Origin of the sequence: Moorena sp. SIO3I8 (assembly GCF_010692325.1) — a bacterium.
Classification (GTDB): domain Bacteria; phylum Cyanobacteriota; class Cyanobacteriia; order Cyanobacteriales; family Coleofasciculaceae; genus Moorena.
Window position 1 is genome coordinate 1 of the sequence record NZ_JAAHHW010000053.1, and the last position, 41850, is coordinate 41850.

Sequence of the window (41850 nt, forward strand, 5' to 3'; positions counted from 1 at the left end):
TTAGGACTTACCCTATCAGGGGGTTCCCCCCCCCATCAAGAAGTTCACTATACCACTTATTCTCTACTAATAGTGTGAATACATTGTGAATGCAGAAAATATACAAGAATTCCTAGGAAGTCATTTATGCACAGAAGGAGATCATAATGACGATTATTGAAGAATTAGCCAAGGGCTATATGACAGCTCCAGCCTATGAAGCTCCTCTATCGTTACTTAGAGAGTTTCGTCAATTTGTGATTGACTTAGCAAAGGTAGAATTGCAAGGCGTCAATTTTGAGTATGTTGACTACCAACCCTACTTTCGAGGACCAGATCTATGTCTGAATGACATCAAAGCTGACTTTGAACAAGGAAATGTTAAAATCAGCGCCCAATATAATGAATCAGATCTACTAGGTAAGGACGTCAACTTAATTTACCGATGTATTCATGAAAGGCATCACGTTAAACTAGATGTGGACTTTGGCTGGGAAGGCGAGTGCGCCATTGCTGCTCACATTATGTCCTTTACAGACAACCTGTTTTTTAAGCAACTTCTCTTTAGTGAGGGGTTAGGGCAAGTGGCTGTGCGCCTCCATACAGGAGAATTTCCTGATTATCAAAAAGTAGTGCTTTTTGATGAAGAGGTTATACATTGTATGGAGAAGACAATGAAAAATGTCAGAAATATCCGATGCCAGAACCATTGATCGAACTGAAGGGAGTGAGCAAATCGTTTGGAAGCAATGTCATTTTGAATCAGTTGGATCTGAAAATTTATCAGGGTGATGCCCTAGTCATTATTGGTCCTTCTGGAACCGGCAAATCAACAATTCTTCGGATTATTGCTGGCTTACTACCTGCTGATGTCGGTGAAGTTTATGTTAAAGGGCAACGGCGCTCCGGTTTAATAGAAGATGCTCAAGACCGCATTGGCATTGGTATGGTATTTCAGCAGGCAGCTTTGTTTGACTCGCTGACGGTGGAAGAGAATGTGGGTTTCTTGCTTTACCAGCACTCTAAACTACCACATCATCGAATTAGGAAATTGGTTAATCAAAGTCTGGAGATGGTAGGGTTATCTGGTGTTGGAGACCGCTACCCAGCTGAGTTATCAGGAGGTATGCGCAAACGAGTCAGTTTTGCCCGTGCTATAATTTCTAATCCTGATAATCCCAGGGACAACCCAGAGGTGTTACTCTACGACGAACCAACCGCTGGACTTGACCCGATCGCCTCAACAGTGATTGAAGATTTAGTGCGCCAGATACAACGGGAAGAAAACGCTTGTAGTACTTACCTAATGGTTACCCATCAGGAGAGTACAATTCGCCGCACCGCTGACCGGGTTGTTTTCCTCTACAAAGGCAAAGTACAGTGGTCCGGCAGCGTTGGGGAGATAGATACCACAGATAATCCTCTAGTGCAGCAATTCTTTAGTGCCAGTACCACTGGTCCAATTCAAGTAGTAGGTTGACTCTAGGTCAGGAGACTGTATTGATTAATTTGGTTAGGTTCATTGGCTCTAGGTTGAATGGCTCTAGGCTAAGCGGCTCTAATTACTAGTCAATCACCAGGACCTGTGTTAGCCATTCGGGCTGATCTCGATGCCCTGCAGATTCAAGCAACAAAATGATCAGGTGCGACCCGTGGCGAATTTAATTCTTAATGGTAAGAGCGCACCTATGCCTTATCAGTCACAGCATGATGGTCGAATGTATCCTTGCGGTCATGATCGACATACTCCGATCTGCCACAACAGGAGTTTGACAAAGTTGCTGCCAACTTGCTAGACTAAACGTAGTCATAACGACTACGCATAATAGCCGCTTTCCTTAGATAATTGGTAGCTTTCACGACAAAAAATCACAACTTGAGGTGCGACCCGTGGCGAATTTAATTCTTAATGGTAAGAGCGCACCTAACCTACTGAAACACTAAGCACTCAGCTTGGTTGACGGTTGACAGTCAACCAGACTCAGCACTCAGCACTCAGAAATCAGTACTCAGCAATCAGCAATCAGCACTATAGTTAAACAGAGGTTAGTGAGATGGTGAACATTGTTGGAATTAGTGGTAGTTTACGTCCTGAATCCTATAGCTATCATGCTCTAGAGCATGCCATAGACCGAGTGAAAGCTCATGGTATATCCACTGAAATCCTTGACTTGCGTCAGATGCAATTACCATTTTGCACTGGTGATAGTGACTATGCAGACTATCCAGATGTCACCCGATTACAGGAAACCGTGAAGCAAGCTGATGGCTTAATTCTGGCAACACCGGAATATCACGGTAGTGTCAGTGGTGTACTTAAAAATGCCCTAGATTTGATGAGTTTTGAACATCTCGAAGGCAAAGTTACCGGTTTGATTAGTGTATTGGGGGGTCAGTCTAATAGTAACGCTCTCAATGACCTACGGATAATTATGCGCTGGGTACATAGTTGGGTCATTCCAGAGCAAATTGCCATTGGTCAGGCTTGGAAAGCCTTTGGTGAAGATGGCAAGCTTTTGGATAAAAAACTCTCCGAGCGCTTCGATAAATTTGCTGAAAGTTTGGTAGCAAATACTCAGAAGTTAAGGTAAGCTCAAATCCGCTTAGGGACTTGGGTGTAAAAAAAATACCAATTAAATTAGGGTGGGCAAACTATAGCAATTCTCATTTTGAGGTGCGACCCGTGGCGAATTTAATTCGCCGTTCGCGTAGCGCTCCTACGGAGAACGGAAAGCGCACCTATTGGGTTTTAGGGAGCAGGGACTGAGGCCGTAGGCCACGCGGGGCGCGTTCGGAGCTGGGAGTAGCGCTGCATGGCTTCGTCCCTTGAATTTGGAAATTTGGAAATACCATTACACCCATTGCTATAAAAAAAACTGGCTGTGTTGTGAAGGGTGTTACCCCTCACAGCACAGCCAAGCTGATCATCAATTACGGCACAGGATGGCTGATTTGTGCGATCTGTTAGGTATGTCTTTATTAAAAAGCAATTTACCATGGCTGTGTTGCCAGTTTGGCAGTAAATTAGATTTCCACTGCACTTACTCGAACACAAGTATCTATAAGTGTACCTAATTAGGAGTTATCTTAGGTACTGAGTCACCTGATAAGCAAATTAAATTATCCTTCTGAGTGTTGATGATTCCCCGTTGGCGAAGCTTTCCGATCAAGCGAGTGACAGTCACGCGGGTGGAGCCAATGGCACTACCGATTTGTGCATGAGTTAAGGGAAATGGTAAGCAGTAACCTTCCTGACACGGTTCCCCGAACTCTTCAACCAATAGTATGAGGAATCCCAAGAGCCGATCAATGGTTCGTCGCTGTCCTAAGGTACTCAGCCACAGTAGTTTGCGTTGATGCTGAAGCCTAAATGCATCTAAGATCTCCCGTCGGAAGTGTGGCCAGTTGTCTAAGTCATCCCAGTACATCCATACCACAGCAGTTTGCTCAACGTGGGAGTAAGCCTGAAGTGTGAAGGGTGAAAGGGCAACAATTTCAAAAGGCTGACCCGCACCAATGAATCCTAAAAATGCTTCTTCCATATTCTGATGGGAGCATTGAGATCCAGAAAAATTGGGGCTAGCGCTGACTTGAGAAGTACCCACCAAACGGATTGCCCCCCGCTCTACCAAATACAACAACCCAGGACGGGTAGGAATCCGCTCATCTTTGCTAAACGTCCTATAACGGTAGTGTTCCTGTCCCCAATCTAAGATCCTTTGCCAAGTTACAAAGGGTCGGGATGCCTCTAATGGGTCGGATGGTGAATACATAAGCTCCGAGCCTGATGGATACACAAGTTTATCTAGATCTTACATGGACTCCAAAGTAACAAAAAATACCTTGATGAGTAGCTCATGGCGCGTAAATTTGTCAGGTAATTCTGCTGCCCTGAGTACCCGATTACAACAACAGATATCGAGAGCAATGGTATATTCTGGTATTCCCCAGTTGATATTGGAAACGATTCCTTTAGAACGCTGCTCAGATAATACTGGTGTAGCATATCGCTCAGCGATCGCTCTCAAGCTTTCTCGCGCCATGCAGCAAAGTCCTCTAGCCATTGCTGATCAGTTAACTGTATCTTTGCCAACCATAACTCAAGATGGTGGGAAACAAAACTTGATCGAATTCGAGGTTGAAGTAGCTCCTCCAGGCTGGATTAATTTTTGGCTGACAGATCAGGGGTTAGCAACTTGGTTACAAGATTGGATTCAACCTTCAACAGATACGCTGATTAGCTTTCGGCCTCAACAAGGTCAAAAAAATCTCTTGCCCTACTTAGAACTTAACACTCAGCACTCAGGACTCTTCTGGCAAGATACTTCCAAGATCTTTAGAGTTCAGTATGCCCATGCTCGTTGCTGCTCACTCCTGCACTTGGCTCATCGCCAGGGCCTAATCCAGATTCAGAGTATGGACTTGAAAACCTCTAGGGGACTGATAGTTGTGCCATATCCAATTCCCTGGTTAAAAGACGACCTAGGAACAGGGACAAATCAGCCGCTTATACAGTTGCTCCATCCAGCAGAAAGACTTTTGATTGGTCAACTTATTGACTTGACAGACTACTTGAGTGGAACCGAATCAAAGAATTGGCTAAAGTTGGCAAGTTCTGTGAGTAATGCGTTTGAGCAGTTCTACCGTAGATGTCGCATTTGGGGGGAGGTGAAACACCAGACCCCTAGGCTGGCTCAAGCAAGGTTAGGATTAGTGGGAGTAACTCAAGTAGTTTTGCGATCGCTTCTAGAAGACCAACTGGGTGTCCCTGCACCAGGTGAACTTTGACCGAAAAAAAAATTTTGCCAAAGGGGTTGACAAATCCAGAAAGCTTTCGGTATATTTACGGATGTGTGAGGAGCGAACCAGTCAGGGAACCGAGACGAAACACGGCCAGTCGTCGGTTCCCTTTCTGATTTAATTACCTGATTTAATTGTCTGATTTAATTAGCGCAGGCAGATCCCGCCGTTAGTGAAGCTGGCTTTATAAGCAAACGGGGGCTCTTTGACCTAAGCAAATAATTGACCTAAGCAAATAGCCAGGGCTGGGATGGGTGAGGCTGAGATTGGGGAGAAGCCCACTCTTACCAGACACAGAAGTTTCAGAGTATTTCACATAAAAAAAATTAGGATAGGGAGATGTGGGTGGTTTCAGGTCACTGGCTTGACTGGTAACCAAAATTTATTTTGTGTGTTTTTATTATATTTTATTTGTTATTGCTCCTTTGTAATCAGCCGAAAGTCTCGCGGCAGCAGAAATGACACGTGACCAATGACTAATCACCAATGACTAAGACTAATGACTAAAATCAGGAATAGCTAAAGAACTGTTACAGTTCTTGACAAAGTAGCCAGACAGGTATGAACTCGATGATAGCATTCCCTTGAATGCCTTATTATAGACACGAGAAAAAAACTATGGCAGAAGAACTGACGGGACAAACTCCCATATTTGGTGGTAGCACTGGCGGATTGCTGACCAAAGCTGAAGTTGAAGAAAAATACGCTATCACCTGGACAAGCTCAAAAGAGCAAGTGTTTGAAATGCCTACTGGTGGCGCTGCCATCATGAATGAAGGGGAAAACTTGCTCTACTTAGCTCGTAAGGAACAGTGTCTGGCATTGGGAACCCAACTGCGGACGAAATTTAAGCCCAAAATCGAAGACTATAAAATTTACCGGGTTTATCCCAATGGTGAAATCCAGTTTCTGCATCCTGCAGATGGGGTATTCCCAGAGAAAGTCAACGAAGGGCGTCCCTATGCAGGGAAAATAGACCGCAATATTGGCAGCAACCCAGAACCTGTAACTATCAAGTTCAGTGGGAAGGCACCTCACGAGGTTTAGTTCATCAGTGATAAGGTAAAGGTGAAAAAGTTGAACGTTGTGACCAACAGTTTCAGCGGTTTGCCGAATTTTTAACCTTGAGCTGAGAAAGACCATGATTTTCCCAGATTTTTCCCAATTTTCAACCGTAGCTCAACAAGGTAATTTTGTACCGGTAACCCAGGAGTGGGTGGCGGATTTAGAAACGCCAGTTTCTGCCTGGTATAAGGTCTGTGCTGGTCAACCCTACAGCTTCTTGTTGGAATCGGTAGAAGGTGGGGAAAATCTGGGACGTTACAGTTTACTAGGTTGTGACCCCCTGTGGGTATTGGAAACTAGGGGAAATCGCACGACTCAGACCAACCGGGATGGCTCAGTAACAGTATTTGAGGGAGACCCCTTTGAAACCTTAGCGAATTGTCTGAAATCCTATCAACCTGTAAAGTTACCCCAATTGCCGCCAGGAATTGGCGGTTTGTTCGGTTTTTGGGGTTATGAGTTAATTAGTTTTTGTGAATCCCGTGTGCCAATTTATCCCCTAGAGTCCAATGACTTGCCCGATGGATTGTGGATGCAAGTGGACAACCTGATTATTTTTGATCAGGTCAAGCGTAAGATTTGGGTGATCGCTTATGCTGATCTACGACATGCCCAAGGAGATTTAGAGGCAGCCTATCAAAAAGCATGCGATCGCGTTCGTACTCTGGTCAACAAACTACAAGGGCAGCTCTTAGGTAAGGACACAGTACTCCCATGGACACCTCCAGATAGTGCTACTCAAGAACTGTCTTATATCAGCAATACAGACAAATCCCAGTTCTGCGCTAATGTCGAAAAAGCGAAAGACTATATCCGAGCTGGGGATATCTTTCAGGTGGTATTGTCCCAGCGCCTCTCGACAGAATACAAGGGTGACCCTTTTGCCCTTTACCGTTCCCTAAGGCTGATTAATCCCTCCCCCTACATGGCGTATTTTAACTTTGGGGACTGGCAAATCATTGGATCTAGCCCAGAGGTAATGGTAAAGGCAACAGCTTCCCGAGAGGAAAAAATCCAGGCAACGTTACGACCAATTGCTGGAACTCGACGTCGGGGTCAAACTCCTATTGAAGACGAAGCTCTAGCTCAGGAGTTACTCGAAGATCCAAAGGAAATTGCTGAACACATTATGTTGGTTGACCTGGGTCGGAATGACCTGGGTCGTGTGTGCAAGAGTGGTACAGTCAGAGTTGATCAACTGATGCTCATTGAGCGCTACTCCCACGTTATGCATATTGTTAGCAACGTAGTAGGGGAGCTGGATGCTAGTAAAACAGCTTGGGATTTACTGAAAGCTTGTTTCCCTGCGGGGACAGTGAGTGGAGCCCCCAAAATTCGGGCAATGGAAATCATTCAGGAACTGGAACCAGAACGTCGCGGGCCTTACTCGGGTGTCTATGGCTGGTACGATTTTGAAGGTCAGCTCAATAGTGCGATCGCAATCCGGACTATGGTAGTTCGCCCATGTGGTTCTGGTAAACATACCGTGTCAGTGCAAGCTGGTGCTGGCTTGGTAGCAGATTCTGACCCAGAAAAAGAATATCAAGAAACCCTCAATAAAGCTAGAGGCTTACTAGAGGCTATCCGCTGTTTAGACTTTGAGTAGTAAGCTATCAGCTAGGCGCGCCCCTAACCACTAACCGCTAACTATTCCTTGACAGGGTTAACTACAATCATGCTAGCTTCTTGCCGTCGGATAGCTACTTCTGTGGTGGAACCAACTCGAATGTGTAACGGTCCCCCAAACCAGGCTGAGCGCAACACTTGTACCTGTCTATCAGGAATAATGCCAATTGCTTCTAGTCGATTAGCGAGACCTTCGACCTGCAAACCGATCTGAACTTTCTCGATAATGGCAAGCTTTCCAGGTTTTAATTCCGCTAAAGTCAAGTCGCTTCGCTCCAATTCAAAATTAAAAATTATTAATTCAAAATGACAATCAGTGGGGGCTTGTACCCAGAATTAAAAAATTGCCAAATTTATGATTTTCTTTATTTTGAAGTTTGAATTTTGAATTTTGAATTACCACTAGGGGTCATTTAGTTAATTATTAATTTGCAGGCTAAGGTATTGTATCTTTTTTTGTGCTTCAAACAAAATAAAGCCTTTTTGGAGCATCAATTATTATTAAAGGAACATCCCTCTTTTCTTGAAATCGACGTCTTTGGTGGAGTGCCAACAAGAGAATAGGTGATTTAACTAAGTGTCAGTCACCTTACTCTCTTGCTTAGCTATCGGCTTTCGCCTCCGCTGCGCGATCAGAAACTCTTGTCTCCAGTCAGAGTTAAGAAGACCATACTCCACTAGCAATCTTTTGCAGTGGCGCTAGATGAGGTGTCTGGCATAGGAAATAGGCGAAAAATGCCCCGCCACAAGCACCAAGCAAGAAACCACTGGCAAATTCACTCCAGCCTTCTTTAGTTCCTAAGTCTTCTGGTGGATTGGGTGTTGTCAATGTTGCCTTAGGTTTGCCGGAGCCAGCCGCTCCATAAATAGATAAAGCAACTGTCAGAAGAGCCACTAAGCCAACTGTTGCCAGTAAACCAGCTGTGCTGGCATAGTCTGTCCCACGTAACGGACCTAGTAAGGCAAACGGTCCATACAGAAAGTAGCCATGAGCCATACCAACTTCTAGACCCCGGCGATTGGCTGAGAGCCCTTTACGGTAGGCTGGCAAGTTGTTGATGAAAGCTTTTGTGAAAGCAGAGGAATTAATTGGGGTGGCTAGATTACCCACTTGGGGATCTCCACCATGGTTAATTACATCCATCGTCATTGTAAATTTATCTCCTATCAAATCGGATAAACCCCTTGAGTAGTAATACTTTAGGGGGGAGAAAAGGAACTGAAAGAATCAGCACGAGTAATCGTCGCTGAGAAGTGCATCCTCTCGTAACGAATTATACGAGATATTGTTCTTTTTCCTAACCTTCTTAGTCAATGGCAAAAATTTTCGCCTTAGTTCTTTACGGTAAAATCACCTTTGCCAAACTATTGTAATCACCTAAAACCAACGGTTTTGATGACTAACCCCCTTTTAGCTTATTAGGTTTTTGTAACAAAAAGTAATTAATTTTTGTAAAGTTTATTGGGCAATTTTTGTTAAAAATCTTAATAATTATCGGACTGGCATAAACTTTCCAGTAATCTGAGCCATTGAAGAAACTGGGTCGGTGGTATAAAGGCGGGTTGGGATCACCCCTCTCATGCTATGAGGTGAAACGGGAAGTTAACCCAAATTGACTGGACTTGTGTGGTTTTGTCTAGGTCAACGACAGGTGTTGATGTCAATAGAGGAATGGCAGACTGATTAGAATTGACTCCATCAAAGACTCAGCAAGGGCAGAAGCAATCATCAGGTTTTTGCCACAGGTTGTCTCGGAAATTCCGAGGTAGATCAAGGTATTTCATAGTCGTGAACCATGATAGGATTAACTTGTCGAAAAAATCGATAAGCACCTACACAGAATTAATTCCCTACTCCAAATTTATGTAACCCTTACCCTGCAAGGCTTTGAGTTTTGGAAAATGTGCAATTAATTTTGTTTACCTGCTTAGCTTCCTCCGCTGGGCATGCCCCACAACGAACATGCGCAGCATGAGTGTGGGATGAATCGCGGAGCATTAACTCGCTATAAACAGCCTGAAAAACGTTATACTAAAAATAGTAGGGAAAACAAATTAAGAGCTAACCGCCACCTACGTGCTTAAAAATAGAACTTATTGTATTGTTCCGGCGCGGAGGGGCATCCCGTGTCGTTAATAAAGCTTACCGAGTATCCTAAGCGATGGCTGGAGTTGGTAAGAAGCCCACACTGTAATCTTCGGCGAAGCCGACGCTACGCGAACGATAAGCGTGTGGGAGTATGTCACTAATCTACCCCTCTAGTAAGCGGGTATCTGCCTTGTTCCAGTTATCTGGATAGCAGTGGTGGCTCTTCACACGTAGAGCAAATCCCTGGCTCGGCAGTGTAAGACCGAAACTTACTTCGGTAAGTAGAGGCTTACTTCCGATCAAACTGGCAACCAACACCATACCTGATTGGGTTGGTGTGGTGAAAGGTTAAACTTGTTACTGTATTAATTGGCAAATAGGAAAATAAGATATGACAGGCGCATACGCAGCTTCTTTCTTACCAACGATGCTAGTCCCCTTCATAGGCTTAGTTATGCCTACTGTAGTTTTGGGACTTTTGTTTATCCACATTGAAAGCGACGCTGACTAAACTAGCTAGAAGTCCTGCAGGATACCAGCCCCCTTTGTTCAAGGGAGTATGGGTGAGAGTGGGACTCAATCATGGGGGTTGACTCCCGAGAAAGGGTCATCAATCCCCACATCCCTAGGGTTTTGGGCTATGCTTTTCGATTAGAGTAAAGTTAAGGCTTAGAGGGCTTTACAGTCTTATTAGCAGGTTTGGGCTTAGGAGTTCGCCGATAACTCTTAAACTGACTAATCCCAGCACTGGCAGATTTAACCACATTACTATCTGGATCCCTTAATGCCCTTTCAAGCAAGGGTATAACTTTTTCAGATTTAATATTACTCAGGGCTTCAACAGCAGACTGTCGCACGGATGGTTGGGGATCTTGAATCAATTTGCCAATCAGCGGTATGGCCTGTTGAATTTCGGCTCTGAGTCCTTGAGCAGCAGCAATTTTCCCCAAGGCTGATGCAATTGAGCCACGAATAAGGCTTTCAGGATGATTGATGTACTTACTTAACTGGGGAATATCCCTGGCTTGACCATAATTTCCCAAAGCAGTTATGGTTTCACCTAAGTCGAGATCACTTTGGCTGGGCTGAGCAGTAATACTTGGGGTTTCTGTCAGCACTGGTTGCTCTGGCTGACTGGGCTCAGGCAACATTTCGTCCTTGACCACGGGTTGAGGCTCGTCTTGGTTTGTTTCTGCCTCTTCTAATAATTCGACTAATTCATTACCAGTTTGCGCGGAAGTTTCCTCTGTTTCATCTAGGTTCTTAACCTCGTCTGGTATTGGAGATTGATGCGCTTGTTCTAATTCAGCAATTTTTTGATGGGCTAACTCTAAATCAGCCTGATATTTTGCTTCCAAAGATTGCAGCTCTTGGCGAAAATTAGACTCAAGTTCTTCCTTTAACTCATGGGTAGCTTGTGTCAATTGTTCTTGATATCTTGCTTCCGAGGATTGGACACTTTCCAGAAGACTAGCATCAAGTTGTTGCTTCAGCTCATTAGTGGTTTGGGTTAACTGAGCCTGATAGTTTTCCTGTAAAGGTTGGGCAGCAGCAGCAGCGCTAGACTCTCCCTGCTGTTTGACTTCCTCAATTTTCTGATTTAATTGCTCTCGATAACTTTCTTGCAGAGCTTGAGAATTTTGTTCTATCCTAGTCTCATACTTATTTTGAAAAACTTCTAATTTTCTGTCGGTTTGTTCGGATAGAAAATCCAGTTTATTTTGCAGTATAAAAAATACGATTGCCCCAACAACGGCTGCTGCAAGTATAGCTACAAGAATTGGTATCATGAGGGCTCCTCTTGGGGTTGATATTTAGTTGATTTTATCTGAAAGTGTGCCTGAAAACAGGGTTGTTGGGCAATAGCTTAAGGCGTCTGAAATCTTAAAAATTTGTAGAAATGGCCTGAACAGGGCAAGTGGGTATACACTGCTCACAGACAATGCAACGCGATCGCTTAAACTTCAATCTGAATGTCTCTAGCTCAAGACTAAGGGCTTGAGTGGGACAAACCCCAGTACATAAGCCACAATCGACACAACTATCCTCATCAATCAAAATCTCGCGACTTAGCAGGGAAACATCAATGTTTTGCGATCGCATCCACTCAATCGCAGCATCCAACTCATCAATGTCGCCAGATAACTCTAGCACAAGTTTGCCGATTTGATTGGGAGCGACTTGGGCCCGGATGATATTAGCAGCCACATTGAAATCCTTTGCCAGTCGGTAAGCCACCGGCATCTGAATCGCCCGTCGGGGAAAGGTCAGAGTTACCCGTTTTTTCATGGTGATTTGTGAAACTTTATCAGTAGACCAGTAAAAATTAACGTAACATTCCCACTCCTTGATAGTTAACAGTCAACAGTCAGCCGTCAACCGTCAACAAAAAACCTTTTAATCTGATCTACTTCTAAGTTGCTCAGCAGTTACGCCCCAAACCCTGCTATTGCCAGATTTATAACGAGAAACCGGGTTTTAAGGCTGTTGGTGCCTAAGTGCTCTTGTTGTAAAATGTAAACAATTATAAAGTTATAGCAAGAAAGTTGTAGCAAGATGGCTATTAATTCACCAGACTCAACTACACCATCCTCCTCCCCTTCAGTACCCACTAGTGGCAGCCGGATCAGAAACTTTTTAATTGCCCTAGTAGCGATCGCACTGGGTGTTGCCCTATTCTTGGGATTAAAAACTGAGACTAGTCTCGGTTCCTTGGAAGCCCAAGCTGAAGCATCTACCCCTCTAGAGATTGCTCTGAGCAATGGTAAGCCAACCTTGATGGAGTTTTATGCCAACTGGTGTACCAGTTGTCAAGCCATGGCAAAGGATTTGGGTCAACTGAAACAGCAGTATAAAACCAAAGTCAATTTTGTCATGCTGAATGTGGATAACAGCAAGTGGTTACCAGAATTGGTCAAGTATAGAGTAGATGGTATTCCTCATTTTGTATATTTTGATGAAGCCAGCACAGTGATCGCCCAAACTATTGGAGAACAACCCCGTCAAGTACTCGAAGCTAACTTAGATGCCATAGTAACCCATGTGCCTTTACCTTATAGCCAAGCTAGTGGTACGGTTTCGGATATTGACGATTCCCTGTCAGTTACAATCACTACTCAAGATGATCCTCGTAGCCATGGCAGTCAGGTAAAAGGCACAAGGTAAAAGGCACAAGGTATAAGGAAGCTTGCATAAAATTTATTAAGATTTTTGTAGCTTTATTTTCCCCTTTGCCCTTTGGCTTTCGCCCTTGAAGCTAATTTTCCGCTACAGTAAAGATTACCTGCTGACTAATAATCTGCCCCAGTTGCTAGAGGGTTGGTTGCTGATTGATTTGCCAAAATGTCTAGAAAATCCCTGTCAAGCTACCCACAGCCTTTACCCTCAGCCACCAAACCCCTTGACCTAGGTAAACGAAAGTCGATCAGACCGAGGGGAACTTTTAGACGACGCCTAAAATACATATATTGGCGCTTGGTTCGTATGCAAGGAAAACCAGAAGCGATCGCACGAGGTTTAGCATGTGGTGTGTTTGCTGGGTTCTTTCCCCTGTTTGGTCTCCAGTTATTTATAGGGATTTTGCTGGCGGTACTCTTGCGAGGGAACAAAATAGCTGCTACTGCTGGAACTTGGATTAGTAATCCCTTGACTTATGTGCCAATTTTTGCATTCAACTTTCACGTGGGTGAATGGCTACTTAACCGGGATGACTTGGCTAATGTGAGTTTGCAATCTTGGCAGGGATTTACAGAATTGGGGTCAGACATTGTCCTAACCTTATTTGTTGGTTGTTTGGCCGTTGGATTGGTTTGTGCTGTGGTTAGTTATTGGTTGAGTGTGAAGCTGATCTATCGATTGCGGACTTCTCGTGCCTTGAAGTGTCAGAAAAAGCGATCTTCCTTTGGAACGGCTTCCCGAACGCACCGCAGTGAACACTATAGTGCTAACTCCTGAGTCCTCAGTAAGACTTCACACTTCATACTTCACACTTCATCCTTGATAACAGCCATGGCAATCAAATCCTCAATTTTTTTAATAGTTGTATCCCCTGCTAAGTAACCAATACCTCGATGAAGGTGCAGGCGAAACTGATTTCCTAGAGTTTCTTGATCTAAACTTAAGCCATCGTTATGGCAGCGTTGTTTGAGAGCAATCAGGAGCAGATCAGCCATATCTCCTGCCATCACACTCCAAGTCAGTTCAAGGTTACTATCGGCAGGTATGGGAACCGGGGAGGGCATTGTCGGTTCAGCGAGGGAACGGCAGATTGCCCAGCGGCAAAGGACATTCCACTGAGGGATTTTGGTTTGACGTTTGAGTTTAATCAGTTGGTCTTTGGCAGTTTGGGAAAGTGTGATCTGGTTGATTGGGGGTTGCATGAAGAAATTAATGAACTCAGGTTTACTGTTTATGAAAAACTACTTTAGTATTTGCCCAAAGTCGTGATAGTTTGGCAACTTGAATTGATTTATAACTATAGCAATCTTAAGGTCAGGATTTAGATATAAGTACTCAGCAGTCAGTAGAACTTTTGAGGACAAATTGGCGTCTTTGATAGCAAATACTGATAGGATTAACTTCCATGTACATTCGTAAAACTGTCTTCGCCATTGCCCTATTGATTAGCCCGTTATTGATTACTGCTTGCGGCTATAATGATACAAAAGAGTTAGTAGAAGAAGCACAGTTACTGTCAAAACCTCTTACCATCCGGCTAGTACCAAATACAGACCAACCAATTACTGCTGGGGAAACTGTCCCATTCTCTTTTAAACCTGTTGGCGAGCCTGTCGAGATCTTAGAGCCGATTCCCTTGATAATGAATATCTACCTACCAGATGGTAGCCAACAACAACTCATGGTCGATTTGCAAAGTCCAGTTGTCTATTACCCTTGTGATCCTATACCAGGGGAAGACGATTCTTGTAACTATCCGAGGGTGGGTTTGGATCCTACGGCGGATCCTAGTCAGCCCTATCAACCAGGCCCTAGCATTACCTTGGAGCAAGAAGGAGAATACAGGATTACGTTAGACCCTGTCCCAGAAGCACTCCAAGAAAAATTACATGGACAGTCAACAACATTTCTGGTCATGCCGTGACTTGTTCTGAGTAGAAGTAACCCGATTCCACGGTTGTCCGATGTTTAGTTGGGTCATAATTTAGGAGATACTGTTGTGCGATCGCATCAGCTTCTCGTAATTGTTTAGCTTCGACCTTACCAATTTCCGTATCTGTAGACAGCAGAATCACCTGATGGGAGGCAGCGGGGAAGTAGCGTTCCACTAGGTTGCTGCGATGGGACGAGTCCAATCGTCCGAGGGGGGTATCAATCGCTACCGGTAGATTACGTCCAGAAACACGGGCGAGTCCCCACAATAATGCGATCGCTAATAATTGCTTTTCCCCAGCCGATAGACGATGTTTCGGTACAAGTTTTCCTTGTAGGTCGTACAGGGATAGGCTGAAGCTGTTGGTGTCGATGGCAACTCGATGGACTAGGTCAGATTTATGAAGGAGATAAAGAAAGCATTCGGTTACCTCATGTTCTAATTTATTCAGTTTTCTCAGAGTTAACTGTTCCCGGAAAACCTTAAGGCTCTGTTGGACTAATGCAGATGCTGCAAGCATATGCTGATCATTTTTGCGGTCAATGGTTTCTTCACCATACCTGGCTAAGTCTTTTTTGCTTTGTGCGATCGCATATCCTAATTTATCACAGCGGCGTTTAGCGATTTCGTAAGCTGCTTGAGCTTGAGCCAATTCCGTTTGTGCCTGTTTTAGTGCATCTTCGAGTTCTTGATAGGATTCCGGAGGAGCAGCTGTTGCTAGTTGTCGTTTAGTAGCATTAATATCTGCTTCCAGATTTTTGCGCTTAGCTAATTGCTCTTCAGCTAATTGCTTTTGAGTTGGTTGGTAGTAAGTCAGGAGATTAGTTAGGGAATGAAACATTTCTTCCTCAGCTCCTAACCAAGGGTCTTTAACCTCCCCAGCCTCTTGCTCTATTTGTTGATTTTCTTTTCCCAAGAACGCTTTAATTTTATCAAATTTTTTAGCAGGCAACTTGAGGGCAGTCAATAAATCTACCAGACGTTGATCACGCTGTTGTAAAATATCTCTAGCTAGTTTAGCCTGTGATGCCCGCGATTCTTTTTCTGCTTGAGCTTGAGCTTGGGTGAGTAGGGGTTCAATTAACGATAGAGGCAAAATACCAGCTGCTAATTCCCTCATCTGTTCACGAATTTGTTCAACTTTAGTATTGTAGTGATGGAGTTGACTCTCTAGTTGGTTCCGTTGGGCTGCTATTTTACCACCATCACAGACAAATTTATCAAAAGCTTGTTGCTGTTTTTCCCTGGTTTGTTCTAGCTGTTCTTGAATACTACATAACTCTTGTTTAGCTAGCTCATAGTCTGATTGTTGAGAGGAAAGCTTTTTTTCGATATCTTCCAAATTAGCAAGTTGCTGTTGATTCGCCATAGATTTGCGTTTGCGCGTCACTAAAATATCAAGGTCAATGGCTAAGCGGTCAGCAAGTTCTAGACCAAGTAAGGATCGAATCGCTTCCACAACAACCGGGGGTGGTGCTTCTACTTCTGCTAGTTCTTTAACCTGTTCCCCATCAAAAAGAAATAAGTTTGATATTCCTAAGGGCAACAGATTTTCAATGTACTCGTCCCAAGTATTGGTTAGGGCAGAATCCAGCCAGTCTCCCTCTAAAATGCCTAAGTTATCCTTACCATCTTTCGGTTTTTTTGTCCAAGTGCGTACAATCCGATACTCCATGGGCTGGTCGTTCTCGATATGTTCAAAAACTAATTCCACTCGGGTGTTGTCAATAGGTAAGGCATTGCGATTGACTGACTGAGTTAGAAAGTCGCTATAACTCAAATTGCCACGGGTGGAACATTGAGCGCGGTGTCCATATAAAGCCAGACGAATCGCATCCATCATAGTGGTTTTACCACCACCATTCATACCACCGACTAGAATAATAGGTCGAGAGTTATCATCCCTTTTTGGACAGAGATTGATCACCTGACGCCCGAGATAGGGGCCAAAGTTTTCTAGGACAAGTTCAAGGAAAATCACAGGATTTATCAAGTATGAATTTTCTAGGGAACAGGGAACAGGGAACAGGGAATCGGGAATCGGGAATCGGGAATCGGGAATCGGGAATCGGGAATCGGGAACAGGGAAAAGAGAAAAAAGTATGTGTACCTCATAACTATGATAAACGCTATAGTTGGTGTTAATCGTTTACCGTTAAATCTCAACGATTAACTCTAAATAATTAACGCTAAAAAGATGAACCGGGCAGCTTTATAAATTCATCCTCTTCTGGAGTATTAACCCGACCAAGGATTTTATTGCGATGGGGAAAGCGACCAAAACGTTCAATCACTTCTAGATGACGATAGGCATAATTAATTGTACTGGCACTATCGGGATCATCTTTAAGAGTCGAGAATAATTCAACACAGTAGCGCTGATGTTCGATATTTTCGCTATGCTCAAATGGTAAGTAGATAAACCAGCGCTGGACTGGTAAGAGTTCTTTGTCAAAGCCTCGATCAACAGCATACTGGGCAGTAGACAAGGCTTTGGAATCAGTAGCAAAAGCTTGGGGTTGACCCCGAAACATATTGCGAGGAAACTGATCGAATAGGATAATTAGCGCTAGGCAGCTATAGGGTGATGTTTGCCAATTATCTAACTCCCCAGTCACGGCTTGTTGATAGATGTCGAGGAAACGCGATCGCATTTCTTGGTCAAAATCTGGGTTCTTAGTAAACCAGACTTTGCGGGATTTGCCATATTCGGGTTCGTCCGGCTTACCAAACCAGAAATTTAATATCTCATTAAATCTATCCAAAGCCTGTATCATAAGTTACTCCAGTTTTAAGGATTACGAATTTTGGACTGGAAATTTTAAATTTGCCCAAGCCAGCTGCTTGACAGTGTCAACATCCCCTTCATCAGCAGCTGTTTTTAAATCTCGTTTCAAGTGAGCATTAGCGATCGCATCTTCTTTAGACCGAGAACTAGTATCAAAGCACCGCTCCAAAGCCTCATAGATACCAATACGACGAGACCTAGTCACATACTGGCGTTCTGTGTCTAGCAGTTTTGCCATTAGTTCGAGATGCATAGCATCATTGTCACAGATTTCTTCTAAGACCTGCCACTCATCAACACCAAGCAGATGGTTTTCAGCGCCAGGACGGATGTCTTTGAAAGGTTCACCAGTAACTTCCTCATAGATGCGGGGCAAACTGTCGTCAAATTCGTGTTTTTCTTCTAGCCAGATGCGACGAATCTCACTAAGTTCCTCTTGACTAATCAAGGTGATGTCCCCCATATTGTCTGGACAATTCTGACGAATTTCAGTTTCAACAGTAAGCAATCGCCTCAGCCAATACTCCCGTGCTTCTTTGGTATAAGGACCAGGAATTGGCTCAACAGAGATTTGTCCATCTAAATTCCGTTCATACAGTTGGACATTACCATTGCTACGTCTAAAATCTCGTCGCTCACGGTTTTCTCCAGGCTCCAACTCCTTTCGCAAATCCAGTAGAGGTTCCAGCCATTCCTTCTCTTCGTCATTATCAATCATTGCTGTCAGGGATTTATCCTGACTCACCAGTGTACAAACCCAGCAACCAAAACGAGAGCTACCACAACTAGGAGTAGACGTATCCACAACTAATGGACATTCGTTATCAGCACTAGCCCCTCGATACATAGCAAATAAATCTTTATTGCTGTATTCCCAGGGGTTTTGCCATTGCATGAGATACAGCCAAACCTCATCATTTTGCCAATCTTCAATGGGGCTATAAACCAACGAGTTGGGTAAATTCATATTAGGAGTTAGACGATCACGTACTCGTTTAGCTTCCATTTTTTTCATCCGTCTTGCCCGTTGTTGGCTTTCAGCTTTGCGAGTGCCTAAAACAACAATAGCCTCTCCACTAGATCGGATAACATTCCGAATAAAACGGTTAGAGGGTTTAATTTTCAAACGTTCAGTACACCAGCGAAATTTCCCCCGTGGGGCTGGGTAACCTTTGCCAATTAAACTTACCCAGTAGGTTTCTTTAACCTCCGGTTGTAAGAGATGGGGTTCAAAGGGCAATCCTTGAGCTTCAGCTGCCAACTTAATCTGTTTTAGGGAATTGCGAACCCAAGCTGAAACAATCGGATTCTCTACTAAGGTGTCTGTAGTGATGACATAGATAGTCTTAGTTCGCTGTTCTGGTGGCAGAGCTGCGATCGCATTCCATACCAGCTGTAGAGTGGCGGTGCTATCCTTGCCACCACTATACCCTATAACCCAGGGAATTGCGTCTAAGCAGTACAACTGTTGAATTTCGGTGGTCAGAGCAGTAATCTCTTCCACCAGCTCAGCCACAGTGCGATTTTTTGGCTTATTTTCTGAGAGTTTTACCTGATTCATCAGTCTTCACGGCAGTGGGGAAACCCCCTCTGGGAAAGAGCGGGGTGCTTACTCTCTGCTAAGACAAGGCTTGGCAGATTGGTCCTTTTTTCGAGCTTATCCCAAGTTTTGAATAAAATTTCTTGACAGTGGATCTAACGTTTTTCTTCCTAAATTGGTATGATTAATAGTTTTACTCTATCGAACCTCGAGTATAGGGAAATCAGCTAATTTGATTGTTAAAAACTTGTGCTAGTCTTAAAAATATTTATCGTAAGCATATGCGCTACGCGCACGCTACGCGAACAGCGGTCAGCGGTCAGCCGTCAGCTAAAGGCTCATGCTACGGGAACAGCTTATTTTATTCAAAAGCACCGATTGCGCTACGGGCATGCTGCGCGAACAGTAGCGTGGCACAGGCTTTGGCTTTTGGCCACGCTGTGCGAACGACGCTGTGAGGTAGCGCATTAGCTGAATGCTGAATGCTGAATGCTGAATGCTGAATGCTGAATGCTGAATGCTGAATGCTTACTATTTATCGATAGCTTCTACAACGCAGCATTATGGGTTTAAAACTATGGTGATCAAAACTGAAAATCATCCCAATGACCTCGCCAAGCAAATACTTGAACAAGAAAGCCGAGATCGACAAGCGCTGGCGTTATTGCTCGATAGACATCTGGCTAGAAACGATCAAATCTTGGTGCAGAAAACTCACATGGGCACTACAGAGGCATTTATTGGCTCAGTCACTCTGGAATGGTTAGCGATTCGCGTCCGCTACGCCTCCCAACTACCGCTATTTCAACAAAAGTTTGATCAACAAACAAACAATATCGTCAGAGATGCCGATACCATCGAAGCGCTTCAGCAGCGTCCCCTTGATTGGTCACGTCAAGCTGCTCTGGCTCAATATCTAGCAGCCCGCAAAACTCACAAGTTTCCCCCAGTCTTGGTAGTGCTTAGCTCTGGGTGGGTAGATAATGCCCAAGCTGCTCAGTGGGATAAGAATCAACGCGCTCGGCAGTCGGCAGCTGAGTTCACCAGTTTAGATAAAGATCGCACAGTCGGACTGCTTGATGTTTCAGACCATGTTTCAATTTTTGCCTTAGACGGTCAGCATCGACTGATGGGAATCCAAGCTCTGATGGAATTGATTAAAATTGGTACGCTCCAGAAATATAGCAAAGGCAAAAAGCCAATCGGCTCCCTGATTACAGTTGATGACTTGATTGAGGAGTATCACATCTCGCCAGGTTATCTCCAAAGTCTAGCCACAGAAAAAATTGGTATTGAGTTTATTCCTGCTGTCGTTCAGGGAGAAACCCGTGAAGAAGCACGGCGACGCATCCGATCGATTTTTGCTCACGTTAACCTGATGGCAGTAAGGTTGAGCAAAGGACAATTAGCGTTGCTCAATGAAGACGATGGCTTCTCAATCGTTGCTAGAAAAATTGCCATGACTCATCCTCTGCTGAGGGAGATGGAAAATCGTAATCCTCGGGTTAATTGGGATAGCGCTACAGTTTCAGCTAAGTCAACAGTCTTGACTACCCTACAAGCTCTCAAACATATATCTGAGCTGTATTTGGGCTACCAATTCTTTCACTGGAAACCCTGTGAGAAAGGTCTAATTCCCATGCGTCCTGAAGATGAAGAGCTAGAGATGGGAACTAAAACATTGACAGAGCTTTTCGACTATCTCGCTAGTTTACCCAGCTATCAAAAACTCGAACATGGAAAAGAAACACCCCAGCTGCGTCGGTTTAACCATGAAAGGGGTGGAGGAGAAGGAAACATGCTATTCCGTCCAGTAGGACAAATCGCCCTCGTTCAAGCTTTGGGTATCCTAGTATGTAACAAGGATTTCTCCCTCAAAAGCATCTTCGAGAAACTTCAAAAATACGATGGTTCGGGTGGCTTTAGTCAGATAGATCACCCACAATCCCCTTGGTACGGGATTTTGTATGACCCAAATCGAAAGCGAGTGCTAGTTTCTGGACGAGAGTTAGCCTCCAAAGTGATGTTATATCTTTTGGGTGGTGTTACAGAGCGTATGGAACGTGCTCAACTGCGCATCGCTGTGGCTAATGCCAGGAGTGTTGGCAAAGATCAAGGGATCAGCTTTGAGGGTAAATTTGTGAAACTGAAGGAGGTAGGATTACCACCTCAATTGTAACAGAATTAGTGACAGCTCCTACACTTTCCTATCCCGTAAGTGTAGGAGCTAGCTCTCACAAAAATCGACTCAAATCAAACTCTTGTTGCTCATTTTCTTTATATTCTTTCTTCTTATACCTATCATTATTTAAAATTAACAAAAGTCGCTCGGAATAGTCTACTGCACCTCGCAACTCATTGCGCAAAATATCAAGCCCTCCATTGGCATACTCCTCAAAAATATAGATGCGTTTGTCCTCAGACTCTTTATCGATAGAAGAAAGAATTTTAGTATCCTTAATCTCAGCGATCGCAATTAATTTAATTACTACCTCATATCCCCTTGATACAAAAATTTCCAATCCAATCGGACCAGGCTCTCGTTTAGAAATTACCTTCAGGGGCGATCGCTTTTTACGCTTTACTCCTAAAGCAGCTGCAAACACCATCACATCAGCATAAGTCTGAAACGGTCCGGTTTTTCCATCGGAAGCGGTTAGGTCTTTCACCAAAGCCGCCTTATCTTTAGCAACCCTGATTCTGTTTCCAGCCATTGTCTTGGTGTCTAGTTTTAATAAATCTTATGCACAAGGCTAAGCGCAAAAACCTTAAAGTGCGGTAATCTATTTATTATACCATCAAGAAAAAGAGTAAAGGAATAGCGTAAGCTATCAGCTATCAGCTATCAGCTATCAGCTATCAGCTATTAGCTATCAGCTATCAGCTAATGCCTCCCAGCGTCGAAGTCTGTGCCACGAGTCAATGGACTTTTCCCCAGACTTTCAATTTTCATTAATCTAGAACTATTAAATTATCTCGTTCTAGGTTGATTTTAAGCTGTTTGCGTAGCGTGAGCTTTGAGCTGACGGCTGACGGCTGACGGCTGACGGCTGACGGAATAGCCTCTTAGAGATCTATTGCTTGATGTTTCATAGATTAACGTAATTTTGAGTTTATTGAGTTGAATGATGAAGACTTGTAAGCAACTAGTTTATGTGAGTGCGTTTGCAATCCTACTTTTACTGACTAACCTATCCTGTGCCTCCCCCGACCGACCGGACCCCCAAATGAAAACCAGCGATCGCGCAACGGTAGTCGTGAAAACGATTCAGGAGGCAAACAGTGACATTTCTAAGCAAGATCGAGAAACTAAATATTGCAAAATGGCTTGTTCTGAATTTGTCTTCTACCGTGGCACTAACCAATTATTTTGGAAAGATTTTGCTGGCGATAGCCGCCTCAAGGATTTTGGAAATGCCAAAACCAAGATTTGGTTATCCGGAGATATGCATGCCGAGAACTTTGGGGCATATGATAATAATCGAGGGGAAATCGTTTACCCACTCGATGACTTTGATGATGGGATTATTGCTGATTACCAATATGATGTCTGGCGCATGGGAGCTAGTTTAGCATTGGTCGGTCGTCAGAATGGTTTGTCTGCTGAGGAACAAAACAAGGGGATTGATGCCTTTAGTGAGTCCTATCTTGATACTATGGCTTCCTATCGCGGTAATGATCGTGAACTGGAGACTTACTTCACTAAAGACAATACTTATGGGAAGTTGGATGACTTCCTAGAAGGAGTGGAAGCTAGCGAAAGCCGCCAAAAAATCTTGAAAAAATGGACAGAACTGGACGGAAATCAGCGTCGCTTCGATTTATCCAAGGTTAAGTTAGGCAAAGCTACTGCTTCCGAGCGACAGGATATTCAGAATGCGATCGCAGATTATAAGAAAACGTTGACAAAAAAATTTAAATATGATAAAGATTACTTCCGAGTCAAAGATATTGCGCAACGTTTACTGGCTGGCACTGGTTCCTTAGGAGTGCCCCGGTATTATCTCCTAATTGAAGGCGAGACGTCTTCCCAGAAGGATGACCGGATCTTGGACATTAAATTCCAATCTTCCCCTACTGCCTATGATTACTTGAGTCAGGAGGAACGGGAAAAGTATGATAAAAATTTTAACAATGAGGGTCAACGTCACGCTTTAGCCTATCGAGCCTTAACCAAGTACACCGATAATCACCTGGGCTGGATGAAACTAGGGGATGGGTATTACTCAGTGCGAGAGCGATCGCCATTTAAGGAAACCTTTGATATCACTGAGCTAACCAAAGAGAAACGCTTTGTTAAGCTAGCTGAACAATGGGGTCAAGTGTTGGCAACAGCTCACGCACGAGCTGACAAAGATTTTGATGCCACCTTAGTGCCTTATTCCATAGACAAACAGGTGGATGAGTTGACTGACGGTCGCCACAAGGAGTTTCGACAATTGGTAAGGGAAGTGGCTTTGAGTTATGCTGATCAAGTTAAGAAGGACTATGGTTACTTTGTGGACAAGCTGAAACCCAATAGCTGCTCTAGCGGCAGTTGTGACTAATCCTTTTAGTTTAATTGGCTTTGGTAGAATGTAATCCGTTGATATGGCAGAGGGGAAAGCTTCATTAACAGGATAAGCGGTAAAGGGAGGGTCGCGATCTAGTCCCTATAATCTATAACCTCTAACCTCTAACTTAGAAACAAAACAGCTACATACCTTATATTTAATCAGATGAACGGTAAGAAAGACGGTTTTTTAAGCGGGCTTCAAATTTTGGTGTTTTTTATCTTAGCCCTTGCCTTGCTGGGATACGACATCCAATTCAGCTTACTATTTGGTGGCATCGGCGCTTTAGCCGGTGGTTTGATAGTTGACTGGTGGCACCACCCAGACAAACCCAGGGACTTACAACCCCAGCAAGCAGAGTATCCCGAGGAAGGTACTTCTGACTTAACTGGCATCCGTTTAGCTGTACAGGAACGAAAAGTTAGAGAAAAGAGGCGCTCACAAGGGTTACTCAATCCTATTAGTAGATTTTTTAGACGTTAAGCAAGAGGAATTAGTTATTGCTATTGGTCAAAGGTAAATACCAAGATATTTGAGATAGATTAGTGGCAACTGCCACACTACTCTATGGAATAGATGTGGTCTGATCGTCACTAAAATCTAAAATGTTTATATTTATCTCAAAGCTATTGCCACTCTTTCTGTACCCTTTGGGCCTGGCTTGTGTGCTACTGGTAGTAGCTTTGGTAATGTCCTGGCGCAACCCTCGCTGGGTACCGATACCCGTGGCTTTGGCATTAATTGTGTTGTTGGTCTCAAGTAATACTTGGGTGACTAACAGCTTAATACGCTCCCTGGAGTGGCAATATCTTCCTACTTCAGAATTACCTGAGGCTGATGTGATCGTAATCTTGGGGGGAGCGACCAAACCGCCTTTTCCACCACGACCTACTCCAGAAGTAGATGAAGCAGGCGATCGCGTTCTCTATGGTGCTCAGCTATACCGTGAAGGGAAAGCTCCCTGGGTGATTCCTGCTGGTGGTCGGATTGTTTGGGGTTCCAGTAGTAATAACTCTAGCCAACGACTTTCTTCCCAGAGTGCTCAATCCTCACAACGGTTGGCCCCTGAATCAGAAGACATGGCACAGATTCTAGAAGACCTGGGTGTTCCGAGAGTCGCTATCATTCAAGAGTCTAGGTCTTTAAACACTCACCAAAATGCGGTCAATGTGCGGAAAATTTTGGATCAGCGGGATTTGCGCAAGGTATTATTAGTAACTTCGGCCATCCATATGCCTCGTTCTGTCCTGGTGTTCCGGCGTCAGGGTATTGATGTGATCCCAGCACCAACAGATTTTCTAGTGTCTCAATATGAACTGGATGAACCTAACAGTAGTAGTCAAGCTGCTTTGCTACATTCTCTGCCAAATGCTGATCAATTGTCTAGGATTACCCGTGCTATCAAGGAATACATTGGAATAGTAGCTTATCGCATTCGCGGTTGGGTGTAATAAGATTATTATTGTTGCTGAAATATTAGGCTCTTCCGTACTTGTTATGCTAAATAAACACTTTGGCGAAGGGACTTCGGAGCAGGGAGCAGGGAGCAGGGGAAAGAGGCAGTATTTAGAAAATTTTGTTAATTAAATAGCCTCATAACCCTTGTACAGTAAGCTTTATGATTTTTTTGACTTTAAATTTAGCATAGCAGGTACTGAAGAACCAAATATTATCCTTGATAATAGCTTTTATCATAGCTATGAGGTACACAGGATTTTTTCCCTCTTTCCTCTTCCCTTTTCCCTAATTTCTACTCCCTGTTCCCTGTTCCCTGTTCCCTGTTCCCTGCTCCCTAAAACCCATGAATTTGTACCTCATGAGTTTGAAAATCGCTATATTTTCCTAGTTACTATGCCAGAAGAATTCCAACGGATTGTCCCAGCACCACCACCAGCAGCCGATATGTTTGCCACTTACCAGCTAGCTTATGAGTTTAGCCAAGAAGTAGAGCATCGACAAGAATTTGAAGACTATTGTCAGTGGTATTATTTGACAGCACAAAGCCATCGAGAGGAATTAGAAAAAATGCGTGGTGATATCAACCTTTTTGGTTGGTTCAGTCGCGGCAAGTCGTAGATTAGAATAAACGGATAGCTTATTATCTTAAAATATGGTTGAAAAAATTAAATTTAACACGGATAGTAATAGATATCAATAGATACAGTAATTATCTAACTTTTTCCTATCCGTGCCAACCTGTTTAAAAATCCCTATGATGGTTATTATGATTGCTATAGCTAATAATATAGCCGCCTAGGGGATAATTTCTAATTCATCTTCACGGAAGTGAACTTTTTTAAATTTTTTGTCAAACTTGACTTGTATTGGTAAATTGGCGCTCACGGGCCTACCTTGCCACTCAGAAATTATTCCGGTAACTTCCCCTTCGAGACCTTTAATATCAAAAGGTTTATTCTTGTGTTCGGGATGGGTATATACCACAACTGATTCTTTGACTCGGACGCGATCGCCAACTTTCATATAAGTAACTCTAACTATTATACGGACATCCCTTACCTAAGCTAGGGTTGGCTCAGGCAACCTAATTATTGTCTCACAGAGTGGGTTGTTTACATCTAGCTATCTGATGCCGATGATTCTTGCTTAAAATTATAATAGTGAATTATAATATTAAATTTATTCACGCGCTGGTTTCACCCTTAGTTATCTGGGAGCTCCTGCTCGGTAGGTGAAGACTCTGGTAGATTGGGATCCGGTGATGGTAAAAAGCGATCGCGCATTTTCTGGAAGCCCTCAGGAGCTAGTATCCATTGGGTAGTCAGTAAAATAGCACCAGCCCCAACAAGTATACCGACTACCCCCAGCAGCCCAAACACGGCTCTAATCCAATCCCGGTATGAGCGGGTGGTTTCGGGTTTATTGTCATTGGTTGTGGTTATTTCCGCTGGTACTGATGAAGTCAGAGCGGTTTGCTGCTCCAGATTAACCACCTGTAGTTCTTTTGAGCTAGACATGTCTCCCAAATTTAGCACTGTCGGATATTGGGGAGAGACAGCACAGTATGTTAGCACCACCGAAATGTCATCTTGACCATTATGTTGAAACGCCAGGTCAATTAAAGACTCAGCTGCCGATTCGACGGAAATTCGGTGGCTATTGACTTTTTGCGGTAAATCTCGACCAAATTTTTCAATCAAGTTGTTGTTGCTCAAGCCATCGGAACACAGCAGCAGCAAACCATCTTCTTCCACAATAAAGCGTCGCACAGTGGGACGAAGTAATTCAGCCTCCTTTGTCCCTAAGGCTTGAGTGAGTGCTTGTGCATCAGATCGCTGCAACGCTTGTCGATAAAGACTACGCCCAAGCTTCACCTCCCGAGTAGCCACATCATCATCTACAGTTAGCTGCTGGCAATAGTCGGGAGTAAGCCAGTAAGCACGACTATCTCCTACACTAGCGATATAGATTTCGTGACCATTGGTTTTCCCTTCTGGTGTATTCACCATTTGGGGAAGTTGTAGCGCTAAAGTTAAGGTAGTAGCCATGCGACGCCGGGATTCTCGTTCTTGTTGATCGTTGCGAGAAGAAATCATGTTATTAGCAACCCGGATAATTGCTGATAGATTCTCGGTTACGAGTTCTGGTGTCATCAGCTCCGGATCTTCGTTCAACTCAGCCAGTAATGCCCGAACCTGTAATTTAATGGACTGTAGTGCTAACTGGCTAGCAATTTCCCCCCCTTCGTGACCACCAATACCATCACAAATAATCGACAGGTGGGGAATCAAAGGGTCTTGGGGTTGCTCTGGGTCCTTAATCAAGTCAGCCTTAGTGGGATAGCAACTGTCTTCATTGTGGCTGTGACTTGAACCAGTTGCGGTGATACCAGCAATTTTTAACCGTAACGGCTGCTGAGCAGCTTGCTCAAGTAATAGGTGGTTAAGTTGGGATGCGATCGCACTTAAGGAGGGGTGTTCAGTTTGCAGGTGTTGGGCAATAGCTTGTAGCGGATCCGCCACAGACACTGAGGCTTTGCGACACCAAGCTTCCCAGCACTCTCCTAGCTGTTTAAGACTAGCATCGACAGAGGGTTCACTCACAGAATTCGGTTCGCCAGGGGAGTCTGGGGAAACCAATGTATCAAATCCTGTATCAAATCCCCTATCCTCTAGACCATTAGACGGTACAACTGGTGATATACTCGTATCAGCCATGGTATCTTGATATAATTCCCGTAGTCGCAGCCGCCACCCTTCAACTCGCAAATTATTTGGTACTAACAGGCTAGAAGCCACACCCAATTCTGATAAAGGTATCCATAATTCCCAAATTTGCCACAGCCAATAGACTTGACGCACTGCGGTAGCAGAAGTCCACATCGACTCCATTGAGGGATATAAGTTGCCATTGGCATCGATCGGGGCATTTTCTAGCAAAATGACCACATCTTGACCGGGTGTAGACAGGAAATTCCGTTGCTGTGGCAACTGGCATATCCCATAAACCTCTGGCACATGGAGGCAGTGGGGATACAAGCGTAGGTAAGGAAGAATATGGCCGTTGAGTTGTTCAGGAAAATCCGGTGGCAGTTCTGGCTGCATATCCTGCCAAATTTGCGGGGCAACTACCTGGTAGCGGTCTGCGACTTGTTCTCCAACTGGTAGCTCTACGGCAGCAGAACCCACTGCCCAAAGATAACGATCCACGGCTAATACCTATGAAGTTAATTTACGGCTATACGGTCAAATTCTAGACGGCTGAGATAAATTAGAAGAGGGGTTGTTTGAGCTTTTCAACATTTTCTATCAAAGTTGTCTAGTAAATTAAAGAAAATTCAAATAACTCAGCAACCTATATCTTTGTCTGACGTCAGACAAAATAAAGTAGAGTTACCTGCAACTACTCACCCCATACCCCGTATATTATGATGAGCCGATGGTAAGTTCCTCGATGCTTTGGCTAATTGCCGGGTCAATGCTGTGCTTAGTCGAGCTGTTTGTGCCAACAGCGTTTGTTGCTTTCATGATGGGCATCAGTGCTTTGGTGGTAGGATTTGTGATCTCGATTTTGCCCATACCTTATACCCTACAAGTGGGGTTATGGTTGCTGCTTTCCACTGCCTCAGTCTTTTTATCCCGTCGCCTGATGCCCCCTGCCAGAGTGGGCAAAAATTTGGATGCGATGGAAGCTCAAACCTTGACAGAAATTCTGCCAGGGCAAACTGGGCGGGTACTCTATGAAGGCAACTCATGGCGTGCCCGTTGTGAAGACTATGCAGATGCGATCGCATCCAACCAAAAGGTCTACGTAGTGCGCAGGGAAGGCACTACCCTGATTGTTGTGCCTCATCACCTATTGCATGACTGAAGCTGATCGACCATGGGTGCTCTACCAGGTTCAGGGGATAGTGATGGGTTAATGGGGTGATGGAGTAATAGAGTCAACGTTAGATCTATTAGTCCCCCTAGTTACTAGTTGTTGGGAGTCTCCCTGCTCACCGGGTCCAGTATTTTTTGACAAAAGATACGTGGAACAGTCAGGTTGGACAGAGGGTCATAAAGTCAGCTTCAAGCACTTGAGAATCAGACTAAATCAGTCTAAATTAAGTTTTCTGCCCTTCCCCACCCATCCGCTCCCCCTCTAACAACAAATTTGTAAAACACTACCCGAAAGGGAGGAAAGAGCGTGTCACAGTGGTTTTTGCTTGTCTTTTTAGCTTTGGGCGGTTCAGGTCTTCTCGGTTCCGTCAAGATTATTAATCAAGGAAACCAAGCCTTAGTGGAACGATTGGGAAAATATAGTGGCAAAAAACTCGAACCTGGGCTCAACTTTGTCATTCCCGTGATTGAGCAAGTGGTTTACCAGCAAACCATTCGGGAAAAAGTCCTTGATGTGCCACCTCAGCCTTGTATCACCTCCGACAATGTTTCCATTACCGTTGACGCTGTGGTTTACTGGCGGATCATGGATATGGAGAAAGCCTACTATAAGGTTGAAGACCTGCGCTCCGCCATGCAGAACTTGGTGCTAACCCAGATTCGAGCCGAAATGGGGAAACTGGAACTGGATCAAACCTTTACTGCTCGGTCTCAAATCAATGAAACCCTACTGCGGGAATTAGACATTTCCACTGATCCTTGGGGGGTTAAAGTCACGCGGGTGGAACTGCGGGACATTGTGCCGTCTCAGGCAGTGCAGGACTCAATGGAGTTGCAGATGTCAGCAGAACGCCGCAAACGGGCGGCAATTTTGACCTCTGAAGGGGAACGAGAATCTGCGGTTAACACTGCCAGAGGTAAGGCCGAGGCACTAGAGTTAGATGCTGGAGCCCGTAAAAAAGCTGCGATTATGGACGCTGAAGCTCAACAACAGGCAATAGTTCTCAAAGCTCAGGCAGAACGACAGCAGCAGGTTCTCAAGGCACAAGCCACTGCTGAGGCTCTGAAAATTGTGGCTAAGACTCTTGATAATGACCCCAATGCTCGTGATGCTCTCCAGTTTTTACTGGCTCAGAATTATATCGATATGGGTATGCAAGTTGGCACTAGCGAGAGTAGTAAAGTTATGTTTATGGATCCTCGCAGCATTCCGGCAACCATTGAAGGGATGCGTTCGATTGTCGGTGATGGCGACAAGGTTAACCCTAATTCCCTAGGTATGAATGTGAATCAAAGGTGAAGTTCAGCTTCAATTAGCCATACCTAGACGGGTATAACCGTTTAGGTGGGGCTTATGTCTTAAACTAAAAAATCTTCCCATCAAGCAAACCCAGAGCTGTTAAGACAGCCAAGGGATATAGGAATCTATTGAAAGCGGTTTTAGCCAAAGCAGTTTGAACCCGTTGGCAGTAGGATAACCAAAGGATACCTATATCCCTTGAGAAAGTTGCTTGGAACAGAACATCTCACGAGATTCTTGCTTAACATTACCATTCATCACAGCTAGCTGCAGTTTCATGAAGGCATTTAAGTCTTCCAGTGGATATTTTCTAGTTAGAAGCTGCCGTAGCTTATCTTCTTCTGTTACACTCAAATAGCCAGTTTTGAGCGCTTTTTGTACAACTTCCCTGATATTAGCCATAACACAAGCACCTATTAAAATTAGTTAGCACTTTGGAGGCTGAAAGCCGTGCAAAAGCCAATTGAGACTATCCCTCTAAAGTGCTTATCACCATTTTTTAACCTTTTTATGATGTAGACGACACTTAAGTTCTGTGCAATTTTCCATTGTACATTGTACTCGGATCGTGTCTTTGGCTAGCTAAGCCGCTAAGCCAGCATCACCAAGCTTCTGTTAGCACGGCTGTATTAGGTGATTGTGGTATTATATCATTATGGCTCTTGAGATTCTGTAGCCTTAGTTACAGAACACTGTTCACATAATCCGAAAAACTCCAAGGTATGGTAAAAAATCGTGAATTGATAAGAATCTTGCAACTTCTTCTGTAATTGAGGTATGGGACATTCTTCCATGGGAATAGACATGTCACAATTGAGACAAGTGAGGTGATGTTGATCATTTTGTACACCACTGTAGAGGGATTCTCCACTACCAAGAGTCCGGACTTGCACCATTCCTTCTAGTTTTAAAGCATCCAAAGCGCGGTAAACTGTAGCTAAACCCATAGATTGCTTACGTTTGCGCAGCTCTACATAAAGATCTTGGGCCGACATAGCCCGATTCAAGCTTGTGAGCAGTTTCAGAATTCGCTCTTGGGAGCGGGTGCGTTGGCCTTTCATTAATCTTTCTTTAATATCCTATTTTTTTGATGTTAATCGTGCTTGTTGGTTCAAACTGTAAAGAAGGATGAATGATCAACGGATCATCAGCAATAGTGAGCGCGGCTGTGCCCAAATCCCAGGATTAGGCTAGGGCTGGTTACACGCTGTGGCAGCTAAAAAAAATACTAGCTGAAAAAATACTAGCTCAAAAAATATTGCTCAGTAACCTATCAGTAACCTAATTGATAGAATTTTTTAATCCTTGATCGTTCATCCTTGATATTATATCCATTATCATTATATATTGAAAGGGGAGAGTTGTGATTAACAAATATCAGGCTTATATTTATGTTACACTTAGAAACTCGGTATTGGATCCAGCCGGTGTAGCTGTTGAGTCAGGACTGAAGCAGCTAGGCTACGAGAGTGTAGAACAGGTGCGTATTGGTAAATATATCGAACTTAGCCTGAGTGCTGCTAATGAAGATATGGCGCAAGAGCAATTGAATCAGATCTGTGACCAGCTGTTAGCCAACCCAGTTATTGAAAATTATCGCTTTGAATTGGTTGAGATGTCAGCACAACTAGGAGTGGAAGCATGAAATTTGGGGTGGTGGTCTTTCCTGGGTCAAACTGCGATCGCGATTTGGCCTATGTTACAACTAGCTTACTCCAATGTCCAACCAGGATGGTTTGGCATCAAGAAACCGATATTTCTGACTTAGATGTGGTGGTACTCCCTGGGGGCTTTAGCTATGGGGATTACCTGCGCTGTGGCGCAATTGCCCGGTTTTCTCCAGTCATGCCAATGGTGGTAGACCATGCTAAACAGGGTAAATTTGTCCTAGGCATTTGTAATGGTTTCCAGATGCTGACGGAAATGGGGCTGTTACCAGGGGCATTAGTCAGAAATCGGGACTTACATTTTATTTGCGATCGCGTTCCAGTTAAAGTAGAGCGCACTGATTTACATTGGACTACAGCTTATCACCCAGGAGAAATTATAAGTCTACCTATTGCCCATGGTGAAGGGCGCTACTACGCTGATGCTGAAACTCTCAAAGCTCTCGAAGATAATGGTCAGGTATTGTTTCGTTACGCTACTGTTTCAGGAGAGATAGAGACAACAGGTAATCCCAATGGTTCCCTGAATAACATTGCCGGAATTTGTGATACCACTGGCAAAATTTTGGGTATGATGCCCCATCCAGAACGAGCAGCTGATCCGATGTTAGGCAATATCGATGGGATGAGATTGTTTCAGAGTTTGTTAAAGACTTTTGAAGATTGCTAGTGTTATCGATACCACTAATTACCGATAATCGCGACCGCTACATGGGTTCCCTAAACCTTATCTGTCTGCAATAGATTGCAATTATACGGGATCTGGTTGACTGATAAATATTGCCATAAACTGAAGTTTATACTTTTTGTAAATCTGATTAAAATTAGTGGCTGTTAATGCTCGAAAGAGTATTTTAAAAAGTATAAAGAAGCAGAGGTTAGTCGTTGAGTGGACAGCGAGTGTTTGTTAAAATTTATCGTTATAATTAGTAAAATAAAAAAATATAAATATAAAATCGAATAAGATAAAAAAATGCCTGAAACTAACTTTCAAATTGAATGGCCTGATGGTAATCAAGAACTTTGCTATTCCCCTTCTCTAGTGGTCAAGAAATATTTTAATGCTGAGCAAGACTATTCCCTTTCGGAATTTGTGGCACTATCTCGGACTGCGCTTCAGGATGGTAGTGATCGCGTCAAAGCTCAATTTGGTTTCTCTTGTAGCAAAGCACTAGGACAACTGAAGATAATAGAAGACAAAGCGAAAAAGTATAGTAATCTATCTGAACCAAAAGTGCGATTACTTAAATTTATCGATGTCCAACCCACAGAATAATTCAATAAAAATTGATGCAAGCCACTTCTCCTCCAGACTCCACTACTATCCTCGCTGGCTTCCATGCTCTTTCCGATCCCCTGCGCCTGGCAGTGATTGAGCTACTCTTCGTTAAAGCCTGGCAATTCCCGGTAAACTCTGGGATTGCCTAGCGAAGATGCAGACTAAGGATTAGTTTCCTACGTTGGTCTGGTCAGGATACCCGAGGGTGACCTCCAGCTCCCGGCTCTATCGCTAACTATTAAGAAAAGGCAAAATGTGTGGTTAGCATGACAAGCCATTCCAACATTGTCGAGGAACACATTACCGAATTGAGTTGCACTAATCATGCAGAATTACGTATTCGTTATTGACACAAACAAGCAACCATTAAACCCTATTCCACCAAAGAAAGCTCGCCGGTTATTAAACAAAGGTAAGGCTGCCGTTTTTAGGATGTACCCGTTCACAATCATCTTAAAGACTGCGATCAATAATCCAACCATCTCACCTTGTCAAATAAAGATTGACCCTGGTAGTAAGGTAACTGGATTTGCCCTAGTCCAAAACAACCAAGTTATTTGGGGAATGGAATTAGAGCACAGAGGAGGATTAATTAAGAAAAAACTAGAGTCTAGAAGCGCTGTAAGGCGTAGGAGACGTAACCGCAACACCCGCTACAGGAAACCCAGATTCCTTAACCGTAAGCGTCCAGAGGGATGGCTTCCACCTAGTCTAGAACACAGGATTTTGACTATTCAGACTTGGGTAAAACGATTGATTAAATTCTGCCCAGTCAATGAGATTTGGGTCGAAAGGGTTAAGTTTGACACCCAAAAAATGCAAAATCCTGAAATCAGTGGCATTCAGTACCAGCAAGGAGAGTTAGCCGGATATGAGGTTAGAGAGTACTTACTTGAAAAATGGGGAAGAGAATGCACTTACTGTGGTAAGCAATCCGTTCCATTGCAAATCGAACACATTCACCCAAGGTCACTTGGTGGAAGCGATCGCGTAAGTAATCTTTGTTTGGCTTGTAAAAAGTGTAATCAACGCAAAGGTAACAAGCCTATAGAAGACTTCTTAAAAAAGAAGCCAAGTCTACTGCAAAAAATCAAATCTAAAGCTAAGCAGCCATTAAAAGATGCAACAGCAGTAAATGCAACTCGGAACAAGTTAGTTAAGGTACTTCAATTAATCAAGGTTGTGGTCACCGGAACGGGAGCGCAAACCAAATACAACCGGACTAGATTAGAACTACCTAAGCAGCACTGGATTGATGCCGCTTGTGTTGGGGATATTGAGACCTTAGTGTTGAGAACCTCTCAGCCGCTGTTAGTCACTTGCAAGGGACCCGGAGGGAGACAGAAAGCAGCACTTAACAAATACGGTTACCCCATCAGACACAATCCATTAAAACCAATCAAAGGCTGGGTTACTGGGGACATAGCCCAGCATCCTCTACTAGGAATAGGCAAAGTCACCCCTAGAAGCAAAGGAAGCTTTGGATTTACCCCGTTAGGAACCAAGGGCTACAAAAGTTGCAAACCTCAAGATATATCGGCAATATACCGAAAAGATGGATACACTTATAGCTTTTGCTAGTATCTGCCGAGATTTACCAGGGAATAGTTGTCCTGGAAGTTCCTGTTAAATCCTCCTGCTGTGGCTAAATTTAGATCACCATTAAATGAGAATCCGCAAACTGATACCCAAACAAACTCTCTGGTCCTTAATATCCCATTGCTGGCGAGAGGCAGTAACTGAGGGCATGGCTACATTTATCCTAGTCTTTGTTGGCACTGGTGCTGTCATGGTGAATCACATCACTAGGGGAGCCTTAACTCATCTGGGCGTCAGTTTTGTTTTTGGAGCAGTGGTCGCTGCTTTAATCTATGCCACAGGACATATTAGCGATGCCCATATTAACCCAGCTGTGACTCTTGCTTTTTGGGCTAGTGGCTTTTTTCCCGCTCGCAAGGTGTTACCTTATATCCTGGCTCAATGCATTGGTGCGATCGCTGCTTCAACATTACTGTTGCTGACACTGGGGTATGTTGCTGAGCTCGGGGCAACTCTGCCTCTACAAGGGAACTGGTTTCAATCCTTAGTGCTGGAAGTAGTACTCACCTTTATCTTAATGTTTGTGATCTTAGGCTCTGGTCTCGACCGCCGTGCTCCCATTGGCTTTGCTGGTTTGGCTATTGGCTTAACCGTAGCATTAGAAGCAGCTTGCTTCGGACCAATTACCGGTGCCAGCATGAATCCAGCCCGTTCATTAGGGCCAGCCTTAGTAGCTGGGATTTGGCAACATCAATGGATTTATTGGGTTGCCCCAATTGTAGGAGCGCAATTAGCCGTGATTGCTTATCGGCAACTTTCCCATGGATTTCGGGATATTCAGTAAAAGCATAGCTAAGCTAAAACGCATTTAAAATGGGTTTTAGCAAGGCAATAGGCAATAGGCAATAGGCAATAGGCAATAGGCAATAGGCAAAAGAGGAGTGGATTCTATTTTTTTTAGTTAATTTCAATAATATACAGTTTAAATGTATAAAATTTAAGCTAAAAACTAACAAATAACAACTAACAAAAAAAATAACTATGAAACAAATCATGTTTGTTTGTAAAAGAAATTCCTGCCGCTCTCAAATGGCAGAGGGGTTTGCTAGAACCTTAGGACAAGGAAAGATTTCTGTTACTAGTTCTGGACTAGAAGCAAGTCGAGTTCATCCTACGGCAATTCAAGTCATGGATGAAATTAATATAGATATTACTGACCAGACCTCTAATCCTTTAAACGATTTCAAGGCTGAAGACTATGATGCTGTATTTTCCTTGTGCGGCTGTGGTGTTAATTTACCAGAAGCCTGGGTATTACGAGATGTGTTTGAAGATTGGCAGCTCGATGATCCTGATGGGCAACCACTAGAGACGTTTCGCCGTGTCCGAGATGAAATTAAAGAACGAGTAGCTAAGTTAGTGGAAACCTTGAGCTAATTAGTTGGTTTACGGTTAATTTCAAGGACTTATAAACAGCCTATTTATCTAGTAATTATTTGATACTTTACATTACTATTACCTTCCGGAGGATTTTGGATAAAATCAAATAAATGGTGAGCTAACTCTAATTTAGTGCAGCGATTAATCTGTTGATGGCGTCCTCTGTTATCAATCAAAATTGCTTGGTTGGTATCACTGCCAAAACCAGCATTTGGTTTGTCAACTGGGTTAGCTACGATGGCATCCAATCGTTTCTTGTTTAATTTTTGTAACGCAGGCTTGATAATATCTCCAGTTTGTGCAGCAAATCCAACTAAGTACTGATTGGGCTGTTTCAGTCGTCCCAATTCAGCTAGGATATCTGGCACTGGTTTTAAAGGTAGAGCAGCAGGAAGTCCATGCTTCGGTATCTTCATCTCCTGGTAGATTCCAGGGGTTATATCTGCTACTGCTGCTGCCATCACAATCAAATCAGCATTGGCAAAATCTGCTAGCATCGCCCGATGCATCTCAGTAGCACTCACTACTGGAATTGTCCGGATACCCATCGGTGCTTCCCAAGTAGCTGGTCCATGAACTAGGGTGACAATTGCTCCCCTATTTCTGGCAGCTTGGGCTAGGGCTAGTCCCATCTTGCCTGTGGCAGGATTCCCGATAAAGCGTACTGGATCTATATATTCCCGAGTGCCACCAGTACTGATTAAGACTTGTTTACCGGTTAAGTCTCGTTTGCCACCAGTGTACAGCAGGGATTGGATAGAGGCGATTATCTCCTCTGGTTCTGCCATCCGTCCTGCACCAATGCGATCGCATGCTAACCGTCCTGCTGTTGGACCAACACTATGATACCTGGGGTCACTTAACAGCTGTTGCCAATTTCGTTGCACTGACTGCTGCTTCCACATATCTGTATTCATCGCTGGTGCCAACAAAATAGGGCAACTAGACGCTAGAACCGTATTGGTTAGTAAGTTATCGGCTAAACCATAAGCCAACTTACCTAGGGTATTAGCCGTCAGAGGAGCAATCACCAATACTTCTGCCCATTCCCCTAATTCAATATGCACCGGGCGTTCGTGCTTTGCTTGCCAGAATACGTTGTCCGTATAAGCTGGATAGCGAGAGAGGGTACTAAGAGTCAAAGGAGTGATAAATTTTTCAGCTCCCTGGGTTAGAATTACCCTTACTTCAGCAACCCCCTTAAATAGGGTAGAAACAACCTCACAAACTTTATAGGCAGCGATGCCCCCACATACACCAATTAAAACTTTTCTACCCTTATTCACGCCTCGTCGTAAGCTTCCATGTCCAGTAAGTAGATATAGGGTTCTGCTAACTCTGGACGCTGAAAGGCCAGTGCCCGCAGCAGATGCCAATCTTTGAGTCCTTCAAATGCGCCAGAGTAATCATCCAGCTCTAGACGTGCAGCCAACTTGGCAACGTCCTCTGCACTGAGAGCTGAAAGGTCACGTTGGGAAATGGTCGTAGTTGCCATTGCTCACGCCTCTCTTACTTAGCTTTTTTGTTAACAGTTGTACGTCTTCGACAACTTTACTTCTATTATCCCTATTTAGTGACACGACTGAGTATATATCATACCAGCTTTAGCGTGAAGTATTCGTAAATTTTTTATCAGTTTTTAGGGGTCATTTGTATGGAGGCTTACTATAGAAATATCACTTATTCATAAACGAACTATTATTAGTTGGTTATATTTATTCAGTTTAAAAGCCCTGGCTCTGATTAGGTGGCACAGATTTTTGGCAATAGCGATCGCTCTTCCCAAGTGCTCCGCAGTCTCCAGCAGTTGTATTCAACTCGACTAGTGCTGATCGTTGGTTCATTAGAGATTTAGCATGCTACGTCTCTACTTTTTCGTCACTAAGGAAATTTAAAGGAGATTTATGTGACGGGTAACCGGGCTAGGATTATAATAAGTTGGTAATTATTCTGACTTGTGGTACAAAAAAAACGGTCTCAATTATCAACAAGACCGCTCCATCAAAAAAATGCTGACTCAATGTATACTAAGTCCGGAATAGCAAAAATTTTTCTCGGAATACACTACTTGGAAAGCCCGATCACTTACCAAGTCTATCACTACTACATGGACTTAGAACATCATACTTTGCTTGAAAGGGAAAGGGGAAGGTTAACCTCATATCAGTAAGATATCTTAACTTAATTACATTTTAACTTATAACCATATTGCGTTTGGCAATTACCAATTACTCGTTACCAATTACTCGTTACCAATTAACAATTATCAATTAGAAATAGTTGGGAGAATTGCTAACATAAAATCTCCCATCTCTTGCCACATTCGACCCACTCTCAATCAGTGAAAGGTTTAAGGCTTAACGAGCTTTACCTTCTGCCCTTGAGCCTTGTTTGGCAGCAATTTCCTGCATCAAAATCTGAAACGCTTTGGCATACTGAGCATCTTCCAAGGTGCCAACTTTTTCACGATTTTTCTGCAAGTCTTTACGCTGTTCATCCGAAAGCTCAAACACAATATCTGGTTCAATTCCGGACTTATTGATATCGCGACCACTAGGGGTAAGGTACTTAGCAATGGTTACTGCCAGACCTGAGCCATCTCCAAGCCCTCGCACGGATTGGACTAAGCCCTTACCAAAAGTCTTAGTTCCTACCAAGATGGCACGTTGATTGTCTTGTAAAGCACCCGAAAGAATTTCGCTAGCACTGGCTGAACCACCATCCACCAGTACCACTAATGGTTTATCGGTCAGAGAGCGATTAATTGCTTTCTGGTATTCGGCTTTGCCGATGCGGTTAACTGTTGAGACAATCGTACCGGAATCAAACCACATCCTAGCAATTTCAATGCTGGCATAAAGTAGCCCACCAGGGTTAGAGCGGAGATCTAAAACATAGCCACTCACCTTCTGATCTTCTAACTTTCGGATTGCTTCGCCCATCTCCTTGGCCGCGTTAGCACTAAATTGAGAAAGGCGAATGTAGCCGATGCCATAACCATCTGAAGTTTCCCGATAGCTATACTTTACAGGGTGGATTTCAATCCTAGCTCGTGTGATCGGATAGTCCACTACCTTTTGGCCTCGCTGAATGGTCAAAGTCACGGAAGTTCCTGGCTTGCCTCGAATCAGTTGAACTGCATCGTTGACATCCATACCTTCGGTACTCTTGCCATCAATTTTGATAATGATATCCTTTGCCAGGATTCCCGCTTTAAAAGCTGGGGTATCCTCAATTGGGGAAATCACCATCAACTTTTTTGTTTCCTCATCCAGGGCAATCTGAATACCTACACCAGTTAATTCCCCAGATGTATCAATCTGCATATTCTTGAACTCTTCTGGATCCATAAACCGGGTGTAAGGATCGTCCAAGGGCTCTAGCATTTCCCGGATTGCCTTGTAGGCTTGTTCCTTGCTGCTGTAAGAGCGATTCAGATAATCTTGGCGAACTTCTTCCCAATCAACCTGGTTGAAGGTAGCATCTACATACCTGCGGTTAATAATTTGCCAAACTTCATCAACTAGCTCCTTAGGACTCTCGCGAAAGAAAGCCTGACTTTGAGATAGATGAAGACCAGCTCCTGTAACTGCTACAGTTGTTAGGACTACTGCTGTCGCACCAAGAACCAGGCCACGTTTTGTAATTACCATAATCCTTTCGCTTAAGGTCGGGAAACTAATGCAAAGGAGCTAAGCTAAATCTAACGAACGGGGATGTCAGACAGCTCCTATGCAAATCAATCTGAGACTGACACCCCCTTGTTCAATTTTGGGTAGTATAACCCTGGTAATATACCCCTATGGCTATAGCCTTTTAGGGGTCATCTATGTTGTTGATTAGGGTCGTGAGGATATTATTTATCCATACTAACCTCATTAGCTAATCACGCCATCATACCACCACACCACACCACCATAATCCCATCTAGCTAGGATTTCAAGAAATAACCTATCCTGACTAAGGATAAGGAAGCTGGGGGTATCAGTCCCATATTATTAATTTTCCTCCCACCCAACTTCCCCTCCGGAAAATTATTGTGGTCATTGGTTTTCATCGTTAGTTGTTCAATGATTACCTATTCACTATTTCCCAGTCTAACATTACCGCAAAGGACTTACTGATTATTCTATTTCATATGGCTGTTTGTGATCAGCTGACAGAGTTGGCGATCGCTTTCTCTGACTTCTGGGTTGTTTTGGAGATAATTTCTGAGCCAGTGGCAGCTTTTATCTAGCAGATCGTCTAAATTCAAATTCCAAATTGCCACTGTAGCATCTTCACTAGCCACTGCCAAAGCTGTTCCATCATGGCTCCAGCTAAGATTTGTGACGCGATGCTCACCAGCTTTCAAGGTTTTGATCAGGGTGTCGTCGAAGCGCCATAGCTGAACCTGGTTGTCCCAGCTGCTGGTTGCCAAAATTTTGCCCTTGGGGCTAAAATGGACTTTCGCCACACTATCAGTATGGCCTTTGAGGGTTGATTGTAAGGTGCCATCTTTGCGCCAGAGTTTCACAGTGTTATCATAGCTTGCTGTTGCTAAGAACTTGTTGTCGGGTGAGAAGCTGAGATCCAAAACCCAATTGTGATGACCTGGTAGTGTTTTCAGAAGTTTCCCATCAGCACTCCACAGCTTTACAGTTTTATCATCACTGGCCGATGCCAATCGCTGACTATCCTGGCTAAACTTAACTGCATTAACCCGCTCACTATGACCAGTCAGGGTATTAATCAATTTACCAGTGCGATCCCAAATTTTTACTGTCCTGTCCCGACTGGCAGACGCGAGGCGCTTCGAGTCAGGACTAAAACTAACATTCAATACCCAGTCCTGATGTCCCTTTATTGTCTTAATCAAAGTACCGCTACGATGCCACAGTTTCACGGTGCCATCTCGACTACCGGAGGCAATTAGCTCACCATCAGGACTGAAACTGATGCTATAGACGAGATCATGATGCCCTTTCAAGGTGTGGAGCAGCTTACCGTTGCGATCCCAAAGCTTAACAGTTCTGTCATTACTAGCTGTCGCAATCTGTTGAGAGTCTGGAGAAAAGGTGACATCCTGTACATCATCCTGATGTCCTCTTAAAATTACGTGAGACTGATTAATACTACTCCAGAGCTTGATAGTTTTATCGTGGCTGGCTGAAGCCAGAATCAGTTGGTCAGTTTGAGGGTTGGATGGTTGTAGAGGAATATGGGACTTGCTGTAAGCTAGGTTGTTTTGAGAACTAAAAGGTTTAGTAGGACTGAAACTGACACCACTAACCCCATCGCTGTGTCCCTTAAACGTGTTTATTAAAGTGCCTTCACGGTTCCATAGCCGCACTGTATTATCATCACTGGCAGAGGCAATCAGTTGACCATCAGCACTGAAAGAAACACCATTAACCCATCGCTGGTGCTTGGGAAAGGTTTTGATTAGCTTGCCATTGGCACTCCACAACCTGACCGTTTGATCATCGCTAGCGGAGGCAATTAACTGACTATCTGGACTAAATACTACACAATTCACCTGAGCGCTATGTCCTCTAAGAGTATTTAGCAATTTTCCCGTTTGACTCCACAACTTAATGGTGTTATCCGCACTAGCAGAAGCAATGATCTTGCCATCTCCACTAAAGCTTACCGACCGCACTACACCCCGGTGACCGGAAAAGGTTTTAATTAATTTGCCATCAACGGTCCATAATCGAATTTTCTTATCTTTGCCAGCCGCAGCCATCATCTGGC

At 43.8% G+C, this 41850-nt stretch carries 42 protein-coding genes and 1 pseudogene; 25 read left to right on the forward strand and 18 right to left on the reverse strand.

Annotated features, from left to right (window positions below):
* Positions 1-146 precede the first annotated feature (146 nt).
* The 3 genes from F6K51_RS19860 (at position 147) to F6K51_RS19870 (ending at position 2570) form a co-directional block, all read left to right on the forward strand.
* Positions 147-692, forward strand: coding sequence for a hypothetical protein (locus tag F6K51_RS19860; RefSeq protein WP_293023265.1), 546 nt, complete (start codon positions 147-149; stop codon positions 690-692).
* The gene (locus F6K51_RS19865) at positions 677-1459 is read left to right on the forward strand and encodes an ABC transporter ATP-binding protein (RefSeq protein ID WP_293023267.1); all 783 of its coding nucleotides are present in this window, start codon (positions 677-679) and stop codon (positions 1457-1459) included. The genes F6K51_RS19860 and F6K51_RS19865 overlap by 16 nt, the downstream gene beginning before the upstream one ends.
* 574 nt (positions 1460-2033) lie before the next feature.
* On the forward strand, positions 2034-2570 hold the full coding sequence (locus tag F6K51_RS19870) for an NADPH-dependent FMN reductase (protein ID WP_293023269.1): 537 nt from the start codon (positions 2034-2036) through the stop codon (positions 2568-2570).
* Positions 2571-3050: 480 nt separating this feature from the next.
* Here the strand turns inward: F6K51_RS19870 and F6K51_RS19875 are convergent, their stop codons facing one another.
* Complete coding sequence (locus tag F6K51_RS19875) at positions 3051-3752, reverse strand: Crp/Fnr family transcriptional regulator (RefSeq protein WP_293023271.1); 702 nt, start codon at positions 3750-3752, stop codon at positions 3051-3053.
* Between the two features lie 73 nt (positions 3753-3825).
* Between F6K51_RS19875 and F6K51_RS19880 the strand changes: the two genes are divergently transcribed.
* The 3 genes from F6K51_RS19880 (at position 3826) to trpE (ending at position 7450) form a co-directional block, all read left to right on the forward strand.
* On the forward strand, positions 3826-4767 hold the full coding sequence (locus F6K51_RS19880) for a DALR anticodon-binding domain-containing protein (protein ID WP_293023273.1): 942 nt from the start codon (positions 3826-3828) through the stop codon (positions 4765-4767).
* A gap of 630 nt (positions 4768-5397) precedes the next feature.
* A complete protein-coding gene (locus F6K51_RS19885) occupies positions 5398-5826 on the forward strand; it encodes a photosystem I reaction center subunit II PsaD (protein WP_293023275.1) in 429 nt (142 codons plus the stop codon).
* A 94-nt stretch (positions 5827-5920) separates the two neighbouring features.
* Positions 5921-7450: an anthranilate synthase component I gene (trpE, locus tag F6K51_RS19890; protein WP_293023277.1), complete on the forward strand. Its 1530-nt coding sequence runs from the start codon at positions 5921-5923 to the stop codon at positions 7448-7450.
* A gap of 41 nt (positions 7451-7491) precedes the next feature.
* Here the strand turns inward: trpE and F6K51_RS19895 are convergent, their stop codons facing one another.
* Both F6K51_RS19895 and F6K51_RS19900 read right to left on the reverse strand, forming a co-directional pair.
* The gene (locus tag F6K51_RS19895; RefSeq protein WP_293023279.1) at positions 7492-7749 is read right to left on the reverse strand and encodes a FeoA family protein; all 258 of its coding nucleotides are present in this window, start codon (positions 7747-7749) and stop codon (positions 7492-7494) included.
* A 379-nt stretch (positions 7750-8128) separates the two neighbouring features.
* Complete coding sequence (locus F6K51_RS19900) at positions 8129-8614, reverse strand: photosystem I reaction center protein subunit XI (RefSeq protein WP_293023350.1); 486 nt, start codon at positions 8612-8614, stop codon at positions 8129-8131.
* 1336 nt (positions 8615-9950) lie between these two features.
* Here F6K51_RS19900 and F6K51_RS19905 point away from each other — a divergent pair.
* Positions 9951-10070 carry a photosystem I reaction center subunit VIII gene (locus F6K51_RS19905; protein WP_071986957.1) on the forward strand — a complete coding sequence of 40 codons (120 nt, stop codon included), beginning with the start codon at positions 9951-9953 and terminating at the stop codon, positions 10068-10070.
* 151 nt (positions 10071-10221) lie between these two features.
* Here the strand turns inward: F6K51_RS19905 and F6K51_RS19910 are convergent, their stop codons facing one another.
* Entirely contained in the window at positions 10222-11349 is a 1128-nt protein-coding gene (locus F6K51_RS19910) for a HEAT repeat domain-containing protein (RefSeq protein ID WP_293023284.1), read from the reverse strand.
* A gap of 94 nt (positions 11350-11443) precedes the next feature.
* Positions 11444-11848 (reverse strand): NIL domain-containing protein, encoded by a 405-nt coding sequence (locus F6K51_RS19915; RefSeq protein ID WP_293023286.1) that lies wholly within the window; start codon positions 11846-11848, stop codon positions 11444-11446.
* 267 nt (positions 11849-12115) lie between these two features.
* Between F6K51_RS19915 and F6K51_RS19920 the strand changes: the two genes are divergently transcribed.
* Positions 12116-12724 (forward strand): thioredoxin family protein, encoded by a 609-nt coding sequence (locus F6K51_RS19920; RefSeq protein WP_293023288.1) that lies wholly within the window; start codon positions 12116-12118, stop codon positions 12722-12724.
* Between the two features lie 177 nt (positions 12725-12901).
* Entirely contained in the window at positions 12902-13513 is a 612-nt protein-coding gene (locus tag F6K51_RS19925; RefSeq protein ID WP_293023290.1) for a DUF2062 domain-containing protein, read from the forward strand.
* A gap of 29 nt (positions 13514-13542) precedes the next feature.
* On the opposite strand, the gene dndE is transcribed toward F6K51_RS19925, so the two are convergent.
* Positions 13543-13938, reverse strand: coding sequence for a DNA sulfur modification protein DndE (dndE, locus tag F6K51_RS19930; protein ID WP_293023292.1), 396 nt, complete (start codon positions 13936-13938; stop codon positions 13543-13545).
* A 203-nt stretch (positions 13939-14141) separates the two neighbouring features.
* On the opposite strand from dndE, the gene F6K51_RS19935 reads away from it, so the two are divergent.
* Positions 14142-14660, forward strand: coding sequence for a hypothetical protein (locus F6K51_RS19935; protein WP_293023294.1), 519 nt, complete (start codon positions 14142-14144; stop codon positions 14658-14660).
* Here F6K51_RS19935 and dndD read toward each other — a convergent pair.
* The 3 genes from dndD to dndC form a co-directional block, all read right to left on the reverse strand.
* Positions 14650-16650, reverse strand: coding sequence for a DNA sulfur modification protein DndD (dndD, locus tag F6K51_RS19940; protein ID WP_293023296.1), 2001 nt, complete (start codon positions 16648-16650; stop codon positions 14650-14652). The two genes, F6K51_RS19935 and dndD, sit on opposite strands and share 11 nt — an antisense overlap.
* Positions 16651-16858: 208 nt before the next feature.
* Complete coding sequence (locus F6K51_RS19945; RefSeq protein ID WP_293023298.1) at positions 16859-17446, reverse strand: DUF924 family protein; 588 nt, start codon at positions 17444-17446, stop codon at positions 16859-16861.
* 21 nt (positions 17447-17467) lie between these two features.
* Positions 17468-19018: a DNA phosphorothioation system sulfurtransferase DndC gene (dndC, locus tag F6K51_RS19950; protein ID WP_293023300.1), complete on the reverse strand. Its 1551-nt coding sequence runs from the start codon at positions 19016-19018 to the stop codon at positions 17468-17470.
* Between the two features lie 228 nt (positions 19019-19246).
* Between dndC and F6K51_RS19955 the strand changes: the two genes are divergently transcribed.
* Together F6K51_RS19955 and F6K51_RS19960 are read left to right on the forward strand one after the other, a co-directional pair.
* Entirely contained in the window at positions 19247-19468 is a 222-nt protein-coding gene (locus tag F6K51_RS19955) for a hypothetical protein (RefSeq protein WP_293023302.1), read from the forward strand.
* 106 nt (positions 19469-19574) lie between these two features.
* On the forward strand, positions 19575-21176 hold the full coding sequence (locus F6K51_RS19960; protein ID WP_293023304.1) for a DGQHR domain-containing protein: 1602 nt from the start codon (positions 19575-19577) through the stop codon (positions 21174-21176).
* Positions 21177-21231: 55 nt separating this feature from the next.
* On the opposite strand, the gene F6K51_RS19965 is transcribed toward F6K51_RS19960, so the two are convergent.
* Positions 21232-21711 (reverse strand): DNA phosphorothioation-associated protein 4, encoded by a 480-nt coding sequence (locus tag F6K51_RS19965; protein ID WP_293023306.1) that lies wholly within the window; start codon positions 21709-21711, stop codon positions 21232-21234.
* 441 nt (positions 21712-22152) lie between these two features.
* On the opposite strand from F6K51_RS19965, the gene F6K51_RS19970 reads away from it, so the two are divergent.
* The 4 genes from F6K51_RS19970 (at position 22153) to F6K51_RS38500 (ending at position 25626) form a co-directional block, all read left to right on the forward strand.
* A complete protein-coding gene (locus F6K51_RS19970; RefSeq protein ID WP_293023308.1) occupies positions 22153-23544 on the forward strand; it encodes a DUF2252 family protein in 1392 nt (463 codons plus the stop codon).
* Positions 23545-23715: 171 nt separating this feature from the next.
* Entirely contained in the window at positions 23716-24033 is a 318-nt protein-coding gene (locus F6K51_RS19975) for a hypothetical protein (RefSeq protein WP_075900184.1), read from the forward strand.
* 122 nt (positions 24034-24155) lie between these two features.
* Positions 24156-25001, forward strand: coding sequence for a YdcF family protein (locus tag F6K51_RS19980; protein ID WP_293023311.1), 846 nt, complete (start codon positions 24156-24158; stop codon positions 24999-25001).
* 151 nt (positions 25002-25152) lie between these two features.
* Positions 25153-25626, forward strand: coding sequence for a hypothetical protein (locus tag F6K51_RS38500; RefSeq protein ID WP_365940003.1), 474 nt, complete (start codon positions 25153-25155; stop codon positions 25624-25626).
* Between the two features lie 177 nt (positions 25627-25803).
* Here the strand turns inward: F6K51_RS38500 and F6K51_RS19990 are convergent, their stop codons facing one another.
* Positions 25804-26031: a ferredoxin-thioredoxin reductase variable chain gene (locus tag F6K51_RS19990; protein ID WP_293023313.1), complete on the reverse strand. Its 228-nt coding sequence runs from the start codon at positions 26029-26031 to the stop codon at positions 25804-25806.
* Positions 26032-26210: 179 nt separating this feature from the next.
* Positions 26211-28217: a protein phosphatase 2C domain-containing protein gene (locus F6K51_RS19995; RefSeq protein WP_293023316.1), complete on the reverse strand. Its 2007-nt coding sequence runs from the start codon at positions 28215-28217 to the stop codon at positions 26211-26213.
* A gap of 229 nt (positions 28218-28446) precedes the next feature.
* Here F6K51_RS19995 and F6K51_RS20000 point away from each other — a divergent pair, with 229 nt between their 5' ends.
* Positions 28447-28878 carry an NfeD family protein gene (locus F6K51_RS20000; RefSeq protein WP_293023318.1) on the forward strand — a complete coding sequence of 144 codons (432 nt, stop codon included), beginning with the start codon at positions 28447-28449 and terminating at the stop codon, positions 28876-28878.
* Positions 28879-29196: 318 nt separating this feature from the next.
* Positions 29197-30189 (forward strand): SPFH domain-containing protein, encoded by a 993-nt coding sequence (locus F6K51_RS20005; RefSeq protein ID WP_293023320.1) that lies wholly within the window; start codon positions 29197-29199, stop codon positions 30187-30189.
* A 189-nt stretch (positions 30190-30378) separates the two neighbouring features.
* Here the strand turns inward: F6K51_RS20005 and F6K51_RS20010 are convergent, their stop codons facing one another.
* Together F6K51_RS20010 and F6K51_RS20015 are read right to left on the reverse strand one after the other, a co-directional pair.
* Positions 30379-30591: a hypothetical protein gene (locus tag F6K51_RS20010; RefSeq protein ID WP_293023322.1), complete on the reverse strand. Its 213-nt coding sequence runs from the start codon at positions 30589-30591 to the stop codon at positions 30379-30381.
* Positions 30592-30842: 251 nt separating this feature from the next.
* Positions 30843-31250 (reverse strand): transcriptional repressor, encoded by a 408-nt coding sequence (locus F6K51_RS20015; RefSeq protein WP_293023325.1) that lies wholly within the window; start codon positions 31248-31250, stop codon positions 30843-30845.
* 302 nt (positions 31251-31552) lie between these two features.
* Here F6K51_RS20015 and purS point away from each other — a divergent pair, with 302 nt between their 5' ends.
* From purS to arsC, 7 genes are all read left to right on the forward strand, one after another.
* A complete protein-coding gene (purS, locus tag F6K51_RS20020; RefSeq protein WP_293023328.1) occupies positions 31553-31834 on the forward strand; it encodes a phosphoribosylformylglycinamidine synthase subunit PurS in 282 nt (93 codons plus the stop codon).
* A complete protein-coding gene (gene purQ, locus F6K51_RS20025) occupies positions 31831-32526 on the forward strand; it encodes a phosphoribosylformylglycinamidine synthase subunit PurQ (RefSeq protein WP_293023330.1) in 696 nt (231 codons plus the stop codon). Before purS ends, purQ begins: the two co-directional genes overlap by 4 nt.
* Before the next feature lie 303 nt (positions 32527-32829).
* Positions 32830-33132: an MSMEG_0570 family nitrogen starvation response protein gene (locus F6K51_RS20030; protein ID WP_293023332.1), complete on the forward strand. Its 303-nt coding sequence runs from the start codon at positions 32830-32832 to the stop codon at positions 33130-33132.
* 14 nt (positions 33133-33146) lie between these two features.
* Positions 33147-33284, forward strand: coding sequence for a hypothetical protein (locus F6K51_RS20035; protein ID WP_293023334.1), 138 nt, complete (start codon positions 33147-33149; stop codon positions 33282-33284).
* Positions 33285-33459: 175 nt separating this feature from the next.
* Positions 33460-34716, forward strand: a complete 1257-nt coding sequence (gene iscB / locus F6K51_RS20040; protein WP_293023337.1) for an RNA-guided endonuclease IscB — start codon at positions 33460-33462, stop codon at positions 34714-34716.
* Positions 34717-34801: 85 nt separating this feature from the next.
* Positions 34802-35518 carry an MIP/aquaporin family protein gene (locus F6K51_RS20045; RefSeq protein WP_293023339.1) on the forward strand — a complete coding sequence of 239 codons (717 nt, stop codon included), beginning with the start codon at positions 34802-34804 and terminating at the stop codon, positions 35516-35518.
* Positions 35519-35715: 197 nt separating this feature from the next.
* Positions 35716-36111, forward strand: a complete 396-nt coding sequence (gene arsC / locus F6K51_RS20050; RefSeq protein ID WP_293023341.1) for an arsenate reductase, glutathione/glutaredoxin type — start codon at positions 35716-35718, stop codon at positions 36109-36111.
* A gap of 44 nt (positions 36112-36155) precedes the next feature.
* Here arsC and coaBC read toward each other — a convergent pair whose 3' ends face one another.
* The 4 genes and pseudogenes from coaBC to F6K51_RS20070 form a co-directional block, all read right to left on the reverse strand.
* Positions 36156-37400 carry a bifunctional phosphopantothenoylcysteine decarboxylase/phosphopantothenate--cysteine ligase CoaBC gene (gene coaBC / locus F6K51_RS20055; RefSeq protein ID WP_293023343.1) on the reverse strand — a complete coding sequence of 415 codons (1245 nt, stop codon included), beginning with the start codon at positions 37398-37400 and terminating at the stop codon, positions 36156-36158.
* Positions 37397-37609 carry a DUF2555 domain-containing protein gene (locus F6K51_RS20060; protein WP_075900150.1) on the reverse strand — a complete coding sequence of 71 codons (213 nt, stop codon included), beginning with the start codon at positions 37607-37609 and terminating at the stop codon, positions 37397-37399. Before F6K51_RS20060 ends, coaBC begins: the two co-directional genes overlap by 4 nt.
* Before the next feature lie 862 nt (positions 37610-38471).
* A complete protein-coding gene (gene ctpC / locus F6K51_RS20065) occupies positions 38472-39767 on the reverse strand; it encodes a carboxyl-terminal processing protease CtpC (RefSeq protein ID WP_293023347.1) in 1296 nt (431 codons plus the stop codon).
* 476 nt (positions 39768-40243) lie between these two features.
* Positions 40244-41850 (reverse strand): annotated as a pseudogene (locus tag F6K51_RS20070) (hypothetical protein); the annotation flags it as partial.

What these genes read in the sequence shown, in the direction of transcription:
- F6K51_RS19860 (WP_293023265.1), top strand. Translation starts at nt 147, where the DNA reads ATGACGATTATTGAAGAATTAGCCAAGGGCTATATGACAGCTCCAGCC.
- F6K51_RS19865 (WP_293023267.1), top strand. Translation starts at nt 677, where the DNA reads ATGCCAGAACCATTGATCGAACTGAAGGGAGTGAGCAAATCGTTTGGA.
- F6K51_RS19870 (WP_293023269.1), top strand. Translation starts at nt 2,034, where the DNA reads ATGGTGAACATTGTTGGAATTAGTGGTAGTTTACGTCCTGAATCCTAT.
- F6K51_RS19875 (WP_293023271.1), bottom strand. Translation starts at nt 3,752, where the DNA reads ATGTATTCACCATCCGACCCATTAGAGGCATCCCGACCCTTTGTAACT.
- F6K51_RS19880 (WP_293023273.1), top strand. Translation starts at nt 3,826, where the DNA reads ATGAGTAGCTCATGGCGCGTAAATTTGTCAGGTAATTCTGCTGCCCTG.
- F6K51_RS19885 (WP_293023275.1), top strand. Translation starts at nt 5,398, where the DNA reads ATGGCAGAAGAACTGACGGGACAAACTCCCATATTTGGTGGTAGCACT.
- trpE (WP_293023277.1), top strand. Translation starts at nt 5,921, where the DNA reads ATGATTTTCCCAGATTTTTCCCAATTTTCAACCGTAGCTCAACAAGGT.
- F6K51_RS19900 (WP_293023350.1), bottom strand. Translation starts at nt 8,614, where the DNA reads ATGGATGTAATTAACCATGGTGGAGATCCCCAAGTGGGTAATCTAGCC.
- F6K51_RS19905 (WP_071986957.1), top strand. Translation starts at nt 9,951, where the DNA reads ATGACAGGCGCATACGCAGCTTCTTTCTTACCAACGATGCTAGTCCCC.
- F6K51_RS19910 (WP_293023284.1), bottom strand. Translation starts at nt 11,349, where the DNA reads ATGATACCAATTCTTGTAGCTATACTTGCAGCAGCCGTTGTTGGGGCA.
- F6K51_RS19915 (WP_293023286.1), bottom strand. Translation starts at nt 11,848, where the DNA reads ATGAAAAAACGGGTAACTCTGACCTTTCCCCGACGGGCGATTCAGATG.
- F6K51_RS19920 (WP_293023288.1), top strand. Translation starts at nt 12,116, where the DNA reads ATGGCTATTAATTCACCAGACTCAACTACACCATCCTCCTCCCCTTCA.
- F6K51_RS19925 (WP_293023290.1), top strand. Translation starts at nt 12,902, where the DNA reads ATGTCTAGAAAATCCCTGTCAAGCTACCCACAGCCTTTACCCTCAGCC.
- dndE (WP_293023292.1), bottom strand. Translation starts at nt 13,938, where the DNA reads ATGCAACCCCCAATCAACCAGATCACACTTTCCCAAACTGCCAAAGAC.
- F6K51_RS19935 (WP_293023294.1), top strand. Translation starts at nt 14,142, where the DNA reads ATGTACATTCGTAAAACTGTCTTCGCCATTGCCCTATTGATTAGCCCG.
- F6K51_RS19945 (WP_293023298.1), bottom strand. Translation starts at nt 17,446, where the DNA reads ATGATACAGGCTTTGGATAGATTTAATGAGATATTAAATTTCTGGTTT.
- dndC (WP_293023300.1), bottom strand. Translation starts at nt 19,018, where the DNA reads ATGAATCAGGTAAAACTCTCAGAAAATAAGCCAAAAAATCGCACTGTG.
- F6K51_RS19960 (WP_293023304.1), top strand. Translation starts at nt 19,575, where the DNA reads ATGGTGATCAAAACTGAAAATCATCCCAATGACCTCGCCAAGCAAATA.
- F6K51_RS19965 (WP_293023306.1), bottom strand. Translation starts at nt 21,711, where the DNA reads ATGGCTGGAAACAGAATCAGGGTTGCTAAAGATAAGGCGGCTTTGGTG.
- F6K51_RS19975 (WP_075900184.1), top strand. Translation starts at nt 23,716, where the DNA reads ATGAACGGTAAGAAAGACGGTTTTTTAAGCGGGCTTCAAATTTTGGTG.
- F6K51_RS19980 (WP_293023311.1), top strand. Translation starts at nt 24,156, where the DNA reads ATGTTTATATTTATCTCAAAGCTATTGCCACTCTTTCTGTACCCTTTG.
- F6K51_RS19990 (WP_293023313.1), bottom strand. Translation starts at nt 26,031, where the DNA reads ATGAAAGTTGGCGATCGCGTCCGAGTCAAAGAATCAGTTGTGGTATAT.
- F6K51_RS20000 (WP_293023318.1), top strand. Translation starts at nt 28,447, where the DNA reads ATGGTAAGTTCCTCGATGCTTTGGCTAATTGCCGGGTCAATGCTGTGC.
- F6K51_RS20010 (WP_293023322.1), bottom strand. Translation starts at nt 30,591, where the DNA reads ATGGCTAATATCAGGGAAGTTGTACAAAAAGCGCTCAAAACTGGCTAT.
- F6K51_RS20015 (WP_293023325.1), bottom strand. Translation starts at nt 31,250, where the DNA reads ATGAAAGGCCAACGCACCCGCTCCCAAGAGCGAATTCTGAAACTGCTC.
- purQ (WP_293023330.1), top strand. Translation starts at nt 31,831, where the DNA reads ATGAAATTTGGGGTGGTGGTCTTTCCTGGGTCAAACTGCGATCGCGAT.
- F6K51_RS20030 (WP_293023332.1), top strand. Translation starts at nt 32,830, where the DNA reads ATGCCTGAAACTAACTTTCAAATTGAATGGCCTGATGGTAATCAAGAA.
- F6K51_RS20035 (WP_293023334.1), top strand. Translation starts at nt 33,147, where the DNA reads ATGCAAGCCACTTCTCCTCCAGACTCCACTACTATCCTCGCTGGCTTC.
- iscB (WP_293023337.1), top strand. Translation starts at nt 33,460, where the DNA reads ATGCAGAATTACGTATTCGTTATTGACACAAACAAGCAACCATTAAAC.
- F6K51_RS20045 (WP_293023339.1), top strand. Translation starts at nt 34,802, where the DNA reads ATGAGAATCCGCAAACTGATACCCAAACAAACTCTCTGGTCCTTAATA.
- arsC (WP_293023341.1), top strand. Translation starts at nt 35,716, where the DNA reads ATGAAACAAATCATGTTTGTTTGTAAAAGAAATTCCTGCCGCTCTCAA.
- F6K51_RS20060 (WP_075900150.1), bottom strand. Translation starts at nt 37,609, where the DNA reads ATGGCAACTACGACCATTTCCCAACGTGACCTTTCAGCTCTCAGTGCA.
- ctpC (WP_293023347.1), bottom strand. Translation starts at nt 39,767, where the DNA reads ATGGTAATTACAAAACGTGGCCTGGTTCTTGGTGCGACAGCAGTAGTC.